General features: G+C 31.2%; 47 protein-coding genes (1 of these 47 running past the window's edge). 3 read left to right on the forward strand and 44 right to left on the reverse strand.

Features of this window, described 5'->3' with window-relative positions; all coding sequences use genetic code 11:
* The 9 genes from L1S49_RS00005 to L1S49_RS00045 form a co-directional block, all read right to left on the reverse strand.
* Nucleotides 1–643: NAD(P)-binding protein (locus L1S49_RS00005; RefSeq protein ID WP_238901977.1), on the reverse strand; the 643-nt coding region annotated here is incomplete at its 3' end.
* Entirely contained in the window at nt 643–1533 is an 891-nt protein-coding gene (locus L1S49_RS00010) for a sulfide/dihydroorotate dehydrogenase-like FAD/NAD-binding protein (protein ID WP_238901978.1), read from the reverse strand. The genes L1S49_RS00005 and L1S49_RS00010, both read right to left, overlap by 1 nt.
* 35 nt (nt 1534–1568) lie before the next feature.
* Entirely contained in the window at nt 1569–3170 is a 1602-nt protein-coding gene (locus L1S49_RS00015; RefSeq protein ID WP_238901979.1) for a sigma 54-interacting transcriptional regulator, read from the reverse strand.
* Nucleotides 3171–3250: 80 nt separating this feature from the next.
* A complete protein-coding gene (locus tag L1S49_RS00020) occupies nt 3251–4075 on the reverse strand; it encodes a methyl-accepting chemotaxis protein (protein WP_238901980.1) in 825 nt (274 codons plus the stop codon).
* A 70-nt stretch (nt 4076–4145) separates the two neighbouring features.
* The gene (locus L1S49_RS00025) at nt 4146–4901 is read right to left on the reverse strand and encodes a sulfite exporter TauE/SafE family protein (protein ID WP_238901981.1); all 756 of its coding nucleotides are present in this window, start codon (nt 4899–4901) and stop codon (nt 4146–4148) included.
* 256 nt (nt 4902–5157) lie between these two features.
* Nucleotides 5158–6102 (reverse strand): flavodoxin family protein, encoded by a 945-nt coding sequence (locus L1S49_RS00030; RefSeq protein WP_238901983.1) that lies wholly within the window; start codon nt 6100–6102, stop codon nt 5158–5160.
* 39 nt (nt 6103–6141) lie between these two features.
* Nucleotides 6142–8142: an FAD-dependent oxidoreductase gene (locus L1S49_RS00035; protein WP_238901985.1), complete on the reverse strand. Its 2001-nt coding sequence runs from the start codon at nt 8140–8142 to the stop codon at nt 6142–6144.
* A 51-nt stretch (nt 8143–8193) separates the two neighbouring features.
* On the reverse strand, nt 8194–9015 hold the full coding sequence (locus tag L1S49_RS00040; RefSeq protein WP_238901987.1) for a hydrolase: 822 nt from the start codon (nt 9013–9015) through the stop codon (nt 8194–8196).
* A gap of 256 nt (nt 9016–9271) precedes the next feature.
* Nucleotides 9272–11287 carry an FAD-dependent oxidoreductase gene (locus tag L1S49_RS00045; RefSeq protein WP_238901989.1) on the reverse strand — a complete coding sequence of 672 codons (2016 nt, stop codon included), beginning with the start codon at nt 11285–11287 and terminating at the stop codon, nt 9272–9274.
* A gap of 167 nt (nt 11288–11454) precedes the next feature.
* Between L1S49_RS00045 and L1S49_RS00050 the strand changes: the two genes are divergently transcribed.
* Complete coding sequence (locus tag L1S49_RS00050) at nt 11455–12078, forward strand: TetR-like C-terminal domain-containing protein (protein WP_238901990.1); 624 nt, start codon at nt 11455–11457, stop codon at nt 12076–12078.
* A gap of 16 nt (nt 12079–12094) precedes the next feature.
* Here L1S49_RS00050 and L1S49_RS00055 read toward each other — a convergent pair whose 3' ends face one another.
* The 21 genes from L1S49_RS00055 to L1S49_RS23350 form a co-directional block, all read right to left on the reverse strand.
* Nucleotides 12095–12994 (reverse strand): LysR substrate-binding domain-containing protein, encoded by a 900-nt coding sequence (locus L1S49_RS00055; RefSeq protein ID WP_238901992.1) that lies wholly within the window; start codon nt 12992–12994, stop codon nt 12095–12097.
* 754 nt (nt 12995–13748) lie between these two features.
* Nucleotides 13749–15473, reverse strand: coding sequence for an NADH-dependent [FeFe] hydrogenase, group A6 (locus L1S49_RS00060; RefSeq protein ID WP_238901993.1), 1725 nt, complete (start codon nt 15471–15473; stop codon nt 13749–13751).
* Between the two features lie 36 nt (nt 15474–15509).
* Nucleotides 15510–16754 carry an NADH-ubiquinone oxidoreductase-F iron-sulfur binding region domain-containing protein gene (locus L1S49_RS00065; protein ID WP_238901995.1) on the reverse strand — a complete coding sequence of 415 codons (1245 nt, stop codon included), beginning with the start codon at nt 16752–16754 and terminating at the stop codon, nt 15510–15512.
* Between the two features lie 26 nt (nt 16755–16780).
* Nucleotides 16781–17284, reverse strand: coding sequence for an NAD(P)H-dependent oxidoreductase subunit E (locus L1S49_RS00070; RefSeq protein ID WP_238901996.1), 504 nt, complete (start codon nt 17282–17284; stop codon nt 16781–16783).
* A 513-nt stretch (nt 17285–17797) separates the two neighbouring features.
* Complete coding sequence (locus tag L1S49_RS00075; RefSeq protein WP_238901998.1) at nt 17798–18631, reverse strand: methyl-accepting chemotaxis protein; 834 nt, start codon at nt 18629–18631, stop codon at nt 17798–17800.
* Nucleotides 18632–18804: 173 nt separating this feature from the next.
* A complete protein-coding gene (locus L1S49_RS00080; RefSeq protein WP_238902000.1) occupies nt 18805–20502 on the reverse strand; it encodes an FAD-binding protein in 1698 nt (565 codons plus the stop codon).
* A 27-nt stretch (nt 20503–20529) separates the two neighbouring features.
* Nucleotides 20530–20772 carry a 4Fe-4S dicluster domain-containing protein gene (locus tag L1S49_RS00085; protein WP_238902001.1) on the reverse strand — a complete coding sequence of 81 codons (243 nt, stop codon included), beginning with the start codon at nt 20770–20772 and terminating at the stop codon, nt 20530–20532.
* 25 nt (nt 20773–20797) lie between these two features.
* Nucleotides 20798–21619 carry a phloretin hydrolase gene (locus L1S49_RS00090; protein ID WP_238902003.1) on the reverse strand — a complete coding sequence of 274 codons (822 nt, stop codon included), beginning with the start codon at nt 21617–21619 and terminating at the stop codon, nt 20798–20800.
* Between the two features lie 352 nt (nt 21620–21971).
* Nucleotides 21972–23513 (reverse strand): sigma 54-interacting transcriptional regulator, encoded by a 1542-nt coding sequence (locus tag L1S49_RS23345; RefSeq protein ID WP_238902005.1) that lies wholly within the window; start codon nt 23511–23513, stop codon nt 21972–21974.
* A 492-nt stretch (nt 23514–24005) separates the two neighbouring features.
* Nucleotides 24006–24809 (reverse strand): phloretin hydrolase, encoded by an 804-nt coding sequence (locus L1S49_RS00100; protein ID WP_238902006.1) that lies wholly within the window; start codon nt 24807–24809, stop codon nt 24006–24008.
* 13 nt (nt 24810–24822) lie between these two features.
* Nucleotides 24823–25011, reverse strand: coding sequence for a ferredoxin (locus tag L1S49_RS00105; protein WP_238902008.1), 189 nt, complete (start codon nt 25009–25011; stop codon nt 24823–24825).
* A gap of 14 nt (nt 25012–25025) precedes the next feature.
* Nucleotides 25026–26546, reverse strand: a complete 1521-nt coding sequence (locus tag L1S49_RS00110; protein ID WP_238902010.1) for an FAD-binding protein — start codon at nt 26544–26546, stop codon at nt 25026–25028.
* 231 nt (nt 26547–26777) lie between these two features.
* The gene (locus tag L1S49_RS00115) at nt 26778–28304 is read right to left on the reverse strand and encodes a sigma 54-interacting transcriptional regulator (RefSeq protein WP_238902011.1); all 1527 of its coding nucleotides are present in this window, start codon (nt 28302–28304) and stop codon (nt 26778–26780) included.
* Between the two features lie 208 nt (nt 28305–28512).
* Nucleotides 28513–30696: a substrate-binding domain-containing protein gene (locus L1S49_RS00120; RefSeq protein WP_238902013.1), complete on the reverse strand. Its 2184-nt coding sequence runs from the start codon at nt 30694–30696 to the stop codon at nt 28513–28515.
* A 29-nt stretch (nt 30697–30725) separates the two neighbouring features.
* Complete coding sequence (locus L1S49_RS00125; RefSeq protein WP_238902014.1) at nt 30726–33482, reverse strand: alpha-L-rhamnosidase; 2757 nt, start codon at nt 33480–33482, stop codon at nt 30726–30728.
* 92 nt (nt 33483–33574) lie between these two features.
* Entirely contained in the window at nt 33575–34210 is a 636-nt protein-coding gene (gene pgmB / locus L1S49_RS00130; protein WP_238902016.1) for a beta-phosphoglucomutase, read from the reverse strand.
* A 32-nt stretch (nt 34211–34242) separates the two neighbouring features.
* Nucleotides 34243–35931, reverse strand: a complete 1689-nt coding sequence (locus L1S49_RS00135) for a glycoside hydrolase family 3 N-terminal domain-containing protein (protein WP_238902018.1) — start codon at nt 35929–35931, stop codon at nt 34243–34245.
* 1 nt (nt 35932) lies between these two features.
* Entirely contained in the window at nt 35933–36931 is a 999-nt protein-coding gene (locus tag L1S49_RS00140) for a hypothetical protein (RefSeq protein ID WP_238902020.1), read from the reverse strand.
* A gap of 90 nt (nt 36932–37021) precedes the next feature.
* The gene (locus tag L1S49_RS00145; RefSeq protein ID WP_238902022.1) at nt 37022–38176 is read right to left on the reverse strand and encodes a hypothetical protein; all 1155 of its coding nucleotides are present in this window, start codon (nt 38174–38176) and stop codon (nt 37022–37024) included.
* Nucleotides 38177–38236: 60 nt separating this feature from the next.
* On the reverse strand, nt 38237–39220 hold the full coding sequence (locus L1S49_RS00150) for an ABC transporter permease (protein ID WP_238902024.1): 984 nt from the start codon (nt 39218–39220) through the stop codon (nt 38237–38239).
* Nucleotides 39221–39239: 19 nt separating this feature from the next.
* Entirely contained in the window at nt 39240–40721 is a 1482-nt protein-coding gene (locus tag L1S49_RS23350) for a sugar ABC transporter ATP-binding protein (protein ID WP_238902026.1), read from the reverse strand.
* 328 nt (nt 40722–41049) lie between these two features.
* Here L1S49_RS23350 and L1S49_RS00160 point away from each other — a divergent pair, with 328 nt between their 5' ends.
* Entirely contained in the window at nt 41050–43566 is a 2517-nt protein-coding gene (locus tag L1S49_RS00160; protein ID WP_238902028.1) for a helix-turn-helix domain-containing protein, read from the forward strand.
* Nucleotides 43567–44529: 963 nt separating this feature from the next.
* Here L1S49_RS00160 and L1S49_RS00165 read toward each other — a convergent pair.
* The 13 genes from L1S49_RS00165 to L1S49_RS00225 all read right to left on the reverse strand — a co-directional run bounded on the left by L1S49_RS00165 (nt 44530) and on the right by L1S49_RS00225 (nt 56482).
* The gene (locus tag L1S49_RS00165) at nt 44530–44706 is read right to left on the reverse strand and encodes a hypothetical protein (protein WP_238902030.1); all 177 of its coding nucleotides are present in this window, start codon (nt 44704–44706) and stop codon (nt 44530–44532) included.
* Nucleotides 44707–44822: 116 nt separating this feature from the next.
* Entirely contained in the window at nt 44823–46685 is a 1863-nt protein-coding gene (locus L1S49_RS00170) for a cation-translocating P-type ATPase (RefSeq protein WP_238902032.1), read from the reverse strand.
* Between the two features lie 168 nt (nt 46686–46853).
* Nucleotides 46854–47057 (reverse strand): hypothetical protein, encoded by a 204-nt coding sequence (locus L1S49_RS00175; protein WP_238902034.1) that lies wholly within the window; start codon nt 47055–47057, stop codon nt 46854–46856.
* 14 nt (nt 47058–47071) lie between these two features.
* Complete coding sequence (locus tag L1S49_RS00180; RefSeq protein ID WP_238902036.1) at nt 47072–48298, reverse strand: transposase; 1227 nt, start codon at nt 48296–48298, stop codon at nt 47072–47074.
* 394 nt (nt 48299–48692) lie between these two features.
* Nucleotides 48693–48968, reverse strand: a complete 276-nt coding sequence (locus tag L1S49_RS00185) for a metal-sensing transcriptional repressor (protein WP_073022733.1) — start codon at nt 48966–48968, stop codon at nt 48693–48695.
* A gap of 86 nt (nt 48969–49054) precedes the next feature.
* Entirely contained in the window at nt 49055–49558 is a 504-nt protein-coding gene (locus L1S49_RS00190; RefSeq protein ID WP_238902304.1) for a GNAT family N-acetyltransferase, read from the reverse strand.
* Nucleotides 49559–49633: 75 nt separating this feature from the next.
* A complete protein-coding gene (locus L1S49_RS00195) occupies nt 49634–50074 on the reverse strand; it encodes a MarR family transcriptional regulator (RefSeq protein ID WP_238902038.1) in 441 nt (146 codons plus the stop codon).
* Nucleotides 50075–50113: 39 nt separating this feature from the next.
* Nucleotides 50114–50437 (reverse strand): multidrug efflux SMR transporter, encoded by a 324-nt coding sequence (locus L1S49_RS00200; protein WP_238902040.1) that lies wholly within the window; start codon nt 50435–50437, stop codon nt 50114–50116.
* A 125-nt stretch (nt 50438–50562) separates the two neighbouring features.
* Complete coding sequence (locus L1S49_RS00205; protein WP_238902042.1) at nt 50563–52452, reverse strand: FAD-dependent oxidoreductase; 1890 nt, start codon at nt 52450–52452, stop codon at nt 50563–50565.
* Between the two features lie 65 nt (nt 52453–52517).
* Nucleotides 52518–54356, reverse strand: coding sequence for a beta-glucoside-specific PTS transporter subunit IIABC (locus L1S49_RS00210; RefSeq protein WP_238902043.1), 1839 nt, complete (start codon nt 54354–54356; stop codon nt 52518–52520).
* A gap of 17 nt (nt 54357–54373) precedes the next feature.
* On the reverse strand, nt 54374–55222 hold the full coding sequence (locus tag L1S49_RS00215; protein ID WP_238902045.1) for a PRD domain-containing protein: 849 nt from the start codon (nt 55220–55222) through the stop codon (nt 54374–54376).
* 400 nt (nt 55223–55622) lie between these two features.
* Nucleotides 55623–56111: a hypothetical protein gene (locus L1S49_RS00220; protein ID WP_238902047.1), complete on the reverse strand. Its 489-nt coding sequence runs from the start codon at nt 56109–56111 to the stop codon at nt 55623–55625.
* A 29-nt stretch (nt 56112–56140) separates the two neighbouring features.
* Nucleotides 56141–56482 carry a hypothetical protein gene (locus L1S49_RS00225; protein WP_238902049.1) on the reverse strand — a complete coding sequence of 114 codons (342 nt, stop codon included), beginning with the start codon at nt 56480–56482 and terminating at the stop codon, nt 56141–56143.
* 188 nt (nt 56483–56670) lie between these two features.
* Between L1S49_RS00225 and L1S49_RS00230 the strand changes: the two genes are divergently transcribed.
* Nucleotides 56671–57240 carry a nitroreductase family protein gene (locus L1S49_RS00230; protein WP_238902050.1) on the forward strand — a complete coding sequence of 190 codons (570 nt, stop codon included), beginning with the start codon at nt 56671–56673 and terminating at the stop codon, nt 57238–57240.
* A gap of 26 nt (nt 57241–57266) precedes the next feature.
* On the opposite strand, the gene L1S49_RS00235 is transcribed toward L1S49_RS00230, so the two are convergent.
* A protein-coding gene (locus L1S49_RS00235; protein WP_238902051.1) for a histidine phosphatase family protein crosses the window boundary here: on the reverse strand, nt 57267–57671 show its 3' portion. It continues 312 nt past the right edge of the window; 405 of the gene's 717 nt are visible here — the last part of the coding sequence; its start codon lies beyond the right edge, outside the window; its stop codon occupies nt 57267–57269.

A 57671-nucleotide genomic window follows, 5' to 3' on the forward strand; every position in this document is an offset into this window, starting at 1 on the left:
TTCTTCCTACGATAACGTTAGTTTCTATTTCTACTCCAAGTTTCTTTACATTTTCTATTTCTGTTTTTACTACAGTTTCTTTTGGTAGTCTAAACTCTGGTATTCCATATACTAATACTCCACCTGGTTCGTGTAGTGCTTCAAATATCTTAACTTCATAGCCTAGTCTAGCTAAATCTCCTGCACAGGTTAATCCTGCTGGACCTGCTCCTACTACTGCTACTTTTTTACCGTTTGGTTCAGCTTTTTTAGAGATGTCTACATTGTTTTCTCTAGTCCAGTCAGCTACGAATCTTTCAAGCTTTCCTATAGCTACAGCTTCTCCTTTTACTCCTAGTACACACTGTCCTTCACATTGGCTTTCTTGAGGACATACTCTTCCACATACTGCTGGAAGTGCAGATGCTTCTGCTATTACTTCTGCTGCTGCTTTTATGTCTCCATCTTTCACCTTTTGTATAAAGGCTGGTATGTTAATGGATACTGGACATTTATCTACACATCTAGGTTTCTTACAGTTTAAGCATCTTGATGCTTCTAGGTTAGCTTCTTCATCTGTGTAACCTAAACATACTTCTTCGAAGTTTTTTGCTCTTACCTCTGGTGCTTGTTCAGCTATGGGTATTCTTTTCATTCTATCCATTATTCTTCACCTCCGCAGCCACAGTTTTTTGCATGATGGGTATCCCCTTCAGCTTTCTTAAGTTCTACTCTTCCTTCTTGAGTCTTGTACATAGCTTGTCTTCTCATTGCTTCATCGAAGTTTACTAAATGTCCATCGAATTCTGGTCCATCTACACATGCAAACTTAACTTCGTTTCCCACAGTTACTCTACAAGCGCCACACATTCCTGTTCCATCTACCATAATTGGGTTTAAGCTTACTATTGTATTTATATCTAATTCCTTAGTTAATAGGCATACGAACTTCATCATTATCATAGGTCCTATGGCTACTACTAAATCATATTCTTTTCCTTGATTTTGTACTAAATCTTTAAGTACTTCTGTTACTAATCCTTTATGTCCATAGGAACCGTCGTCTGTTGCTATATATAGGTTTCCTGCTACTTCTCTCATTTCTTCTTCTAGTATTAATATGTCTTTGCTTTTTGCCCCAACTATAACATCAACATTAATTCCTCTTGAATTTAGCCACTTAACTTGTGGATATACTGGAGCTGTTCCTACTCCACCTGCTATAAACACTATTTTCTTCTTTTTTAATTCCTCTAAATCTTCATGTACCATTTCTGAAGGTACTCCAAGTGGGCCTACGAAGTCATGGAAGTAGTCTCCTTCATTATAGGTAGCCATTTTTTGTGTTGATCCACCTAAGGTTTGGAACACTATTGTTACTGTTCCAGCTTCAGCGTCATAATCACATATGGTTAATGGAATTCTTTCACCTTTTTCATCCATTTTCACTATGATAAATTGTCCTGGATTTGATGATTTTGCTACTCTTGGTGCTTCTATATCCATTAGATAGATATTTTCATTTAATTGTCTTTTTTTAACTATCTTGTACATATTTCTCCTCCATATCATTACTTATGTATATTCTTCTACCAGTCTTTAATCCCTAGAGATTTAGCTTTTCTTACAACTGTGGATTGTGTTATTCCTAAGATTTCTGCTGCTTTATATGTACTTCCATATTTATTAAGGGTCTTTTTTATTATTTCTCGCTCTAAGTCTTCTACTGATTTTTTCAAGCTCGTAAATTCATCCATATTAAAGCAGTTAGATACTTTCTCCCTACCTAAAGCTCCATAAATCTTATCCTTATCTATCAGTTTCTCTTCTCCGATTATTACTAATCTCTCTATTATATTTTGTAATTCTCTCACATTGCCTGGCCAATTATAGTTTTCTAATGCTTGCAATGCCTCATTTTTAAATACTTTATTTTTACCATACTTCTTATTACTCTTTTCTAAAAAGCTATCGGCTAGAGCATCTATATCTTCTGGTCTTTCTCTAAGTGGCGGAATACTTATAGGAATTACATTTAATCTGTAAAATAAGTCTTCTCTAAACTTTCCTTCTTTTATTTGTTTATGCAGATCTTCGTTTGTGGCAGCAATAACTCTCACATCTATTTTTATAAACTCCACTCCGCCTATTCTCTTAATTTCTCTGTCTTGAAGAACTCTTAGAAGCTTTGATTGAAGAGCTATAGGCATTTCCCCTATTTCATCTAGAAGTAGCGTTCCATTATTAGCTATCTCAAACAATCCTAGCTTGTTTTTATTTTGTGCTCCAGTAAAGGCTCCTTTTTCATATCCAAATAGTTCAGATTCTAATAGTGTCTCTGGTATAGCTGCACAATTTATCTTTACGTAAGGTTCTTTATTTCTATTACTATTAACGTAGATTTCTTTTGCTACTACTTCCTTTCCTACTCCTGTTTCACCAGTTATAAGCACAGTTGCATCTGTTTTAGCAATACTTTTAATTAAGCTTCTTATACTATCCATCTCTTTACTCTTGGATATTATGTTTCCTTCAAGTTGAACTTTCTTTATGTGTTTTAACTCATTTAAATATTTCTTTTTTTCATTCTCAGCCTTATCTAAGTTCTCTTTTAATTTCATTAATTCAGTAATATCTCTCATTAATATAGTTATTCTTACTATATTCCCTTCTTCATCAAAGAATGGTTTTCCGCTCATAAGTACTATTTTATTATTTCTTTCTATAGTAGTTATTACTGAAATTTCTTTCTTTTTATCTCTAACTATATGTGATATAGGTTGTGGTTTTATAAGCCTCATAGATTTTTTATCTAAACTGCCTATCATCTGCAATGCCGTGCTCTCTTTATTATCATCTAAAAGTATAAATGCAGCATCTGAATAAAACCCCTTCTCCTCCCATATCTCTTGTATATTTCTTCCTACTATTTCATGTTCTTCTACTCCAGCAATTCTGGTGTATCCTTTATTGATATATATTACAATACCATCCTTGTCTGTAATATATACTCCATCATATACAGTGTCTGCTACAAGTAGTACGTCAATATCACTATCCATACGAAAATTATAAGTTTCCATCATTCTGTCTAACAATACTTTTGGAGAAAGCTCACTTTTATTAAGTATATCCGTATACTTTTTCTTGGTTTCAGAATCTACCTGAATTGTAATAAGGTTCTCATTCATATATTTTTCTCCCGTTTCTAAAATAACTATCCTAGCTTATTATATCAGAAATCGTTATCAGCATAAATATTGACTTTTTCTTAAATATCTGTACCTAAATGTTCAACTAATGCCTTTGAATCTAAGGCTATTTTCTCTATACTTGCAGCAATCTTTTCTATTGATTCTGCTTGTCCTGATGCTATTTCCCCAATATAACTAGATGACTCTATTGCCATATCTATTCCACCATCTATATTACTTAATGCTTCTGATATCTTTTTAGAAGTTTCTTCACTTAATAATGCAAGCTTTCTCATTTCTTTTGCTACTACAGAAAATCCTTTTCCATATTCTCCTGCTCTTGCTGATTCTATAGAAGCATTTAGTCCTAATATATTCGATTGTCTAGCTATATTACCTATTAATCTTACAGCTTCATTGCTCTTTTCCACATTCTCTTTTCCTTGCTTGGTTTCTTTAATCATATAATTTAATCTTTCAGAAAGTTTTACTGCATCACTAGCAAAGCCATTTACTATTTTATTAGTTTCCTCTAAGGATTTCATTAGTCTTAGGGATGAATTTTTTATATTTGCCACCTTTTCAATACTTTTAGAGACTCCTATACTTCCTATTACATCCCCTTCTCTATTCATTAGTGGCATAGCTGTTATCATTAAGTCTATTCCGTCAGTCTCTTTTGTAAGCACCTTATCTAATGTTTTTTTATTTTTTATTACCGTTCTAAGTCCGCTCATCTCTAGTTCGTTTAACTTTCCAACTTTAAAAGGTGCCTTAACATTTTGTCCATCTTCAGAATAAATACATTCTTCTTTATTAGTTATAGTTAATGAACAGTCTTCTTTAACTAATTGCTTTATTATTGGAGCAAAATCTATTATATTTTCTAAGTTCTTATCCATATTATCCCCCTCATCTTACACAAAGCACTTTTACCAATACAAAAATGAATCAAGCTAATGCAAATATGTTTTAAATCAACAATTTTATCGCTGCTATAGCCGTGACAACTAAAATAGTGCTATGAAATAACTTCTCATTAAGTCTTTTTATTACCTTAACTCCTAATACTGCTCCAATAGCTATTGCTGGTATCATTATTATAGTAAGGAAAATCGTATTGAAAGGAATGTTGTGCCAGAATACAACTTGTAGTGGTACTTTAGTTAAATTTATAATAAAGAAAAACCATGCAGTAGTACCCATAAATCCATCTTTTTTAAAGCCTCTTGCTAATAAATAAACACTGAAAACTGGCCCAGCAGCATTACCTATCATTGATGTAAAACCGCACAAAGCTCCCGTTAAAGCATATACAAAGAAGTTTTTAGGTATATTTAAATTTTCTCCCTTTATTTCAGTGTAAATTAATATTAATAGGCATATTATTACTGAAACTGCTATAAAAGACTTAAACTGCTTATCACTCACATAATTACCAACTATGATTCCAAGAACTAGTCCTGTTATAGCCCAAGGTAATAATTTTTTTATGTTGTTCCATTCAGCATGTCTATTATAATAATATAAAGCACCTATATCTCCTACTAAAAGCATAGGTAGCATAATTCCAGTGGATTCCTTACCTCCAAATACTCCTGCAATTATAGGTATAGCTGGCATTAAAAATGAACTTATTCCAGTCTTTGAAAAGCCAATACAAAATGCAGCTACTATCATCCAAAGCCATTGACCCAAAGATAAATTAAACATATCTATTAAGTTCATATATTTTCTTCCTTTCTTCGTAAAACTCGTTAAAACACTACCTTAAAATAGTAAAGCAATTTCCATGCCATATTTTTAACAATTAACATTTTAACATCCTTTATCTAGAAGAATGTTAAGTTTTTAGCTATCTTGCCATGTATAAAAATATAAATAGGTAATGTAACTATAGATTAAACTCATCTCCAATAATCTAAATTTAATACAATATTGTATTAATTAAGGACTATGAAAAACTTCATAGTCCCTTTTTACTTTACTTCTTTATCTCAATTGTTGCTGGTTTATAATCTAAATATTTTTTACGTTTTTCATTTATTACTTCCATGTTAGAGAAGTATTTTCTCATAGTGTCTTGTATTTCGAAGAAGTGATCCTTAGCTCCGCTGCCATTGATCATTGATTTTCTATATCCATCTTCTTCTATTATAAACTTCCACTTTCCATTTTCATCTTTTTCTAAATCTCCACCACAATGGCATACAGGACATTCTATTTTGAAGCCTTGTTCATTCCAATGTGGCTCTCCTAATGATAGAACATTTGAGTGGCAAACTGGGCACCATCCAAGGTTTTCATCTCCAAGGAACCCTACTTCTTCATAGTTTTGAATTCCCTTAACTACGTTTTCTCCAAGTTTTGCAGCTCTTTCTAAACTTTCTTCATCAAGAAGAACTTGTCCAGGTCTTGGTGCACGATTTATCATAACTTGGTCAACCACCTTGATGTCTTGAGTTAATAGGGTAATATTCATACTTTCTAGGGCAAGTGACATCCAGCTTCTAGTAGAGCCTCCATTTGCAATAATTCCACCAACTCTATGTTTAAAGTAAGCAGGATTATTTACTTGTTTATGAAAGTTTGGCTCATATGCTAAATGACGGTCTGTGAAGATTCTGTATAAACCTGCGGGCATAAATGAATACGCAGGGACAACTACAATAACACCATCAGCGGCTAACCATTCTTGCATAATTGTATCCATATCGTCTTTATCTTTAAATACACATTCAGGAGCTTCTCCCTTTTGTGTGAATTTTACGGTGCAAGACTCACAGCCAGAACAAGGTTTAATATTATAATTGTGAAGGTTAATCATCTTAACTTCTGCACCTAGCTCCTCCGCTTTCATTAGAGCTGCTTTAGCTAAAATTTCTCCATTTCCATTTTTTCTACCTGCTGTAACTGCTAAAATTTTCATTTCTACTCCTCCATATTACTTATTATCATCTTAAGTTTTTTATATTTCTGCTGCTGTATCAAATCCAGCGTGAACTGCTGCATATACATTACCTATTTGTTTTCCATCTCCTATAACATAAACCTCTGTTTCTGGAATAGCATGTCTAAGGCTAGCTATAACATCTTTACGTGGTCTCATTCCTAAAGCTAATGCAACTGTATCTGCTTCGTATTCTTTCCATTGGAATCTAGAATTTATAGTCTTAATTCCCTTGTCAGTAATTTCTTCTAGCTTAGTATTAGTTACAACCTTAACTCCATGTTTCATTAATAAAGATTGTAATGAGAATTTGTTTATTAATGAAGAACCATTTAATAATGCTTCTGGTCCTTGCATTTCAAGAAGTGTTACGTCCTTACCTTGCATTGCTAAATCAACAGCTGATTCAGCTCCTGTAAGTCCTCCCCCTATAACAATTACTTTGTTGCCTACTGGTACTCTTCCGCAATCTACATCTCCTGACCAATGAACATGTTCCTTATCAACACCTGGTATATTAGGAATCAGTGGAGTAGCTCCAACTGCTATAATTAAAGCATCTGGATTTTCTTCTTTTATCATATCTTCTGTAGCTTCTGTATTTAATTTTATTGTTGCTCCGCATTTTAAAGTTTGAGCAACTATCCATTCTAAGTAGTTTCTTAAGTCCTTTTTGAATTCAAGGTCTGTAGCGTGTTTTAAAGTACCGCCTAATGTTTCTTCCTTTTCAAAAAGTACAACTTCATGACCTCTTTCAATAGAAGTAAGTGCAGCCTGCATTCCAGCTGGGCCTCCACCAACTATTACAACCTTTTTCTTAACATCAGCTTTTTGAACTTTTCCCCCTGGATATTCTGTTTCACGTCCATTAGTTGGGTTAACGGAACATCTAGTTTTCTTAAAGAATGCTGAACGGCCGCAACAAGTATTACAACGTACGCAAGGACGTACATCTTCAACTTTTCCAAGAGCAGTTTTTCTCATGAATTCTGGATCTGCTACAAATGGTCTTGCCATAGCAACAAAGTCAACTAATCCTCTTGATAATATTTCTTCTGCATTCTCTAAAGTCATAACTGATCCAACTGCCGTTACATATAAATCATTACCAACTGCCTTTTTAATTTCTTCAGCAAAATGTATGTTTAACATGTAAGGAACATATAATGGTTGAATCATATATTGAATAGTAAATGGATTTGGAAGCATACCTGCTGAAACATGAAGTATGTCAATTTTATCTTTTATAAGCTTAACAAACTCAATAACTTCTTCAACTTTCATTCCGCCTTCAACTAATTCATCTGCACTAATTCTGTACTCTAATATAAAGTTTTCTCCAACTCTTCTACGTACAGCTTCTAATAATTCAATACAGAAACGTGCTCTATTTTCAAAACTTCCACCATATCTATCAGTACGTTTATTTACGTATGGAGATAAAAATTGTGAAGGAAGCATACCATGAGCTCCATGAATCATTACCATTTTAAATCCGCTGTCTTTACATCTTCCAGCAGCATCTGCAAAATCTTGGATAGTTTTATTTATTAATGGAATGCTCATTTCTTCAACTTCTGCTGGTGTTTTACCTTGAAGTTTAGAGAAGAATTCATCAATTTCAGCTGGTTTTGGCGTAGAACTAACTGGTTTTAACCCTTTAGTTGCTAAGTTCATAGAGTTAGCAAAACGTCCTCCATGGTTTAATTCTATAGAAATTAAAGAGCCATATCTTTGTATTTCATCAGCTAAATCATCTAGACCCATTTTTACATTATCATCACCTAGATTAATTTGTCCTTCATGGTCCATTGCATGTTCCCAGTTTATTGCAGAGTCACCTACTGTAACTATTGCTGCACCACCTTTAGCAAAGGGTCTATAAAATTCAATTACTTCTTTAGTAACCCATCCTTCTGGAGTTGCCATACAAGGTACCATAGGAGCTACCTCTATTCTATTCTTGAACTCCACTCCTTTTATTGTTATTGGCGAAAACACATTTTTATATTTGCTCATTACTAATTCCTCACTCTCTCTTAATATTCATCCATGTTCATTTAAATTTAACTAAAAGATTTCTCCATTCATTTCACTATATAGGCTTGGTAATATCTCTGCTAAATTGCTATACTCCTCAACATTATGGAAGGCTAGTCCCATCGGAGCTTGAATTGGCATCTGTATTCCATCTGGAAGCAATTTGCAAAGCTTTTTATCAATTATGTTATATCCCATCCAAAATCTTGTACGTGATTCCACTCCTCCATCTACTTCTCTAAATAAATGCATCATTACAGCAGGGGCTTTAGGTCCGCCAGCTCTTGACTGTGCCATACCATTACCACATACCACTGTTATGTTTTTTTCTTTAAGTTCCTTAGGATCAAAACCTATTTGTTCTGGGCTTAAGAACGAAATCTGAATATCCTCTGGTCCATTTCCTGTATCTTCTATTACATGATGTACACGTCCCTGGAATTTTTCTAACATTGGCGTCTCAGGATTAAGTATTTTTTCTCTATCTTCATCACTTATTGATATTCCATAATGACCGTCTCTAAACCATAGCATGTACCTTAAATCCTCAAGAGCATGCCATGCAAACCACCAGTTAATCATATCTAATGAAACTCCTGGGAACTTGTTGTTAACAGCAACATAACCAGTTCCATTTTCTAAAATGCAGTATCCTGTTTCTACTTCATCATATCCTGGTTCAAGTAATTTCTTTATGTCTTCAGGTTTTAATGCTTTCTCTGGACTCATAGGTCCTTTTTTTAGAATTTCCATTAATTCTGGGTTTGGAGTTGCAAGTTGCTTATAAAAGTACTTTGAATATGACTTTTCTTTTTCTTCGTTGGTTAATTCTCTTTTTAAATCCTTTATCATATCTCTCTCCTTATTTTTAATACTCCAGTAATCCTTTTCAAGTAAATTAATCTTTATTTGCTTGTTTATATTTTATCAATGTTCAAAATTTAATTAAAATGCCTATTTGTTATTACTGTTATACGCTATAGCTATAAATACACATTTTTATAGAATCTTTATTAGTTTTTAATTTATCTATTAGTGAAAATAAAAAGTCTCACATTGTTATCATAAAAAGCTAACAAATAGTGAGACTTGTAATTAATATAAATTTCTATATTATTGACATAGCTGCCATATAACCACTTCTAACTGAATCTCCAACTTTTCCTGGTTTTACACAATCTCCAATAACATGTACTTCTCTATCTTTACATGCATCTTTTAGCGCTTCAGCTAGTTCAATATTTGATTTCATTCCCATAGAAAAAATAACAGTATCAGCTTCAATAAAAGACTCTTGTCCATCTTTTAAAACTAAAACACCATTTTGCTTGAACTCAAGACATTTAGCTCCAATTATTTGATTTATTCCTCTTTTATCCATTTCATCTAATAGGGCATTTCTATAATAACCAAATGTTTCATAAGCCATCATTGTATTCATCTCAACAACAGTTACACTTTTTTCTTCATTTGCAAGATGAAGTCCTACTTCACAGCCTACAAGCCCACCACCTACAAGGACAACATTTTTACCAATCTTGTCACTTGAACTATATGCCTCAAGTGCATTCATAGCTGTATTTATTCCTTGTATTCTTGGAATACTAGGCTGAGATCCAACTGCAATAATTACTACATTTGGATTTATTTTATCTATTAACTCCATGTCTGCTTCTGTATTCATAATAACTTTAATAGTTTTATCTTCTTCAACTTCTCTAATTAAGAGGTTCTTAAAGTTTCTTAAATCCCTTTTATCATCATCTTTATCAGTAAAATTAATGATTCCTCCTAACTTGTCAGTCTTCTCAACTAAAGTTACCCTATGACCTCTTTCTTTAGCTGTTAATGCTGCTTGAAGACCTCCAACTCCTCCACCTATAATTAAAACTTCTTTACTTTCTTTCGGTATAGGCATACGGTCAGGATAATGTCCAAAACCTGAGTTTGGATTTATTGCACATCTTCCCATTGAGGCAGGTGAATAAATTTTGTTAGCCTCTTCTATTGTCAATTTTTCCCATAGGGGTATATCTGTCTTATGTTCACAGAATCCAGGGTAGCATTGAAAACATCTTACGCATCTTCTTATTCTCTCTTCTTCTCCATTCATTGCTTTATTTGCAAATTCAGGATCTGCAAACCCTTGTCTACCAATTTCAATAAAATCAGCTTTTCCAGAAGCTATAATTTCTTCTGCTTGCTCTGGGCTATTAATCCCCCCAATTACTGCGACTAGGGATTTTTTCACAACTTTTTTAATTTTAGCTGCATGTTCAACATTAACTCCATGTTTATCAAATAAATCTGAGAATGTATTTGTTTGATTTCCAGCCCACTTCAATCCATTTGATACATGAATTATATCAGCTTTACCATCAATTAACTTACAGAACTCAACTGTTTCATCAATGGTAAGTCCATCTTTAACCCCATCTTCTGCACTTATTCTAAGCTCAATAATCATCTCATCTCCGATTGCTTCACGAACTGCATCAAGAATCATAATTGGAAAACGAGCACGATTCTCCATACTACCTCCAAACTCATCCTTACGATGGTTTGTCCAAGGTGAGAGAAATTGCTGCATATTAAATCCATGTCCTCCATGAACTAATACTCCATCAAATCCGCAAGCTTTAGCAAATCTTGAAACTCTTGCAAAATCCTCGCAAACCTTTTTCATCATAGAGATATCCATTTCCTTTACCTCAACCCCGTCTTCTCTTACATATCCATCTGGCCCCCAAGGTTGATAAGGTGGCTTAGCTTCTGACCTAGAACCTTCATGACAAAATTCTAAATAAGAAATAGCTCCGTGTTTCTTAATTCTCGTTGCAAACTCTTTAATATCCTCGAAGTCTTCTCCCTCGTATTTATTAAAGTCCACTGGACGCTCTAAAAATAAACATAAAGCTTCTTCAGCATTAACCGAAATCTCTCCTGTTGATACTGCTGCGGAACCTCCTTTTGCTCTATTTTCAACCATTCTATAAACATTTTCTTTAATTTCAGGTAGAAATAACACAGAATGTGCAAATAATGTAGGCGCATTAATAATTCTATTCTTATATGTATAATTACGCACCTTAATTGGATTAAATAGATTTGTAAATTTACTCATAATAATACTCCTCTTGTTAATTCTTTAATTATTGATAACGATATCGTTTTATATTATTATGGTAGCATAGCACATTTTTTCAAACAATCAGCAAAGATATTGCTTAATGTTGCTTATCCAACACTTATACTTTGAAATGTTGCTTAAATATTATAGGGGGTATAGAAATGAGTGAAAAAGATTTAAGAGTAATAAAAACAAAACAAAGTATTTATAATGCTTTGCTTAAATGTATGAGTAAATATCCTATAAAAAATATTACTGTTAATAAAATAACAGAATATGCTCAAATAAATCGAACCACTTTTTATAAGTACTATGTAGATAAATTTGATGTGATTAACTGTTATATTAGTGACGTACTTGATAATTTTACAAAGAATGTAAACGCCGACTTTATCAAAGCATCAAATAGTGAGATTTATAATTCTGTATACCATGATTATTTCAAACATATATTAGAATTTTTTAAAGATAACTATGAAGTCTATATCACTTTATGGAATGCCAAAATTGAAAGAAATATTTACAATGAAATGCTTGGCATCCTTCAAAATGATATATTAAACATTATTTATACAGATGAGAAGTTTAATAAATCAAAAGATAGTTACGCGGACTTATACTCTTATCTTTTTGCATCTAACTGTATGGCAACTATCAAATGGTGGCTTGAAAGTTGCCCCGAAACTCCTCTAGATACAATTGGCCTACTTATGAAAAGTAATATGGAAAGTGGTTTTTTTCAGACTTACAGATCGATAATTGATAATAAACTCTCGATTATTTAAATTACTATAATTTTATTTATATTTTTGTTTCACTTAAAACTCCATTTACAAAGTGTGGTATGCTTGAATTCATATTTTCTTTTTTCCATGCCATTATAACATCTACAAAATCATTTTCAACCTTAAAAACTTTTATATTCTTATTATCATATCTTACCTGAGAATCAAATAATGCAACTCCTACTCCTGCCTCAACACAAAGAAGTACAGACTCTATATTGGGAAGCTGCTTTACTATCCTTGGATCAAATCCATTTTTTCTACATATTTTTATTATTCCATCAAACCCTTTAGGTGATTCATCTCTTGAAATTATAACAAACTTCTCATTTTTAAGGTCTTTAATGCTTAAACTTTCAGATTTAGCTAACGGATTAGACACATCCATTACAATATAAGAATTTCCTCTATAAACTGTATCCCAGACAATTCCTAATGAATCATCAACTTCAAAGGAAAGGGTAAATATTATGTCTAATTTTCCATTAATAAGCTTTTCTCTTAACTGTTTAAAACCATAACTCTCAACAATTAGATTAGTATCTCTATGTTTCCCTTTAAACTTCCTAATTATCATTGGTAAAAATACACTTGTATTCATAGATTCTAAGCATCCAATAGTTAAGGTGCAATTTTCACCTAAGTTGGGCTGTTTTACTTTTTCTATTGCCTGCTCTATAGAGTCTACAACTCCATTTATTTCTTTAAATAAAACCATTCCAGCTGATGTTAATCTTACATTTCTCTTAGTTCTAAAAAAAAGCTGGACACCTATCTCATTTTCTAATATAGCAATTTGTCTACTTAAAGAAGGCTGAGAAACATATAAATTTTTGGCTGCTTCTGTAAAATTTAAATGCTTCGCTGCAGCAAGAAAATACTCAATTTGAAGTAGGGTAACCTTTTCATAGTTCACAAAAACTCCTCCAATATTTTGTTTTCTATATTTTCCGTAAGGACAACTTAAATATAGCAAAGGTAGATATATAATTCAATCTAAGATATTTACCCTTTAAATGAGAAAATACCATCAAAATTTCAATATTTCGGCGGTATTCTCAATTAAGCTATATTAAATCATGTGATCCAATAAATATTTCTTATGCAATTATTGATGTTTAACTACTCTATTTATAAGTAAAAGTAGAATTCGTCTTCTGCTATTGACGAACCCTACTTCTTACTGAAAATGGTACTGGTATTTATGTGGTAAAATAAATTTAAAATGTTGAGGATAATATATAAATTGTAATCTTCTAATTTGGAATTCTCTTTTAGTAATTTTTTCTAAATCATCACATATTAGAATTACTGGTAACACCTAATAACTCTACACTACCTATACCTCTCCATATAATAAAGCAACTATTATGCCAAGAAATTTAAACCACTCATATTTTACCTTTATCAATCTTCAAAGGTCCATTAATCCTTACCTTGAGGACTCCTGCATTTTTTGATTAGGTTGTTTTTAATCTTAATCATTTTTATAATTACAGTTACTTTAATTCACTTCTGTATTGATTTCTAGATAAACAAAGTTTGATGTATATTAAACTATAACTGCAATGGCACAATCAATGCAACTTATGATATAATTCTAGCTGAATCAAGTTTTATTTTATATAATACATTTTATTATCACTTTGATTTATTAAAGTATTGTATTATTAATTTATATTCCTTGGAGAGTATTTTTTATGAAGAAGTTTATGGGATAAGCTGCTCATAGGTTTACCTAAATATTCACTATACAGTTTTATTATTTCAGGATTCTTATGAGATTCTCTTATATCTTTACTTTCATCAATTCTATAAATCTGTTCCAATCTTTTTTCTTTAGCTTTTAGAGTACTTCCAACAGGTTGTCCTCCTCCACCTACACATCCTCCGACACAGGCCATAACTTCGATGAAACTATATTCAACAGTTCCATTCTCTATTTGCTCTATTATATTTTTAACATTCGAAATTCCATGAACAGCAGCAATTTTTATAGGAACATCATTTATACTTATAACAGCTTCTTTTACTCCCTTCATTCCTCGAACTTCCTTAAACTCAATACTTTCTAACTTTTCATCAGTTAGTAGAGTATACGCAGTTCTTAAAGCAGCCTCCATTACACCTCCAGTTGCTCCAAATAATGCTCCCGCACCTGAGGCAATTCCTAAAGGAGAATCAAATCCCTCCTCTTTTATGTTTCTAAAATCAATGTTTGCAGTGTTAATCATCCTTGCAAATTCTCTAGTAGTTAAAACAAAATCTACTTCTTTTACTCCATTAGTTTTCATTTCCTCTCTATTGGCTTCATACTTCTTAGCTGTACAAGGCATAATAGAAACAGTTACTATATCTTCTGGACTTATTCCGAACTTTTCAGAATAATAGCTTTTAGATATTGCACCAAACATCTGTTGTGGTGATTTACAGCTAGATAAATTTTTTAATATGGTTGGAGAGTATATTTCCACATAATTTATCCATCCTGGACAACAGGAAGTAATCATTGGCAACACTCCATTTTTTTCTATCCTTTCAACTAATTCATTTCCTTCTTCCATTATAGTTAAGTCTGCTGCAAAGTTCGTGTCAAATACCTTATCAAACCCCATTCTTCTAAGTGATGCAACCATCTTACCTGTAACATTTTCTCCTGCTGGCATATTAAACTCATCCCCAACACTTACTCTTATTGATGGGGCTACTTGAACTATAACATGCTTATCTGCCTCATTAAGAAGTCCCCAAACCTTCTCAGTGTCATCTTTTTCATATAAAGCACCTACAGGGCATACTGTTGTACATTGTCCACAATATATACAATTAGATTTTTCTAATGTTTCATTATAGGCTGTTCCAACAGTCAGGTTGCTAGATCTATGAGAATGACAAAGTGCCCCTATTCCCTGTGTAGTTTCACACATCTCTACACAACGGTTACACTTTATACATTTTGACCTGTCTCTCACCACTGAAGGATTAGTGTTATCTAAAGGATATCTTTGGGCTACGCTTGATAAATCACTGTCCCTTAGATTAAATTGTCTGCATATATCTTGTAGTTCACAACTTCCATTTCTAATACACTTTAAACAATCCTGTGGATGATTTGCTAATATTAACTCTAAAACACTCTTTCTAGCATCTAATACTCTTTTAGAATTTGTTAGTATTTGAGCCCCTTCCCATACTTGTGTAGAACAAGCAGTAACTAATGAGTTTCTTTCTCTTATTTCAACAAGACAAATTCTACAGTTAGCTTTCACACTTTGGTCTGGATGATAGCATAATGTTGGTATATTTATATTTAAAAGCTTTGCGGCCTGTAAAATTGTAGTTCCTTCTGGCACACTTACTTCCTTTTTATCAATAATTACTTTGCAATAATTCATATATATGTTCTCCTCTTCACATTAGACTCTTTTAACTTACATGCAGCTATAGAACTCTTCTTTAAATTCCCTTATTGCAGAAATTAAAGGAGCCGTACAAGACTTACCTAAACCACAAAAAGATGCACTCTTCATAATATCAGTAATCTTATTTATACTTGCTAAATCCTCTGGACCTGCAATTTTATTAGAAAATCTTTTTATTATAACAGCTAATTGCTTGTTTCCCTCCCTGCAAGGAGTACATTTTCCACAGCTTTCATGAACAAAAAAATCTTGAACTGTTCTTACGTAATCTACAATGCTGTTACTTTCATCCCCTACTAAAATAGCCCCCGAACCAATAGCTAACCCACTTGCTTTAAAATCCTCATATGTATACTTAACGTCTAACATTATATCTGAAGCTATAGGTCCAGAAGCTCCCCCTAACTGCAAAAATTTAAACTTTTTATCATTTTCAATACCTTTTGCAACATCATATATTATCTCTCTTAAGGTTAAACCAAATGGAATTTCATATACTCCTGGTCTATTAACATTTCCTGATATACTTATTAACTTAGTTCCCTTACTCTCCCCAGTCCCACACGAAAGATACTCCTCAGCATCCTTTGAAAATAACACTGGAATTATGGCTAAAGTTTCAACATTATTTATACAGGTAGGCAGTCCAAATACACCTTTTTGCTTGATATATGGAGGTTTGATTCTTGGTCTTCCGCTTTTACCTTCTATTGATTCGGCTAGTGCAGAGCCTTCACCACAGACATAAGCCCCTCCTCCTGAAACTACCTCTACCTTTAAATTAAACCCTTTGCCTAAGATATTTTCACCAAGCAAATTCTCTTTTTCAGCTAACTCTATGGCAGTTCTCATTCTTCTTTGAAGCTTCTGATATTCTTCTCTTATATAGATATATCCTCTATCTGCATTTATAGCATATGCAGAAATTATAAGTCCTTCTAAAACCTTAAAGGGTGCCCATTCCAAAAGAGCTCTGTCCTTAAATGTTGAAGGTTCTCCTTCATCAGCATTACACACAATAACCTTTGAATCAGCTATCTCTTGAGCAGCTTGTTGAAGTTTTCTTCCAGTTGGATAAGCAGCTCCCCCTCTACCTTTTAATTTAGATGCAGTTACAACCTCAAATATTTCTTCCTTTGGCGTATCTACAACCTGCTTTAAAGCTGAAAATCCTCCTGATTTAATATACTCCTCTAAAGATTCAGGATTTTTAAAGTTAAAATTTTTAGATATTATTTCAACTGACTTTTTCATATTGATATCTCCTCTTTATTTACTTCCTATAATATTTCTTTTAAATTTTCTCCTCTATAATCATGAATAATATCTTTAATTTTTTTCTTACTTAACTCCCCGAAAATCTCATCTCCTATACGAAAAGCTGGTGATACATCACATGCTCCAAAACAAGGTGAGTACATTAACGTAAACACTCCATCATTAGTTGTCTCCCCTACCTTTATCTCTAACTGCTGTTCTAAAACATCTTTTAAAGTCTCATACTTATTCACCATACAAGCTGTACTATTACATATTTGAATTACATACTGTCCTCTTGGTTTATCAGATAATGCAGAATAAAAAGTAATTACATCATAAGTTCTGCTAAGAGATATTCCTAGATTTTTACTTACAAACTTTGCAATATCAGCAGAAATATACTGCTGCGGAGCAATTGCTTGCACCTCTAGTAAAATTCCTAGTATGTTGTTTTTATTATTTTCATACTTCTCTAAGATCTCTTCTATTTTTAAATATAAATCCTTTTCTAAATCCATGTTCATAATATTTAACTCTCCTCTCTTAAACTAAATCCATAAATTTCATTTCATATATTTATATAAAGCAAATATCATGCCAAATTCATTTTTGTTTACATTTATTATTATTGGGTTGTATAAACCCGCCATATTACTACGTTGTCACTCTTCTCCTTAAATTAAAACAATTAATAGTTTTATGTTTTATTACCAAGTAGTAATATTAATTTGAATTTAATCAAGAGTTTCTTTTAGCATTTATGCTTACTTTAGTCCGATACATAGATTTATCTATACTGATACGTTTGTGTATTAACACAATATATGATGTGGCCTTTCTTCTGTTATTACTTTACCTTAATAAAAAACTATTATATAGCCTAAGTTCTTTACCCTTGATTAGGTAAGTATGAAAATTTTTTACTAAAAGTAAAAAGCATACCAAATTAGCATTTATAACTAACTCAGTACACTTTTCATACTAAAATATACATCTCCTGAAGTATTCTATATAAAAAAAATAAACTTTATGTACATCTATTTTGTTTTTATATAATCGACCAACACTTCTGAATTTCTGGTAATTTGTTCCATAGTGGCAGCTAACTCTTCTAATGAAGCAGCTTGATTTGTTGATATTTTACCTAACCCGTTTATTGCTTCTATTATTAGCTTCATACTATTGCTCATCTCAGCAAGTGCATATGAAATCTTTTTGGATGACTCACCGCTATTCAACGCTAGCTTCCTCATTTCACCAACTACTACTGAGAATCCTTTTCCATGCTCTCCTGCTCTTGATGACTCTATTGCAGCATTAAGCCCAAGTAGATTGGATTGTTTTGCTATGCTTTCAATCAACGTGACCGCCTCAGTGCTTTCGTTTATTAATTTCTCTGTTTCTCTTGTATTATCTATCATATAATTCAAATTTTCAGATAATCTCACAGCACTATTAGCAATTTCTGATACGGTTAAATTAGTTTCTTGAAGTGAATTTTTCAACTCTTCTGTGGAGAATTTAATCGCCGCAAATTCTTCAGTACTTGTATTTAAGCCTATGTATCCAACTACTTCTCCCTTCTCATTAAAAGCCGGAATTGCAGTAGCTTTTAAATCTATACCATGTTTTTCTTTTGTATAAACATTAGTTAATGTTTTCTTTTTTCTATAAACAGTCTCACTAATACCTGTCTTATCCTGAATTCCCTGATCAATCTTTTCACCAGTTTTCAATGGTGCTTTCACATTCTTACCATCTAAAGCATGTAGGCATTCATTTTTATCGCAAACCATAATGGCTGCATTCCCTCCAAACATTTCGCTTATAATTGGCGTAGAATTAATTAGAGATTCAAAAATTTTCTCCATATAAAACCCCTCCTTAGTAAAATATTTTCCAGTTGATATTATATCATTGATTTGACTACGTTTTCATTAGGAGTATTATTTCGAATTCTTTTTAATATTTTTAAGAAGCTTATCTTAAATGGCGAGAATTATTTAATATATAGAATAAAAGAGGCTTTTACACCTCTTATCTCTTAGTTTCTTGGTCTTATTGGGTATTGATTAATAGGGACATCTTCAGTACCTAAAGTCATTTCTCCATCTACATTTTTCACTACTATCCACTTTAACCAATTCTCATTATCTGTATTTGGAAAGTCCTCTCTTAAAAACCATCCTCTTGACTCTTTTCTTAATGACGCTGCCTTAAAGAACATTTCCGCTGAAAGTACCATAGCTTCAGCTTCGTGACAAGACAATAAACCATGATAATCATCTGCTTTTAATTTGACTAACTTTTCTTTTACCTTTTCTAACTTCCTTAAAGCTACATTTAATCTATGTTCACTGATGTATATGCTGTTCTCTACAGGAGCTATTATAGCTTGAACATCTTGAATTATTTCTTTTGCTGTAACACCACCTTCTCTATAAAGTGGAGCAAAAGCCCTCTCCTTACAATCTTTTATTTGACCACCAACTTCTTTTACATACTCTAGTTTTTGAGCATATCCTACAGACTTTTCTCCTGCAACTATTCCTGCAAATACAGCATTTAAGATTCCCGAACCTCTATTTCTTCCTGGAGGAGCCGGAACTGCTCCAGCTACTGCTGAACCACCAAAACTAACATCACCTATTGCAAATAATCTTGAAATAGTTGTTTCCATATCATTATTAACCTTAACTGGTGACTGCTCGCCCAAAAATCCTGGTGCAACCTCATTATCTACATCTACACTATGACATTTTTCATATATTGTTCTCCATAATTTAAGTCCATAAGGTCTATTCCACATCTCATTAGTTGTGAACATAACTTCATCCCCTTGAGTTAATGGACATTCTTCTGGACGCATATATATAGGCCCTCTACCTGATGCCATTTGGTTATACCATTCAGCTATAGCTTTTGAATTAACATCTGCTTCTGGGAACCATCTAAAATTCTTTGTAACATTTTCATCTAATGAATTATATAAAACATTTTCATTAAATACTAGCTCATGGTGACTCTTTACTTTAAATAGTTGTGCAAAATTTCCAAACTCAGCGTTTCTCATTTCTGCTCCTGCACGATAAGCTGCAGCTATACCATCACCACGTCCATTAGCCCACATATTTATAACTCTATAATTTTGACTTCCTGTAGCTAATATTACAGACTTGGCTTTAATAACGTAAAAAGTTCCATCCAATAGGCTATATCCAGTGGCTCCTACTATTTCCCCTTCATTTGTTAATAAATCTGATATAGTTACTTTGTCTATAATTTTAACACCCTTTTTCTCAGCGGTTCTACGTACCTTAACCGTTATGTCAAGGTCTACTCCTATCATTCCAGTCATAGGACCAGTTGGAAATACCCTTAATGTTCCATCTTCATTATAAGGTACCTTTACTCCCCAGTCCTTTAGTTTGTCTAGCATTTGGTGATTCATACTAACATATTTAAGCATTTGTGGTTGATTTCCTAGGAAACACCCTACTGCATTTGCATGGTATGCTACAAATTCTATTGGTTTAACTTTATCAAAATCAAAGTATTGTAATACTCCACCACCTCTATTGGCTTTTCCACTATATCCACAAGTTTGTTTTTCAACTATTAAAACATCCGTATCACTATTGGTTTCTTTAGCTGTAATAGCAGCCGCAAGACCTGCTATACCGCCCCCTATAACAAGAACATCTGTAAACAATACCTGCTCAGCATAATTTTTATTATTCATTTCTATTCTCCTTTTACCTACTTAAAATTATTTGTACATATCAAAACTTTGATGTAATAACTCACCTTTAAAATCAGGTATTACTTTTATACAATTTTTTACACATACAACTTCACAATAATTACAGTGCACACAATCCTCTACGTATTTAAAAACAGGTTTTTTCTCTTCCTCATTCCATCTAATTACATCTATAAAACATGACTTGTAGCACATTTTACAGCCTATACATTTCTCTTTATCAAATTCTATTTTATTATTCATATTCATATTTACATCCTCCATTAAAGAAACATTAAAAGTTATCTTTTTCTTCCTCAAAAATTTTAGGAAGTATCTCAGCTAAATGTGTAAATTCTTTTATGTTATGAAGTAATAAGCTCTTAGGTCCCATCTCTGGCATTCTTATTCCATCTGGAAGTGCCTTTACTTCCTTTCCGTTAACTAATGTCCACCCCATCCAAAATCTTGTTCTAAGTTCAACTCCACCTTCAATTTCTCTTATAAAGTGTGTCATAATTGTTGGGGCTGGCGTAAATGGTGGTTGTCCTTTTCCAAAAGCTTTTGCACATACAATAGTTCCACATGCTTCTGTACCTATTTTACTTATATCAAAACCCAAATCTCCTGGATTTTTAAAATTTATAATTATATCTTCTGGCCCCATCCCTGTATCCTCAAGTACATAATGAGTTGTATCCCAATAACGTTCTTTATATGATAAATCGTTATCTTTAGCCTTTCTTCTTTGCTGAGTTTCAGCTTTATAGTGATCCTCTGGGTTCCAGATTGTGTATCTAAGATTATCAAGGCCATGCCATGCAAACCACCAATCAAACATCTCTGTTGTAACTCCTGGCATTGTAGTTAAGTTAGATACATAACCTGTCCCATCTTCCATTACACAATAACCGATCTCACAATCTAAATATCCTGGTTCGAATAAATCATTTCTATCCTGTATTCTTAACGCATCTTTTGGATTTATAGCGCCTCTCATTACTAAATCATACTTTTCCTTCTGAGCCTCAGTCATTTCAAGATCATAGTACTTAAAATAACTTTTTGACTTATCTTCTTCTTTAATAGGCACTTTTACTGACTTTTTTTGTTCCATAATATTAATCTCCTCCTCAACTTTTAACATTACTTGTACAGCTATTATAAAAGCAATTTCTATGCCAATAATTTATATGTTAATTATTTCACATTAAATAGACTAATTTACTCTATTCGTGTAATTGTTATCATAATTTTCTTTAATGTGTTAAACCACTATTTGATTCAAAAATGTATCGATGTTCAAATTAAAAAATATTAAAAATGAAAATAATCGCTAACTAAATTTAAATTTAATTAGCGATTCTTCTATTTTTTTACCATAATATTAATCTATTCCATATCCAAATTATCTATATATCATTTTAGAGATGTGAAACAAAAATTTATCATATAGAAACATTTTTGTTTCACCAATCTTTAATTCCTAATGATTTTGCTTTTCTTAAAACAGTAGGTTGAGTTACTCCTAATACTTTTGCTGCCTTACGAGAACTTCTATATTTTTTTAGTGTTTTTTCTATAATATCTTTTTCTAATAAATCTACTGCTTCCTTAAGAGTAATTTCTTCTCTTTCAACTAAATATTGTGAAAACTCATTTTTTCTGAGTATATTATTGATATTTTCTTTATTAATTATCTCATCGTCACCATATATCACAAGACGTTCTAATAAATTTTCTAACTCTCTAACATTTCCAGGCCAATTATATTCTTCTAAAACTTCTAATACACTTGCCTCTATTTTTTTATTTTTATTATATTTCAAATTAAACTTATTAAGAAAAGTATCTGCCAATATGCTTATATCATCTTTTCTTTCACGAAGCGGAGGAATTTCAATAGGTATTACATTTAATCTATAATATACATCTTCTCTAAATGTTCCATTTTTAATTTGTTGTTCCAGATTTTGATTAGTTGCTGCAATTATCCTGACATCCAGATTAATAGGTTTTGTTCCTCCAATTCTTGTAATCTCTTTTTCTTGAAGCACTCTTAAAAGTTTTGATTGTAGCTTCATTGGCATTTCCCCTATTTCATCTAATAGTAAAGTTCCTTTCTGTGCTAATTCAAAATACCCTAACTTTTCTTTTTTTATAGCACCTGTAAAAGCCCCTTTTTCGTATCCAAACATTTCTGATTCAAGTAGACTTTCTGGAATAGCAGCACAGTTAATTTTTATATATGCTTTATTGCTTCTATTACTTTTTTTATAAATCTCTGTTGCAATAACTTCCTTTCCAACTCCTGTTTCTCCAGTAATAAGTATAGTTGCATCTGTCTTTGCCACACTATTAATTAATTGGATAATTCTTTTCATAGAAGCATCTTTTGCTATCATATTATCTTCTTTTTGATTATTTCTTAGATATATTAATTCATCAAGATATCTCTTACTTTTTCTCTCTATATCTTGCAGTTTCTTCTTTAAATTAATAAAATCCTCCATTTCTCTTATGACTACTAACACATAATTTACTTCTCCAAAATTATTAAAGTATGGTTTTCCTTTAAAATGGACTATCTTTCTATCATTCTTTCTAACAAGAGTCCCTATTATAGAAATCTCTTTTTTTTGTTCTAATACCATTTTACATATTGCAAGAGGCTTTTCAGTTACATAAGATTCATTCTCTTCTCTATTATCTTTAATTTCTTTATCCTGTAAATCTTCATTATTTAATATTACGTACTCATCGCTTAAATATCTTTCATTTAGGACCTCTTGCATATATCTGCCAATTACTTCATCAGGTTCTATTCCTGTTATCTTTGTATAATTCTTATTAACAGAAGTAACAATACCATTTTTATCAGCTAAATATATACCATCAGATATTTCATCTAATATTTGGGTAATACCTAATTCTTCTTGTCTGAAATCTATACCATCCTCCGTTATTTTATCAATCTCATTATTAATTCCTATTAACTCTCTCTCATTCACAACTAATCTCCACCTAACTTTATATAAACCGCTCACATAATGTTCTATATTATATATTCAACAATAACACATATTCTCCTCTGAATAAATTGTTTACTTCTAATTATTGTTACTATTTATATTTAAATTCTCTTTACTAAGAGAACTATTAACGTCTATATTTTTGAATCTTTCTTCTAAATAAAGTTCCTTGTTCCATCATCCCAATGTTTCACTGCTCCACTGTTCCTATGTTCCAACATTCCTATGTTCTACTGCTTCGCTGTTTCTGTGTTTTTACACATTTACACACTCTACACTTATGCTCTGTAGAGGCTCTCATTAGATTCCTCCGCACTTATTACCTGTAGAAATCTCATGGCTTCATTAAATTTCTTTTAGCTTCTTTCCTATATAATCCTTACATTAGCTCACTAGCAGATTTGTAAGAAAAAAAGCATACATAGCTAACTATATATGCTTAAAATAATTATTACATATTGTTATATTATCTTAGAAGTTATCTTTTTCCTCGGAGTATATCTTCGGAAGTATTTCAGCTAAATGAGTAAACTCTTTTAAATTATGAGCGAATAGACCTTTAGTCACCTCAATTGGTAATCTTACTCCATCTGGAATTACTTTAACCGGTTGTCCATTTATGATTTGATAACCAATCCAAAAACGACTTCTTAACTCAATTCCGCCTTCAACGTCCCTTGTCATATGCGTCATAACAGCAACCGGACCTTTTCCCACAGTTGGTCCATGTCCATTAGCACACATCATAGTTCCACAATATTTACTTCCAATTTTGCTTATATCATATCCCAAAGTATCTGGTGCCTCAAATTCAAGAATTATCTCATCTGGTCCTGCTCCAATATCTTCTAAAACACGATGCTTTATCCCCCAAGTTCTTTCTCTCATAGGAAGTGAAGCATTTAGATTTTTTTCTCTATTTTGTGTCCTTGCATAGAAATGATCTTCCGGGTCCCATATTCTATATCTTAAATCTTCTAAGGGATGCCAAGCAAACCACCATTCAAACATTTCAGTTGTAACTCCTGGCATAAATGTACGATTTGCTAAAAAACCTGTTCCATCTTCCATATTACAAAATCCTATTTCGCAGTCAAGATAACCAGTATTAAACAAGGCATTTCTATCTTGAATCTTTAATGCTTTACTTGAATCTATTGGTCCTTTAGAAAGTACTTCCAACTTCTCATTTGGAATTGATGTCATATCCAAATCGTAATATTTAGCATATCTATACGTTCTTTCTGATTCTTCCAATTCCGCTCTTACTACCATGTTCATCCTCCATTTACTTTAAGAATATTGCAGTTACAGCACAATCTATTGCTGCTCCTTTAGCTTTTTCCTTCAATTCTTCTGGAACTTCTTCGTATTTTACATCTATTCTGTCATCTTTATGATTAAATGTGAATAATTCTGGATATAAATCTTCACATAGCCCACATCTTATACAATAATCTTTAATTGTAACCTTCATATTATATTCCTCCATTAACCTTTAATATACTTGCAAGCTTCATCTGCTGAAGCAAAACCTTGTCCAAAACTTATGCTACTCATTCCAATGCCTCCAATTGGTGGATTTCCAAACACTTCGCCAGCAGCGCAGTCTCCAGCTGAATACAAGCCTTTAATAACTCTAAAATCTTCATCTAGAACTTCACATTTACCATTTATTTTTATTCCACCCATTGCTTGATATCCACCTTTGAATACACGCATAGCATAGAACTTCTTCTCTCTAACAGGACGTAGAAAAACTGGATTTTTACCAAACTCATCATCATGCTTTTCATCACAGTACTTATTATAATTATCCACTGTATCCTTCATATTTTCACAGTCTATACCTGTTTTTTCACATAATTCTTCAATAGTATCTGCAAGGAATATATGTTTATTTCCTTTTATATTAATCAGTTCTTCAAATTGAGCACGTACATTGTTAAGTTTTTCTGCTGGGAATATCATATATATATACTCTAGACCTTCTTTTTCCATATGTTGTACTGTTTCTTCATCAAACACAATGTATCCACATTTATCTTTTTGATTAGCAATAGCTGTACCCATAGTCATATGATCATTTGACATTTCTTCATTTATGAAACGTTTTCCTAATTGATTTACCCAAAGATAAGGTTGTTCTTGAATAGTTCTAGTTTCATTGAAAACTACCCATGGTACGTTTCCAATTATACCTGGTCCAGGTACAAGATTATGTCCATTTATACCCATAGACCCCTTTGCACCACCAATCGCCCATACAGCAGCCTGACCATCACCTGTCATTTGAGCATTAGGGAATGTGTTAAATAATACATTACCACCATCATCACAATTATTATTTGTGTATATATGCCCAGTATACTCCTTTATGAATTCAGAATTGTCACTAAAGCCACCTGATGCAACAATTAGCGCTTTTGTTGATATTTTAATTTCATTACCATCTTTATCTATAGCAATTGCTCCTGTAACCTTATCCCCTTCTTTTATTATCTTTTTTATTGGACTATTAAAATATATCTCTCCACCAAGTTCTATAAATTTATCGGTAGCCTTTTTGCAAATTAATGCTGCCCCATGACCTCTTCCTCTAGCTTTAAAGAAGTAATAATCTCCAATATGATATCCATTTGGAAAACCGCCGCCATATCCACGTTTTTCACCTATTTCTTCTAGTGGGGTAGGTGCCACTGCTTGAAAATCTAAACCTAGACCTCTTATATATTCAGGAATACGTGCTGAATTTCTAATCCATGTGTGAGCAACAGCTGGGTCTGCATTCCAATTTGTATAGTTCATGTGAACATTAAAAGCCTTATCAATATATTCTTTATCATTCTTTACTGCCATAGTACACATAGGTGTGTTTGATACTCCACCTCCTTGAAATGGTCTTTTTTCAAATACTGCAACCTTAACTCCTTTTTCTGCAGCAGTTACGGCTGCAGCTAGGCCTGCAAGACCACTTCCCATTACTACTAAATCAACATTTACATGTTTCATCGTAAAACTCCTCTCTTAAACAAAAATTCTGATATTGTTTTCAATATATTATTAAGCAACTATCATGCCAATATTTTAACATTAGCAAAATCAACATTTTTGCATTAAAAACAAACCCCTATAGATGCTTTTTTGCATCTATAGGGGTTTACCTTTCTCTATTTTACTTACTGTTATGGCATAGTAATGTTCTCTAACCTTCTATACATTTCTGAATTAGTCTAGATGCTCTTAAGCATCATAAAGATCTAATCCATATTTTTTTGCTTTTCTAACTACATTAGATTGATTAATTTTTAACAGCTCTGCAACTTTTCTAGTTGTTTTACCTATTTTAAAGGCTTTTATCAATTCTAATTTTTCTAGTTCCTCAACCTTTTCTTTTAACCCCATATCTTTCTTTATATTTTGCTCTATATTCTCTACTCCAAGAATTGAGATTATTGTTTTTTTAGAGACTATATTATCCTTATCAGATATCAATACTATACGTTCTACTATATTTTGTAATTCTCTTATGTTTCCAATCCATTTATAGTTATTTAGTGGTTCATATGCACTTTCCTCAATTTTAATACTTTTATCATACTTATTATTAAAGATGTTCAAAAAATACTCCGCTAGTACTTTTATATCTTCTCTTCTTTCCCTCAATGGTGGAATATTAATAGGAAATATATTTAAACGATAGTATAAATCCATTCTGAACTTACCTAAACATGCAAGCTCATAAAGATTACCATTTGTGGATGCAATGATTCTAATGTCCAATTCTATAGGTTTGAGTCCTCCAATTCTAGTAACTTCTTTTTGTTGTATAACTCTCAGTAGTTTAGATTGCAGTTCTAAAGGCATGTCTCCTATTTCATCCAATAAAATTGTTCCTTTATTTGCAAGTTCAAATAATCCTGCTTTTCCTGATGTATTAGCCCCTGTAAAAGATCCTTTCTCATATCCAAAAAGTTCAGATTCTATAAGATTTGCAGGGATGGCAGAACAGTTTACCTTTATATAAGGCTTGTCAACTCTATTACTATTCATATATATTTCCTTAGCCACAACTTCTTTTCCTGTACCTGTTTCTCCTGTTATTAATACTGTAGCATCAAGCGAAGCAATTCTATTTATTAACTCTCTTATGTTATCTGTTTCTTTACTCACACCTATCATAGATTTATTATTTTTATTTTTTATAAAATCAACAAACCCATTCTCTCTTTTAATTTTTTCTTCCGATAAAGACTTCAAATATATCTTAGATTTATTCAACTGTTTTTTTAGATTTATTACCTCAGTTATATCTCTACTAATAATTACTACCCCTAACTTAGTGCCATCCTCTCCATATACAGGACTAGCAGTCGTAGCTACAGTTATTTTATTAATACTATGCTCTCTAGCTACTCTGACAGATTTATTGGTTCTTAAAGCCTCTCGTGCAATATCTGCTACATACCCCTCATGCACTAATTCATCAATACTTTTGCCAATAATCTCTTCTGTATATCCAGTTAATCTACTAAATGCAGAGTTAAGATACATAACAAACCCATTTGCATCAACTATATGAATACTATCATCTGAACAATCAGCTATTACTTTCAAATTATCAACTGAATATACTGTACTTAAAATTTCATTTAACTTGTTAATTAATTTTTTATTATTTTCATTTTGAGCTTTCTCTAGTAGTTCTTTTATCGTATACAGTGATTTAATTTGCTGCTCTTTAATTATATTTTGATTTAAAAGCTTCATAATTCCTCCATAAATCCCGCCGTGTAAACCTTATTATTAGTGTCCTGCTTATTTTATATCTTGTCAATGATAAATGTTTTTATTGTCATCTAATTGAACTTATGCTTTAAATTTGTTATTAAACAAAATAAAAGGTAGTACTATCTCAAAGCGGATTTACTACTACCCTTTTTATTTATTCTCTTTTAAGTTTCACTCTAAAATTGTCTTAAATAGCTAAATTCTCAACACTTTCTTTGTCAAAAATTTCTATTCTTGTTCTTATTTTATCATAGGGTGGTTTTTCACCTGCTACTAAATAATTATATAGATAAATTACCGGGTCATAGCCTTGTCTAAATGGGTCTTGTCCAATTGCGCAAGTTAATGAACCTTTTCTGATGTTTTTAACCACTTCCTCTGTAGTATCATACACAATTACCTTTATCTTTTTTGCCATTCCTTTTAATTCTAAAACTTTTACTAACTCAGCTTGTCCTATAGAAACTAAAAGAATTCCATCGTAATAATTATGTTTGTTAATATAATCTTCTAATTCTCTTTCTACTTTATTACTATCAAATGGATTTTGAATTATCATTTTTTCAATATTTATATTTTTATTTTTTGATATAGTATCAATAAATCCACTTGTTCTTCTTTCAATTTCTCCGATTACCATATTAGTGGATACTATTAACACATTTCCTTTGCCGTTTATGTAATTTTCCATAGCTTCTGCTGCAACAATACCTGATTTATATGCATCTTGCCCAATAAACGCCAGTCTTTTACAGTTTATATCACTATTAAATGTCATAAAAGCAGTTCCTTTATCAATTTCCTTATTAACAACTTGTGATGCTTCTTGAAAAAATCCAAGTAATGAGATTCCATCATATCCTTTTCCTGCAACTTCCTCTAAAAACTTGGGAAAAGCTTGAGGAGATAGCTTTTCTTGAGGTATTTCTATAAAATCAATATTTGCATTGCTATTAGATAAATTTTTTTGTGCATACAGTACTCCGCTATACATGAGGCTCCATATATGCCCAAAATTCGGATTTATACTAACTACTGCAATATTAATAGTCTTATTAACATTTTTCTTAATAGGTTTTATATCAAAATCAAAATATTTAAGTATATTTTCTATCTTATTTAATAATCCTTGTAATGATGCAACATTAGAATTAATCTCTTGAAATTCGGATAATTCCTGCTGTATAATATCCGATATTTCCTCAGTATCATGTGATATTCCTATTGATGAATCAAATACTTTTTTACTTAAGTCTGAAGTTTCTTTTGCTGATTCATCAATTATTACTGCTTCATTAACTGTTCTGTTAATTTCATTTAATACTAAAATATTTTTTTCCTTAATTTCATCAAAAACATTTTTCATTCTCAGAAATATTTCATTTCCTTTTTCAAAGTTTTCTATACTTCTCTTAATACTTCCATCAACATTTTTACTATTACCTAGTACATTTTCTAAAATCCCATTAATTCTTCCTATGCTCTCCTTAGTTGCTTGAGCCATTTTGGTAATTTCGTTTGCTACAACTGAAAAACCCTTTCCTGCTTCCCCTGCTCTTGCTGCTTCTATGGAAGCATTTAAAGATAATAACTTTAACTGTTCACTTAGACCTACTATAAAAACAACCATATCAGATATTTCAGCAGCGCTTAAATTTAATTTTAAAATAAATTCCTGAGTATCTTTTATACTAGTAAAAATAAGTTTTAAACTTTCATCATAGGCTGCAAGATCTTCTTTTCCAGCAGTTGATACGATACTTGTATCAACTGCCATTTTTTCTAGCTCTTTTAATTGTTTAGATATATTGTTAATACTCTCGTAAATATTGTGAATTTTGGAGTTAGTTCCCTCTATCTGATTCAATTGTTTTTTTGATGTAGAGGAAATTTCTTGTATTTTTCTATAAACATTTTCATTTCCTAAGTAAGATGAATCCATACTTTTGGAAACATTTTCAGTAGATTTAAATAAAGTAAGTACATTTATTTTTGTATTATCAGAAAATAATAAAAGATTAGCTTTCATTTTATTAAATGATTGTGCAAGTATTCTTATATCTCTGTTGTTCCAAATAATAATATCGTTTTTATTTAATTTCCCCTCCGCCATATCTTTTGCGCTATTTATAACCTCACTTAAAGATTTCATGGTTGTATTATAAATTATAAATATACATACTAATGATATAATTGATATTCCTAAAAATACTGTAGTAATGGACTTAGTATATATTTCTTCAACTTTAATATTAGTTTGTATCACAAAGGAAAAGATACTTATCGCTAATATAACTACTAACAAGTTAAATTTTAGTCTTGTATTTAGCTTTAATATTATTTTTGAGTAAAAATTTTTCTTTTTTTTCATTGTACTCAGCTCCTAAGATAAGAATTCTTTTAATATACCTCTATCTTCATCAATGCTTCAATAGTATCCTGAACCTCCTTAGATTTAAATCCCATAAACTCCATATAAAATAATTGTTGTAATGATTTAGATAAGCTTTCTTTATCTTTACTTTTTATCATTAAAGATGCCAAAGGTAATTTCTCATTCACTATTTTCATCGCTTGTTCATCTAATGCAAGTTCTTCTAGCCTGCTTTCAGCATTAAATATTTTTCTATAATCTTTAATAGGTTTATAGCTTATATCATATACTCCGCCACCAAGCTCTATTATATCTCCATCATATTCTGGTAATATCGCAATAGCAGTACAGTTGAATGGAACTTCAAAATGCATTTCTATAGTGCCATCTTTATTTATCCTCCAATTTGATACATATCTCCCACCAACAGATTCATATGTGCAATTCATATAGTGAAGTTTAATATTTAACTTAGGTTCAAATTTAACTTTTTTAAATCCGTTCTCTAAAGGCTGTATACCTGCAATATGTTTATACATAAATTCTACAACTGCACCATATGCATAGTGATTGAAGGAATTCATTCCAGTTCCACTTACTGTTCCATCCTCAAGTAATGAATTCCAACGTTCCCAAATAGTAGTTGCTCCTAAATTCACGCAGTATAACCAACTCGGAAAACCTTCATGAAATAAGAAATAGTATGCTAGATTCTCCATACCATTTTCACAAAGTACACTACATAAAAGAGGTGCTCCAACAAATCCACACTTAATTTTGTAGCAATCTTTTTCTAATCTTAACTTAAATCCATTTACAAGTTTTTCTTTATCTATATATATTCCAAACTTTAATGCTATGATGTAAGCAGCTTGCGTATCAATAGTCAAACGACCTGTAGGTGAGAAATATTCATTTAATATTGCTTTCTTGATTTTATTCGCTAACTGTCTATACTTATTTGTATCTTCCTCATTATTAAGCGTTTCAGCCATCTTAGATAGGATATTACTTGACTCATAGTAGTATACAGAAGCTATAAAGTAATCATCCGTTCCACCTTTAAAACTCTGTGGTGTAATACCATCTAAAGCCAGCCAATCACCAAAATGAATACCTGTATCATATAAATTATGTTCTCCATTTCCCTTATCTATTTGAGTCACATAATCTACCCAGTCTTTCATCAATGGATAATACCTTCTTATTGCATCTTGATCTCCATAGTATTCTAACAATACCTTTGGGATAAATGTTGCCGCATCTCCCCATACGCTGCAAGCACCACCTAATGCTCCCAGATTAGGAATGTAATTAGGTATACCACCATTTAACTTCATTTGTTCATTACGTAAATCATGTAAAAATTTATCATAAAAAGCTCTTGTATCCATATTATAGCTTGCTGTAGGTGCAAATACTTGAGCATCACCAGTCCAACCAAGCCTTTCATCTCTTTGAGGGCAATCTGTTGGCATATCAACAAAATTAGATTTTTGACTCCATATACTATTTTGGAAAAGCCTATTAATTTTCTTATTAGAAGTTTCTATAAAACCAGTCCTATCTAAGTCAGAATAAATTACACTACCAACAAAAGTCTCTAAAGATACTTCTCCAATCCAACCAGTTATTTTTACATATCTAAAACCAAAATAAGTGAAATGTGGTCTTACTTTTTCTAGTTCTCCTTTTGATATATAAATAAATTGTGCTTTAGCTGTACGATAATTTTCATTATAAAAATTACCATTCTGAAGAACTTCTCCGAATTCTAAAGTAATTTTTGTTCCGTAAGGTAATTCTGATATAAACTCCACATATCCTGCAAAGTTTTGCCCCATGTCTATTACTGTTTCTCCTGATGGTGTATGTATAATTTCTTTTGGTTTTATACTCTCTTTCTCAATAACTGGTATACTAAATCTTTCAACTAATTTACTTTTACTTAAATTAATCTTTTCAACCTTAAAAACTGTATTTTCTTTATCCATCCATAATAAACGATTTAGAACTTCTCCATCATAAATTCCACTATCCTCGATATCAGATCCCTTATAACTCCAATCTAAGTCAGTAGCTATAACTTTACTACTTCCATCCTCATATTCAAAGTGTAGTTCTGCTATTGCAGCAAAACAATCTCCAAAATTGTTATTCAAATTATCTAACCCAAATCGTCCCTTATACCAACCATTTCCAAGACTAATTTCAATTATATTATTTTCACTAATCATATTAGTAATATCATAAGTTTGATATTGTAGTTCCGTAAAGTAGTCATTAAAAAATGGAGTTAAATATTCATTTCCAATCTTGTTTCCATTTAAATAAGCTTCATAAAGACCGAGTCCACATATATACAGATTCGCACGTTTAACCTTGTTATTTATCTCAAAATTTTTAAATATTATAGGGTGGAATTTATGTTCTTTTATAGGTCCTATCCAATCTGCTGCCCAGTATTCACCGATTTTTCCAGTTTCAAAATAGCATACATCACTTGTTGCAGTTTCTCCATTATTTCCTTCTACAGTTATACGAAAGAAATATCTGGTTCTTGGTTCTAAATTTATCTCTATTTCTTCACCGATTGATGATAGATTCTTACCTTCCTTACTATATATAATATTTATGAAATTTTTATCTTTACTAACTTCAATTTTTGCTGCAATTTGGATAGTATCCTTAAAATCCTCTACTACCCATGAACATTTTACTTTATCATAATAAAATCCAATTGGATTTCTAATACCGTTTATTTTAACTTTATCTATTTTCATAGAATCTCTCCCTCATGGTTTGTTTAAAAACAAATAAAAATTTTGAAATTAGAAAGGAACTCTTGTACAATACCCAACAGCTCCTCTTCAATTTAAATAATATTCAATATATCTTTAAATTTATTAATCGGATAGGTAATACTTTCATGAAGGGCTGCCTCTCCAATTCCAGCAGAATCAAATCCTCCTCTATTAGCTGCCTCAATTCCTGCTTTTGCATCCTCTACAACAAGACATTCCTTTGGCGATAATCCCATAAATGCAGCTGCTTTCAAAAAGACTTCTGGATTTGGTTTTGATTTTGATATGTTATTCCCATCACTTACCGCATTAAAGTAATCCTTGATTCCTAATTGACCTAATATAAACATTGTATTTTTACTAGACGAACCAATTGCTAATGAAATTCCCTTTTCTTTTAATTTATCTAATGTTTCTTTTATATCGAAATCTAAATCTTTTGATGATAAATTCTTTAATAGTTCTCTATATAAATCATTTTTTTTCTCAGCTAACATAGTTTTCTCAGTATCTGAAATAGTATTGTTATACCCTTCTAAAAGTATTTCCATACACTTTTCTCTACTTACGCCGCGAAATCTATTATTAATTATTTCGTCAAAATAAATACCAAGACTATCTGCCAATTCCTTCCACGCATAATAATGATATTTATCTGTGTGGCATATGACGCCATCTAAATCAAAAATTACTCCTTTATACCTCATACTTTGATTCCTTTCCAATCTGTTTCTACAACTTAATATTTCAAATACTCTTTGCCACAAAATGAATCCACAGGACTTGTACCTTTCCAAGCACTTCTTCCAAGTAACTTTTCTACAACTGTTTCAAGCATGATATTATGATTAGAATAACAGTTAACAAATGTCTTTATCATTGGAACATCTAATAAATGATATGGATTGCCCACACTAACAAATAGAGTAGGAACCTCCTCTACAAACCAAGGTAAATTATTACCTAACCCAAAAAATGTATACCAATTTATTCTAGATGCAGTCTTATTGCTAGCATTTTCAATATTAGCAATATATAATACTAAATCATATTTTCTTTTAATATCAGATACGTTATCAATAGGCATTGTAAAATCTTCTTTTTTATAAGGAATTATTTCAAACCCTTCTTTTGTTAATAGCTCTGTGATCTTTCCCTCCACTCTTTCATTTGATGGAAAATCACCTAGAATTTCAAGTAGAACCCTCTTATGCTTTTTAGGTGATATAGGTAATAATTCTTGTGTATCTTTAATCAAAGTTGCTGCCTCATCTGCACATTCATAAGCCCAAGTTTTATGTTTTTCACAACCAATAATAGCTAAAGATTTTTTGTCAGGCACAAGACAATTATTTTTTTGTTTTTTATGCAACTTCAGAGCTGCTTTTGTAGCAAGTATACGGGTTATAGCTTCATCTAGTCTTTCATCACTTATTATTCCTTCTTCATAACCTTTTTTCATAAATATATAATCTTCTTTTAAATCCTTATTGAATAGAAAAATATCACAACCACAGGCTATGGAATAAGGAACAGCTTTCTTTCTCTCCATTGCAGCTGTAAATCCAACCATTGGAGTAGCATCTGTCACTATAAGTCCATTAAAACCTAATTTTTTACGAAGTAAGTCATTAGTTATCTCTTTAGATAAAGTAGCTGGCATTATCTTATCTTGAAAGTTCGGATTGAAGTATCTTTGATATGCAGGCATAGCAATATGTCCAATCATAACTGTTAAGGCGCCTTCATCAATAAGCTCTTCATATACCACACCATAAGTTTTATCCCATTCCTCACAAGAAAGTGAGTTAACTGAAGTAAGTAAATGTTGATCAACCTCATCAACTCCATCACCGGGGAAATGTTTTATTGACACTGCTACATCACATTCCTTAGCTGCTTTCATGTATTCTTTGCTCATGTCTATTACTGTGTACTTATTACTTCCATAGGTACGTATATTGGTTATAGGATTTCTAAAATTCATATCTATATCTACAACTGGCGCAAATGTCCAATTACATCCAACTGCTGCTCCTTCACTACAACTAACTATACCAAGTCTATATGCATGCTTACTATCTCCTGTTGCAGCTACTTGCATTTGCTTACCAAAGCTTGTTCCATCAATAGCTATACCATCTCCACCAGCTTCTAAGTTAGCAGCAATAAACATAGGAATTTTACTTTTTTGTTGTAGATATCTATGGGTTTCCTGCATTTCTTCTGCAATACCATTACGATATAATATACCTCCAATGTTATACTTCAGTAAATTCTCATCAAGGTAACTAAGTTCATTACTCATTCCTATAGGACAAAATAGTTGACCTATTTTTTCATCTATACTCATCTCTGATTTTGTTTTTATGACCCAACTTATATCTTCTTCTGATAAATAAAACGGCTTTCCAACTAAGTCAATCATTCTACACCCTCTTTTCTTTAGCTACTCTGATTCTTACATTTTTAATCCACATAATAATTTTTTCTTCATTTGTGCTATATCCTATGAATAGTATCATAAATAATCCATAGTATATTGTTGCAAGTGACGTATTTAATCCCAGAGCTGATAGTCCATAATTAAATAAACTAACTGTCAGTGCTCCACTAAATATTCCCAAAGTGTCATTACAAAACTTGCCAAGATATAAACCAATTATTACTGGAAACAAGTTCATAAACATCACCATGGTTGAGGAAAAGCTAGTAGCTGGAACTACTCTAGTCTGAGTTACATACATTACAGTCGCAAATCCTAATAATACACCTGATACTAAATACTTTATAAGTACATTAGGTATTTCTTTTATTCCAATATTAACTGCTGTAATTTGATTGAATGCTAAGGCTCTAGATTTATAACTTATTTTAGTGTGTGTTATAAATACATAATAAAATAGCATTACTCCTATTAGGAGGATATACATTAAAGGTTCTCTACTAAAAACAGTAAATTTTTGAATAGAGTATGCATTAGCACCTTCTGCGCCAAATATTACTCCTGTCATTGCTTCATATATTATAGTAACACCTAAAGACACCATAACTATTGGGAGTTTTAATAATACATACAAACTTCCCATGATAGTACTAAGAATAATACTAAAAATTATACACATACCAAGTAACATCCAAGCACTTCCACCTAATTTTACTGTAACGTTATAAGCAAAAATTGAAGCTAACATAACTACACTACCTATACTAAAATCCATCATTCCGCTTTTAAAGGTCAAACTAACCCCATATGCAACAAACACTGAATAAATTGTGTTCTGCATTATTGATATAAAGCTATCTCTATTACCATAAATATTAATCCCCAAACTTCTAGTTAGAATAAAGAAAATGATAAACATACCAATAGGCAGAGCTACAGTTCCCAGTATATTTTTAAATATTCTTTTGAAATCAATTGCCATAATTATATCCTCTATTCTTTCATTATCTTAGTGCTTCCTCCAAGAATACTTTTAATATCTTGGAGGAATACACCTTATATCATTAAAATGCTATTTTTTATTTTTTTCTACTGCATTCTTTAAATCCATTTTTAATAATTCAGCTTTTAAATTTGAAAGTGTTGCCTTTTCATTGAATGTTACCATTAGATTCTTTAAATCTTCACTTGTAACAAGTGGCTGACCTTCGCCATAATAAGTGTATTTAGTTAAGTCATCAACATCTTCTGAATTTTTAATAACCATTGTAGTTCCATCTAATTGTAAGGCTCCAGTATAATCAGAATATTTATTACCATTAAGAGCATCTAACATAATTGCTAATGGTGCTGCTATAGCTTCTACATTAGAGATAGTTCCCATAACAATATCGCCATTTTTAAACTCTTGTGTTGTTGCACTATCTGTTTGCATTCCTATAGCTAATAATTTAACTTTACCTTTTTTATTAGCACTTACGATTTTAGGATAATCAAATTGTAAACCTGCACCTAATCCTAAAAGAGCATCCATTTCAGCATTAGTATTAATATAAGTATCTATACCTGATCCATCAAAGAAATGTTCATGTGTATCGTATATCTTAACTGTTCCATTCGGATCTAATTCTTTCATCTTTTTACGGAAAGCTTGATCTGCTTTACCTTGTCCTAATATCATTTTTTGTGGGAAACTTGTAACTCCAACATTCTTAAATCCGTTTTCTATTACAACTTGTGCTGCTATTTCTCCTAATTCTGAAGCATTAACTTTTCCATCTGCAACTTGCCCAATAAAGTATTTGCTCTCCTTTACCTTATTAAAAGTATCAGGTATTGATGCAGTATTATAATTAGCATAATACACCTCTGCATCATTGCAGGCCTTAACTACTGCTTCTTGACCAGAGTCCAACGAAGATAAAATTCCATCAACACCTTGTGTTATTAATGCATCTACAGCTGCTAAATGTTCTTGATCATTTGCTTGGCTTGTGCTAAATATAAATTTCACGTTGAGCTCCGAATCCTTTTCAAGATACTCTAAATATTCTTTAAGTGTTGAACCTGATAAAGTTGAATAGTCAAAATTTATAACTCCAATCTTTACAGCCTTTCCTGTTTTCCCATCTTTTGTACTATCACCATTACTTTTACTACAACCAGTAAACATTGATACCATTAAAACTAATACCACAAATAGTGAAGCTACCATCTTTTTTCTCATAATTATTCCTCCATTTATATTATTTTTCTTTATATCATAAAAGCAGTTGCTTAATGATCTTTATCTTGGCAATACCTTTTTTGATTTTGAAACACTTAAAAATACCACTACTAAGAATATTATTCCTTTTACTAAAGGAACTACTTCTACTGGAATACCTGATAGTAGGAGTCCATTCCCAAGAATTACATAAATAAGACTTCCTACAACTGCGGAGCTTATCTTAGATTTTGAGCCGCCAGTTAGAGGTATTCCCCCGAAAATTAATGCTAGAAGAACATCCATTTCTAGCCCTGATCCTGTATTTCTTGTTACACTTCCAATTCTGCTAAGTATGAACACACTAGCTATTCCTACTCCAATTGCCATAGTTAAGTATCCTAATAATTGAGCCTTTAATATATTTATCCCTACTTGCTCTGAACAAACTCTGTTCCCTCCAAGCCCTTTTACTTGTTTTCCTATCTTTGTAAAGTTAAAAATATATGTCATTACTAAAATAAAAATTATCATCACAACTACTTTTACTATAGAATTATTTAGGAAAGAAAAATCTCCATTGGCATATACTGTTGGAGGTTCAGTTGTTCCCATTGTAACTATTCCACGTCCGACAAACATCATACAAAGCGAAACCATAACTGGTGCCATTCCTAGTTTCCCACTTATCCAACCATTCGCAAATGCAAATATAAGAGCAATTACTATAGAAGCTATAAAAGAGAGTGCAAAAGAACCAGTGCTATTTAATATCTGAGCAGATGCTAGCGCTCCTACTCCTACTACAGCTCCAACTGATACATCCATGGCTCCTTGTGAATAAACAAATACTGCTCCACAAGAAACAATCAAGATCGGGAACAATTGGTTAATCATGGATTTAATATTTCTCGAGTTAAAAAGTAATCCTTCACTTAGTAAACCAAAAAATATAATTATCACTATAAGCCCTATATATGGAGTAACTTTTCTAATAACATCATTAGTTTTTAATAAGTGATCATTTTTAACAACTCGTTTTTCTGTCTCTACTGCATTTACCATTCCACTACTACCTCCATTTCTAAATCATGTATTCAATAATATCTTTTTCTGAAAGACTTTCTGAGCGTTCAAATTCACCATTTATTTTATTATCTTTCATGATAAGTACCCTATCACTCATGCCAATTAACTCTGATAATTCTTCTGTAATCATAAGAATTGATTTCCCTTCATTTTTCAGTCTAATCATTAGTTCATACATAGCTTGCTTCACACCAATGTCTACTCCTCTAGTAGGACAATCCATTATTAATATAGATGATCCTTTACCAATCCATTTACCGAAAGATACTTTTTGTTTATTACCTCCACTTAATGTTGATACTAGTTGCTTGTCATCATTACACTTTATTCTTAGAAATTCAATTTGACTTTTAGAAAGTTCTTTTTCTTTCTTTGGACTAATAAAAGTATTCTGTGATAGTGCATTAATTGAAGGTAATGCAATATTCTCTCTTATACTAGCTTCCAAAATTAATGCTTCTTTATCCCTATTTTTTGAAATATACCCTACATTATTTTCTATGGCCATAAGTGGAGATTTAATTTTGTTGTTGTTAACTATTACCTCTCCAGCAAATAGTTTATTTAATCCAAAAGCTACTCTTCCTACCTCATGCATTCCACTTCCAGAAAGTCCTCCAATACCGAGAATCTCTCCTTTATGTAGTTCTAAAGAAAAATCTTTTAAACTTCCATCTGTAACATTACATAACTTTAAAACAACTTCATCTTCGTAAGAGCCATCATAATCTTCTCTGTATAATTTATCACCTATTTCTCGTCCAACCATCATTTCTCTAATTTTTCTAGGTTCAAATTCCTCTTTATTTAGAGTTCCAATAATTACCCCATCTCTTAAAACTGTTAGGACATTACATATATTAAGTAACTCATCTAGGTCATGAGAAATAAAAAGTATTGCTTTTCCTTCTTCTTGTAATTTCTTCATAATTCCATACAAAAGGTTACGTCCTGTTTGAGATAAAGCTGTTGTTGTTTCATCTATAATTAAAATATTTGTATGTTCCTTAATTGCTCTTACTATTTCAATAAGTTTTTTATCCTCCATTCCATAATTATCAATGGATTCATTTGCTTTAATATGTTCAATTCCAACGTTACGTAATGCCACATCTGCTTCATGTATCATAGCTTTTTTATTTACAAAACCAAACCTTGAAAATAGTTCTTCTTGACCTGCAAATATATTTTCTGCTACAGAAACATGAGGAATCGTATTCATTTCCTGTAAAACCATACTAATTCCTTTTTCTTGAGCATCAAGCATTGTTTTAGGCTCATAGTTTTCACCTAAATATTTCATAATACCATTGTCCGGTTTTTGCATACCTGCAATAATAGAAGATATTGTTGATTTACCAGAGCCATTCTCTCCAATTAATCCTCTTATCTCACCTTTTTTAACTTCTAAGCTTACATCTTTAAGTGCTTTTGTAGCTCCAAAGCTTTTATTAATACTTTCAACTTTTAATATCACTTCTATAATCACCTCTCTTGTAGTACGTTTACATTATAACTAACAGATTAAACTTTTTCACCTCTATATCTTGTCCGGTTTTGACTGTTTTTTTTATCCTTATTTCATTTATCTATACATATTTAAAAATATAATTATTATCTTATGACAAATCAGATTAAATTTTTGCAGTAACTTCTTAGTTACATCATTTTTTTAATATATATTTATGAAAAATATGTGCTAAAATATATTTAAACGTTACAATGTATCTGTAGATAGTACTATAATAAATTACTGCAAAGTTAGATTAAATTTTATAATACTTACATAGAAAGGTTGTTATAATATGGATGATAAACATGAAATCATTAATTTTGAAAGTAATATACCTATACGTTGTTTTATTCATAGGTTAGGTTATTCTTCTAGACATTGGCATAATAGTATCGAAATGCTGTATGTTCTTTCAGGTCAAGTAAACATATCAATAGATTATAAAACCTGCACACTTTTAGAGGAAGATATTATACTTATCAATTCAAACGAAATTCATGAACTTTCTGCTGAAGATTGTACTATGATTGCCTTACAAATTGATACTTCCCTCTTTGACAAACGCATAATTAATGAAAGTCAAATACAATTTGAATGTAACTCTAGTTTATTTAAGGATAAAAGTGATTTTTCAAATATAAAGAGTATTATTGCTCAATTTATTAAAGCTGATGCACTTAAGCTAGAGTCAACTGAAATATTAGGAATGGCTTTATCTTATTCTCTTTTATATGAATTAATGTCTCACTTTAAAGTTGATAATCTGCTGACAAATATGAATCAAGCTCAAAAAAACTTAGAGCGGTTATCTAGAATAATAAATTATATTAATGATCACTATAGAGAAGATTTGTCTTTATATGAACTAGCTGAACTTGAACATCTATCAGTACCCTATCTTTCTAAATTTTTCACCAAAAATATGGGAATAAATTTTATGTCCTATATAAATAAATTAAGAATTGACACAGCAGTAAAAGAGTTGCTTGCATCTGATGATTCAGTTGAAACTGTAGCTTATAACAGTGGTTTTCCTAACGCTAAAGCATTTGTGCAGCTATTTAAAAAGGAATATAATATGCTCCCAAGCCAATATAGACATCAAAACAAAGGGAAATTAATAACAAATATTAAACCACCTTCTCAAAATCCAGGTAATAACTATGTTATTTTAGAACAACACGACTATTTAAAACGATTAGCAGAATATCTACCCCATACAGATGAATTTAGCATTATTGATTCCTATAAATTATCAACTACATCAATTATTTCTAGAGAAATTGATGTTACACAAGTTTCAACTAAGTTAACACATACATTTAAAGTATTTACTGCTGTAGGAAAAGCAAAAGAAATACTATACGCCGAAGTCCAGGATATGCTTAGAATTGTACAAAAAGAAATTGGATATGAGTATATAAAGTTTCATGGTATCCTCTCAGATGACATGAAGGTTTATACTAACAGTACTAATAAAGGAATTATCATAAATTTTACCCTTATTGATAAAGTACTTGATTTTATTATTTCTATAGGCTTAAAACCTCTAATTCAACTATCATTTATGCCTAAAGCACTTGCAAAATATCCTGAAAAAACTGTTTTTACTTCTGGATTTATAACAAGTGAACCTAATGATATAAATGAATGGAATCGACTAATTAAGGAATTTACTATGCACTTAATACAACGTTATGGTAAAGAAATAGTGGAACAATGGAAGTTTAGTGTGTGGAATGAGCCTGATACCCCTGAATCAATGTTTTCTATGTCATCTCAGGAGGTATTTTATTCTTTCTATAAAAACACTTATGATACTGTAAAAGCATGTGATGAAAATATTTGTTTTGGAAGTCCATCCAGCTATTTTGTTACTCTTGATGACAATAATTGGTTAATAAATTTCACAAAATGGTGTTATAAAAATAATTGCATACCAGATTTCGTTAACATTCATTTTTATGGAACAGACTTTGTAAGTAGTAATGAGCAAATAAAAAATACATGGGACTTAGAAAATGGACTTAAACTTAGTGAAGACCCGGATGTGTTTAAGAAGTTTGTAGACTTAATTAAAAACTATGTCAGATCTTCATATGGTACTAAGCACGATATATATCTAACTGAATGGAACTCTACTCCAGCTCATTTCGACCTTATGAGTGATACTTGTTTTAAATCTTGCTACATTGTTAAAAATCTTTTAGATAATTATGACCGTTTAGATAGTTACGGCTTTTGGGTATTAACTGATTTTTTTGAAGAGAATCCAATTCCTACAGAAATATTTCATGGTGGGTTAGGTCTATTTACATATAACGGAATAAAAAAACCAAGTTACTATGCTTTTTATTTAATAAATAAACTAGGCTCCCAATTAATATCTAAGGGTGATGGCTACTTTGTAACTAAGGAAAAAAATGAATTTAGAATTATGCTTTATAACTACAAACATTATTCTTCCTTATATGCTAATGGTGAAACCTTTGATATGACATTTACTAATAGATATACTCCTTTTGGTTCAGAAGACAAAAAAGAATTTAATTTACAATTAAAAGGAGTTGAATCTGGAAGATATGAAGTTACTGAATATATTGTTAATAGACAATATGGGAGCTGCTTCGATAAATGGTTAGAGATGGGTGCTAAGCCTCTTACAACAAAAGAGGAGTTTGATACCTTAGGCGCTTTATCAAGACCTATGATTAATAAATATACAGTATCCTCTATTGAAAATGACTTGAATATAAATTCAATCTTAGATCTATTGGAAATACGTTTTATTTCAATAAAGAGAATGTGAAAAATCTTGTGTGAATTATAAGAAGGACAGTAAGCAGATTATCTAAAATAAATCTACTTACCGTCCATTCAAACCCTCCACTTTAGCAATAATGCTGAATGGATTATAAGAACAACAGACCCTTCTGCCCTGTAGAACCTTTTCTCCTCAAAAGGTTCATTAGATTCCTTTTAACATCTATTCTGTAGGAGCTTCTTCTCAAGCTCCATTAGATTCCTTCTAACCACTGCTCTGCAAGAACTTATTCCAACATTCCTATGTTCCTCTTTTCCACTGTTCCTATGTTCCAAAATTCCAATGTTTCACTTTGCCGCTGCTCCGCTGTTCCTGTGTTTTTACACATTTACACAATAATGCTGTGCTTTTTTAAAACTCCTACATACAGCTGATTCAATTGCTTTTCATCTGTAGAACTCTTTATCGACTTAATACAAAAGTTTACTTAAAAAAACAAAAAAGCCACTAAAAAATCGTAGCTTTTATCTGATTAAATCCTACTTATAAAATTATGATTTTCTTTTAATCCAATTTCTTTCCTCTATAGTTAGCTTTCCATTTTTAGTATGATAAACATACATCTCTCTACTCTTATCCTTTTTATGTTTTTCAGCATATTCTTTAAGAGCTTCTTTCCCATTATCATAGACATTTATAACTGAAAACTCTTCAACTATCCTTTTATTTTCCTCGGAATGAGCTTCTATTGCTTCAAGTAAAATCTACTTATTCTGATATACTTTTCTTGCTTTCTCCCATTTCACAAAAATCACTCCTAACTTTCATAATTTTCTTCTAAACTTTTCTTATCATTAAATTATCTCATAACACTCCTATGTGACTTATTGTCTGTAGTTAACTATATTACTTATATTTTATTATAATTGCACATAATAAAAAATGTAGTAAATTATAAAATCACTACATTTTTTAATGCATATCTGTAAATTTTTTATTTCTACTATTTTATAATATAAACTTTAAAATACCCAAAATAGCAATAACAATCCCTATTATACTAGTTGTCCTATATATCTTAACGGAAACTTCATCATCTTTTTCTTTTCTTAAATAATATACTCCTCCAAAGGTTAAACAACCCCCTAAAAGCATTAAAAATACAGGTAATATTAATTCTTTCATCTTTAACTCCTCCAATTTAACAATAATGCTGAGTGTATTATGACAACAACAGATCCTACGTTATGCACATCTGCCCTGTAGGAGCTTCTTCCCAAGCTCCATTAGATTCCTTCATCCTAACTTCTCCAATTTAACAATAATGCAGAATGTATTATAACAACAACAGATCCCACATTATGCACCAACGCCCCCACTATAGGATTTAAAACGCCAGTCATTGCTAATATAATAGCTACAAAGTTTAATATCATTGATATGATGATATTAATATTTATTGTCCTCATTGTTCTCTTTGAAAGTTCTATTAAGTGTGGTATAGCTTTTATATCATCACCTATTAGGGCTATATCTGCTGCTTCAACTGCTATGTCGCTGCCTATTCCTCCCATGGCAATTCTCACAAAGGATTTCTTTAAAGCTGGAGCATCATTTACTCCATCTCCTACCATACAAACTCTTTGATCTCCACTTTGGAATTTATCAATTATGGATAGTTTATCTTCTGGTAAACACTCTGAATAAAATTCATCAATTCCTGACGCTAAAGCTATATTTGAAGCAGTTTGCTTATTATCTCCTGTAAGTAAAACCGTATCTTTTCCTAACTTCTTAAGATTCTCAACCATTTCTCTAGAATTATTTCTTAACACATCTTCTAATACTATAAAACCTTTTATTATAGCGTCCTCTGCTAAAAATACAATAGTACATCCTTTACTTCTGAATTCTTTAACTTTATCATCTTGAGAAGAAGTTAAAACTATATTATTTTCCTTTAGCAGCCTGTCATTTCCTGCTAAAAGCTTATTATTATTTATAGTTCCGTATACCCCTTTACCTATTGCCATCTTAAAATCTGTTATGTCTTCTAGTTGCAACTTTGAGACTGAATTAAAATGGTCTACTATTGCTTTTCCTAATGGATGTTCTGATGATTTCTCAACACTAGCTATTAATTTTAATAACTGCTCTTCTGAAGTAGATTCATCAAAAGACTTAACTTTAGTAACCTTAGGTTTTCCATAAGTTAATGTACCTGTTTTATCAAAAGCTATCTTTCTTACTTTTGATAATCTCTCTAGGGCATCTCCCTCTTTAATTAAAATACCGTATTTAGTGGCATTTCCTATACCTGCCATTATTGCTGTAGGAGTTGCTAATACTAAAGAACATGGACAAAATACAACTAGTATTGTAACTGAACGTATGATTTCTCCTGTAATAAACCAAGTTGCTGCTGCTGATACTAAAGCTATAACAACAATCCAAGTTGCCCACCTATCAGCCATTCCTACTATTTTAGCTTTTCCAGCATCTGCTGACTTAACAAGACGAATCATTCTTTGAAGTGAACTATCTTCTCCAACTTTTGTAGCTTTCATTTCAAATGCTCCAAATTGGTTTACAGTTCCACTAAACACTTCATCTCTAACCTTTTTATCTACAGGCATTGATTCACCAGTCATAACTGATTGATCTATTGAGGTTTCACCTTTTATCAAAACTCCATCAACTGGTATAGTTTCTCCTGGTAACACTTTAAGAATATCATTCACCAATACCTCTTTAGCAGTAACTATCTTTTCTTCTCCATTTTTAATTACTCTTGCTGTAGTTGGCGTTAGGTTTACTAATTTTTCAATTCCTGCCTGAGCCTTTTTAACAGTGCGCTCTTCTAATAATGCACCTAAGGTCATAATAAATGCAACTTCTCCAGCTGCAAAGGTCTCTCCTATTATGACTGATGCAATTAAAGCCATAGATACTAATACGTCTGCTTTAATATCAAATTCAGTAACTAATCCAATTATTGCCTCTTTAATTATAGGAAGCCCACATAAAATAATTGCAATCCATGCTAAATTAATAGGAGCTTGTACCAAGTCAAAGAAACTAAATATAAGTGATATTACTGAAATTATAAGTCCTAATATGGTGCGCTTTTCTTCATCTTTAAATACTGAATTTACTATAGCCATAAAAATATCTCCTTTTCTATATACCTATAGGGGTATATGTATATAATATTGTTGGAATTATTTTTTGTCAATAAAAAAGTGGCTAGCGCCACGCCCCCTGCGGGGAAATAGTTTCAATATTCAGACAAGGCTCTATTCATATGTGCCTTGTCTATATTTATTTAAAAATTAATATTTATAAGTTTTATCATAAACACCTTTGTAATTCTGTGGTCTCATTACTCCGCCACATGCTTCGCATGCGAAACTTGGTGGTTCATTTATATTGCTTTGATCCATCTCATCAAAGTATTTAACCACTTCTTCTGGGATTTCTTCTTTTACTCCACATTTAGTACAAATGTATAAAACTACATTATCCTTTTTTACCATGTTTCTCACCTCGCTTAAGTTGCTACAGGCTTTATTCTACCATATATTATTCCTTTTACCATTGCATAATCTTCAATGGCTTTTTCAAGCTTTTCGGAGGCTTCATTTATAAATTTATCCTTTAGCATTCCTCTAATAGATCCATAATTTTTATACACAATATCATAAAATATCATCGATTCACCACAAACAGGACATTTCCTAGGTTCAACTCCAAAGCTAGCTAATATTCTATATTCCCATCTTCTTATACTCTTTTTTAAATCTAGAATTCTCTTATCTAACATTTTTATAAGATTATCTTTCAATTTATTTCTACTAGTATAAAGACCAAAATACCTAATCATCTTGAAGTTTTTATCAGGTATATGGACTATTAACTTTTTTATAAACTCATATACATGAACTTTTTCAACAATTCTTTTGTTATCTTCATGTCGAGTATACTTAAAGGTTACAAACTTTCCATCATAGGCTAGTATTCTTGATTCCGCTATCGCAGGGCGACCCACATATCTACCAACATACTTAGCTGCTACTTTGGCTGATTTTATCTCATTTCTAGCATGAACATAAAATCCGTTATCGTGTTTACTATATAACTTATTTTTAAGTTCTTTCATTTTTTTCTTATCTTTACATTCATCAATAAGAGCATAAAGCAATAACTTTTGCCATCTTTTTCTTAGCATTTCATAAGGAAAGTGTCTTATATGCTTCCATGGATTTTCTTTACCAGCTCCACCTTCAGTAACCATCATATGTACATGAGGATTCCACTTTAAATCTCTGCCAAAAGTATGTATTACAGTTACTATTCCTGGTGTATAACTTTCCTTCTTATTTTGATCCTTATGCCAAGTTAACACTGTTTTTGCTGCGCATTGCGGTAATAATTTCAAAAGATTCCTTTCCCTTTGAAATATCTCTCTAAGTTCTTCAGGAATTGTAAAAACAATATGTCTATGTCTTACATTTATCAATTTCCCCAACATATTTTCAATCCAATTATCTACATATATCTTTCCGCAAGATGTGCAGAATCTACTTTTGCATGTGAAGGCTACTTTTTTACTTTCATTACATTTGTGACATTTAAATTCAATATATCCTTTGCTTAAGTCTCCACATTCTAAAACTTTCTCAACTTCTCTTTTTACATTTTTTCTTACTCTATGACCATATAATTTTAAAAACTCTTCCCAATGATTTTTTAGTATTATAGCAATTTTTGACTTCATTATTCATCACCAAAAAGTATTTTACTATTTTTTACTTATAAATACAAAATGGCTCTCCATAAAGGCTAAGCCACTAAAAAAATTATAAAAAAATTTGCACTTTCCTATGCAATAAAAAAGTGGCTGTCGCCACTTCGCTAGGGAACCCTATGTCCTTTCAGGCCTGGGTAAACCCGTTAAAGACCATTTAGGTCTTTAACCCTTCGACGACACTGCGTGTCTGAGACCCCTTAGAAATCCTCTGCTTGCACATAAAGATTATTAATCCTTATGCCCTCCTTAACAGGCAGGGGAACACAACTTCCCCTGCACCCCTTGCCTTTTTTATTGCATAGGAAAGAATACACTTTCCTATGCAATAAAAAAAGCAGCCATAATATGACTACTTACTTTCCTATGACATTCTTGAAAAATGTTCTATGGCTTTTGCAAATTCTTTAATTGTTTTATCAGCATCTCCATGTTCTATACCATCTTTTACACAATGGCTTAAATGTCCCTCTAATACTACTTGCCCAACTTTATGTATTGCGCTTTTAGCTGCATTTATTTGAATCAAAATATTCTCACAGTCTACATCTTCATCTACCATTCTATCTATAGCATTTAACTGTCCCATGATTTTCTTTATTCTTCTATGTATATTATCTGAATCCATACATTGACGCATGATAATTCCTCCATTCGCTAACCCCATAGTTATTAATATGTAGAAAGAATATCATTCATATTAACTAATGTCAACTTTAGCTGTCTTTATAATATTTTTTCAAAAGCTATTCTCTCATTTCCATCAAGCAAATAAATTACTCCACAGTATTCAAAATTATTTTTCTTAAGAAGTCTCTGCATAGATAGATTTTCTCTATGCGTATCAACCTTAATACTATGCACATCTTTACTTAAACAAAGTTCTTCGATTCTTTTTATAATTTCAGATGATAAACCTAGTCCCTTATATGTATTATCAACTGCTATTCTATGTATTACTACATATTTATCGTTAGTAATCCATTTGCCATCATATATATTGTTATATGTGCTTTCCCCATCAAAAGAAACTGCTGCAGTTGCAACAACACTATCATCCTTTACTAACACATAGCTGTGTCCACTTAAAATATCATTATTTATTGTTTCGCTATTTGGATAATTATTTTGCCATTGATTTATGCCTTTTTCCTTAAAATAGTCTTGAGCTTGTTTTATTACTGCCATTACATCATCAACATCTGTTTTAAGTGTTTTTCTAAAGTTCAATTCCATGTTCACTATTCATTCCCTTACTGTTTAATTCTCTTATTATCACATTTTCTTTAAAGTGTGTAAAGCTAATTACATTTCTTTTTTTAATGAATTTGATAATAATTTAAAGCTCCCTATTATAGAAGTTCGTTGTTCACTAGATAGCTGGCTAAATGCCTCTATTTCTGCTAACTTAAGCTTTTCAAGAATATTATCTGCAAATTTTTCTCCTGCTTCAGTAAATCTAACAATTTTATTTCTACGATCTTCTGGATTAGTTTCTCTAAAGACATATCCATTCTTTTCAAGAGAAGCTATTATCACTGAAATTGTTTGTTTAGGCAATAGTAATTTACTGCAAATCTTATTTTGAGTACAATAGGGTACTGAAGTCTTTATAATATATAAAGTAAATAAAGTGGTATCTTGTATACCATGTTTTTTAGCCCAAATACTATATATATTATTTATTTCAAACCAGGATTCATAATAACTATCTATCTGTTCAATTAATTCCTCTTTATTACTCACTCTTAAACTCTCCCCTTAATTTATATTAAGTTTAACATATTAATGGCTGACTCCACTTAAATTTAACCCAACTACACCTATTACTATTAAAACTATAGATACAATCTTTAGTGCATTTATACTTTCTTTAAAAATAAATACTCCTATTACGGTTAATATAACTATTCCTGCAGCAGACCATATAGCATATGCTACACTAATATCTATTTTCTTCAAAGCCATTGATAAAAATGTAAAACATAAAATATATCCAAAAAAAGTTCCTATAGTAGGTGCTATTTTAGTAAATCCATTGGATACCTTTAATAAAGTTGTAGATATTATTTCAAACATAATTGCCAGAATTAAATATAACCAGTTCATAAATTCACCTCTAAATTAATGAAATTAGTCCATATATGGACTAATTTTATCTTAATCCTTTTTAAATAGCTTGTCAATATCACTAGTAATAAAAAAGTTCAGCAAAACTCTGCTGAACTTTTTTATTAAATATTTAATGATATCATATGACCTTCAAATGTAGCATCCATAATATTTCTAGGTCTTTCACAATCACCTATCATAGCTACATCTGGAGTTATTCCATAAAAAGATTCTGCTAAAGCTCTTTTTGGTCTTAAACCAGTACACACTATAACATTATCTGCTTTAATATGTTTTTGATTTCCGTTTTTGTCTGTAACAACTACTTCATTTTCTTTTATTTCTCCACAAGATGTTTCTAATAAAGTAGTTAAAGTTTTGGCTTGGTCCATTTTTTGACGTAAAGCTACTTTAAATAATAGATTTCCTTGTGGAGCTAATTCTTTGCCTATTTCTACTATAGTTACATTTTTACCTTTAAGTAAAGAAAGTTCTAGAGCTATTTCACTTCCTATAGTTCCTCCACCTATAACTGCTACATTATTCCCAAGAGTATCTTCTTTTTCTATAGCTGTAGTTCCGTTCATAACATGCTTCATATCAGCACCTTTAATTGGTGGAATAAATTCATCTGCACCTACTGCAATAATTAATGAATCTGGCTTAAGTGATTCTACATACTCTCTATTTGCTTCACAGCCTAATCTTAAATCTATATTGCTTTTTGAAACCTGAGTAATTAAGTATTTTAGATAACGTCTAATATCTTCCTTATAATACTCTTTAGCAACATATCTAAGTTGACCACCTAGTTCTTTTTCTTTTTCTAATAAAATAACATCATGACCTCTTAAAGATGCTGTAATAGCTGCTTTCATTCCAGCCGGACCTCCACCAATAACAACTACTTTTCTCTTGTTATTTGATATTGATATTTCTTTTGGAACAAAGCTCTCATTTGAGTATCTAGGATTTACAGAGCACCCAACATTTCTTCTGTTACTAGCTATATGATAACATTGTAAGCAGCGTAAACAAGGAACTATATCCTCATCTTTATCATTCATAGCTTTTTTAGGCCAATACGGATCTGCTACAAATGATCTACCGAATGCAACCATATCGACTTTTCCAGTAGCTATTAAGTCATCTGCCTCCTTAGGTGATAAAACAGCACCAACTACTGATACTGGTATGTTTACAGCTTTTTTAACTTCCTCTGCCCATTTAACATTTGGCATATGCTCTTCAAAATTTGTAGTAGCCATATGCACATTTCCTTCATGATTTATATCTAAGCCAGCAGATATTTGAACAGTATCTATATATGGCTCTACTATCTTAATAAACTCTTTTACTTCCTCAAATTCAATAGAACCCGGAACCCATTCATATGCACTGATTCTCATATCAATAGGAAAATTTTTACCTACAGCTTCTCTAACTGTTTCTAAAATTCTCTTTGGAAACTTAACTCTATTTTCAAAACTTCCACCATATTCATCTTCTCTTTTATTAAATAAAGGAGATAAGAACTGGGCTGGAAGCCATCCATGTCCAAAATGCATGAATATCATATCAAATCCTAAATCTCTTGCATTTTTAGCAGTTTCATAATATCCTTTTAAAGTTTCTTCCATCATCTTTTCATCCATGGCTCTTACTTCTACACCATCCTCACGAGTAAATGAAACTGGCCCTTTAGCATATCCATTTACTCTAGCATAAAGACCTCCATGAAAAATCTCAATTGATGCTTTTGCACCGCCTTGATGAATTTGAAGAATTCTATGTCTAGTTTTTTCTACTTCATATTTTGAGAAAATATCTGGTTCATCTGCACTTGCAAAGCTTGATTTACCATATTCAACAATAGCATGCCCTGCTACTACTATTCCGGCACCCCCTAATGCTTTTTCTTCAAAGGTATCTCCTAATGGTGCTGCAACTATACGATTTTTAGATATCATATTATTTATCTTAATTGGTTTAAATAAGTGCTTAAACTTCATATTTCATCCTTTCTTAAAAGAAGAAGGAAACATAGTTTCCTTGCTCTTTTAACATTATAAATTTATTATTTTACCTCTAATAATGGTTCATTTATTTTAATGCTATTTGTTTTTAACACATCTATATTTGAGTAATTTTGAGAGTTAGTAACTATAAATATAACTGAATTATCTAATCCCTCTGAAGCTATTTTTTCTCTATCGAATTCTAGCAATTTATCTCCAGCTTTTACTTTTTGCCCTTGTTCTACAAAGCTTTCAAAGTATTTCCCTTCTAATCTTACAGTATCAATTCCTACATGAATTAATAATTCTACTCCATTGTCAGTTGTAATTCCTACAGCGTGTTTAGTCTTAAACATAAATGTTACTTCTCCATCAACTGGTGCAACTATAACATTATCTTTAGGAAGTATAGCTATCCCCTTTCCCATAGTTTCAGTTGAAAATACAGGATCGTTTATTTTTGATAACTCCACCACATCTCCATTAGCAGGTGAATTTAAAGTTGTACAGCTTATTTTTTCTGCCTTTACTTCTGATATAGTTTTGCTTTTGAAGCCTTTTTCTAATATAACAGTTAATATAAACGCTATAGCAATTGTTGCTACTACTGCAATGAAGTAGTAAGCTGCTTTAGGTGCAGATGCAAATGCAGGTAATCCAAATAGTCCAGTAAATGCAAAGTTAGTAATATAAAAATCAAAAACTCCACATATAAATCCACCAGCAGCACCAGCAGCAGTTAATGCTATAAAGTATTTTTTATTCTTTAGAACAATACCATACAAACCAGGCTCAGTAACTCCTGATAAGAAGTTTACAAATGCTGCGGAACCTGCCATTGTCTTCGTTTGTTTATCTTTTGCAATAACTAATACAGCTAAACAAACTCCTAATAAAGCATAGTTTCCCATTCCACCAGAGCCTAAAGAATATTCCATTCCTTTGTCAGCCAGAATTTGTAATTGTATAGGTAATATAACCCAATGCATTCCTAGCATGATAACATAAATAAATAATCCACCAAATAATGTTCCCATAAGTATAGGACTGAAATTTAATAACCATTCATAAACAGCAGCAATTGCATTTGCTAAAGCGAAACCTATAGGTCCAAATATTAATAAAATTGCAGGTACCATTACAATTAAGCAGATTAAAGGTACAAGTATTAATTGTGCTACCTTTGGAAGTACCTTTTTTAAACCTTTTTCTAGATATGAAAATGCCCACATTCCTAAAATAACTGGAAGTACGGTGTTTTGAAAAGCTTGAGCAACAAAATTAATTCCTAGGAAATTAATTGTATTACCAGTAATATTGATAGACGTCAAATTTGGTTCAAGTAAAGCTGCACCAATAGCTGCTCCTATATATGGATTAGCTCCAAACTTCTTTGCAGCTGTAAAAGCTAGTAATATTGGGAAAAAGTAAATTAATGAATTTCCCGCAGCACTTAATATTGAATAAGTATTAGAATTTACATCTAGCCATCCAACATTATTAAGTAAAGCTAATAATCCCTTTATAATACCTGCTGATGCTAGTACAGGTATATATGGAGTAAATATTGCTGAGATTGTGCTTAATACTCTATCTAGTTTTGACTGATTTTGTAAGCCTTCCTTAAATTCAGACTTTATATCATCATCAGAAATTCCTTTAATTTTAACTAATTCATCATAAACATCACTAACATTAGTACCAACGATGATTTGAAATGTTCCTTGTGCTTCTACAGTTCCAACTGTTTCTTTTAAAGCTTCTATTTTAGTTTTATTAACTTTTCTTTTATCTATAAGTAGAAAACGTAATCTTGTAGCACAATGTGTAACATTCGTCACATTTTCTGCACCACCTAGTGCTTCTACTACACTATTAACATAATTTTTGTAACTCATAAAACTTCCTCCACTAATTAATCTTTAAATTTGCTCTTTTCAACAATACGCTGAATATGCATCATAAGATAAAGAGCTTCTTCATCAACTACTTCTTTTTCTAATTTTTCACTTATATACTTCTTTATCTTTAAAACACATTCATATATATCAGGATATTTTTTCTTAATTTGACAGTACAAAAATTCATCATCCATTTCACTACTTCTTCTTTCATTGTTTAATAAACCATTAACAAAATATCTTAAATGAGTCATTAAACGATTGAAGCTTAATTGATTTTCATCAAACTCTATATGGAAATGAAACTGAATAATCTTAACAATGTCTTGAATAATTTCTACTGCTTTATAACTTGTTTTAAGACGAGTTTTAGGATCTTGAGCATTAAAATAGTGTATGGCGATTATACCAGCTTCATCAGCCTCCAGCTCAATTCCAGTTTCTCTTTTTATAATCTTTAGAGTATTTAATGCCGCTTCATACTCCTTTTTATAAGTTCTTTTGATTTCCCATATTAGTTCATTTTTGATATTTAGGCCTTGCTTTGCTCTAATAATTGCATGATTTATATGGTCCATGATAGAAAGATAAATACTACTATCAAACTCTATTTGAAGATCTGATTCTGCTTGTTTAACAATTAAAAATGTAAGATCAGCATATTCATTAGAGATTTCTTTAAATAATTCTTCAAAATGATTAGTTTCCTTTTCTGTTAAAGTAAATATTTTTTCGATGCAAGTCCTATTCACTTCATCTCCACGTTGCTTTTGATATCCTACCCCTTTTCCAAAAATGACAACTTCAGAATCACCTCTATATGCTAGAATTACATTATTGTTAAATACTCTTTTTACTTTCAACAAAATCATCCTTTCCTCTATTTAAAGGCTCAAAAAAAAGCCCAAATAGATATTATTCTCCCTCAATCACGAAAGAAATCAAATCTATTTAGGCTTTGCCTGCTAATCCAGTAACAACCCTAAAAAGCATAAAGTTTTGTGCACACAAACTATATGCATATTAACTAGTTAATTCTATTATTACACAAAAAATATAATATTTCAACGGTAAATTTCACCCCATAATTTCCCAGTATAAAATTATATTTATTACACAATATATTAACGAATACCTTACCTTTACACGAATCATGTTCAGCTTTTAAATATTTTTCCCTGTGCATGATTCACTTTAGTGGCAGCTATATAGTTCCAACACATTAATAACTTTTTAAATATATTACCTATATTAGAATCATATTTATTGAAATTTATCTTTCTTTAAATATGATTCTTTTAATTCTTTATAGCTATGCCAGCTATTAGCAAAGTGTCCAATCCCTAAAAATATAACTAATATGCCTAACCAAATTGATTCTCCTAAAATAGCAGCAAATAGAAATGCTCCTACTGGAAAAACAGCCATAGGAATAGGTATAAAAACTAACGAATCCCACAAAAGTTTATATTCCTGTCCCTTAATTACATATCTAATCCATAAAAAATAATATAGTAATATACAAATCCCCATAAAAACAGCCCATATATTTACGCTAAAATTCTTAAAGTGCTCTTTAGAAATTACTAAAATTAGAATACATCCAACCTGTCCTATTCTTTCTAAAAGTGTAAATATAAATCCTGCATCCTTTGAATCCTTAGGTGCATTATTAGGTGGAAATTTTACTATTAATAAATTAGGAATAAATATAGCTATTGCAATTAATGTTCCTGCAATTGAAAATCCCATTACTTTTCCCCCTTACTAAGTATTTCTTATTACATAAATAATTTTACAATAATATAACCAAATCCCATTCCTAATAATGCACCTACTAAGCTCAGTATTGGTATGAATATACTAAATATCGAAATTAATAACTGAATAATTTTTATTGTTTTAGATTGTTCCCTACTCTTGAAATTTATAATGCTGTATATTATTCCAGCAAAAGTTCCAAGAATTATGCTATACAAAGTGAATACTGGAAATCCTCCTACTCCCCCTTTTTCGCCATAAGGAATCCAGTAGAATGCATCCACTAATCCTCCAATAAACGTAATAACATTAACAATTAAAAACCATCTCAAAAAATTCTTCAAAACCTGCTTTTTATCCACGATAATCCCCTAATCACCATACATTTTATGGATTTATTATAATACTAATTATACCATGTGGTTTACATATAATAGTAGTCTTATACCGTAATAATGCGAGTTTGACTTGAGTATTTATTTTCCTTGCTATAAAATGGTAATAAAGTTACACATAATAATGTATATAAAACTTATTAGGGAGGTTTAAAATGTTATCAGAATTAATAAAGAAAAATAGATCTTACAGACGTTTTTATCAAGATGAAAAAATAAGCACTGAAACTTTACTTGAACTAGTAGATTTAGGGAGATTATCTTCTTCAGCAGCCAATCTACAGTCTCTAAAATATGTATTATCTAACGAAAAAGAAAAAAACCAAGTGATTTTTAATACTCTTGGATGGGCTGGATACCTAAAAGAATGGGCTGGTCCTGAAGAAGGAGAAAAGCCAAGTGCATACTTAATATTAGTTAATGATACCTCTATAAGTAAAAATCCTGCTATTGATGTAGGTATTGCTTCTACAAACATTCTATTAGCTGCTGTAGAAAAAGGACTTGGGGGTTGTATGCTTTTAAATGTAAATAAAAAAGTTTTAGCACCAGCTCTTAATTTAAGTGATAATCAAGAAATAGCTATGGTTATAGCTTTAGGAAAACCAAAGGAAGAAGTTATTCTAGAAAGTGTTTCTTCATCTTCGGATATTAAATACTGGAGAGATGAAAATCAAACACATCATGTTCCAAAAAGAAAATTAGAGGACATTATTATAAAATAAATTACTAGATAAAAGAAGAATTCAGACTAATTGCTGAATTCTTCTTCTCTTATTTTTTCACCTTTTATTTTATAGCTCATATCATTTGTAGTTATAACTTTATATTCACCGTTCTCATACTCTACTTTTGATATGCTAGCATTTTCGATTCCAGATACATCAATACTTTTATCTAACTGATTAAAAATATTCCTAAGTATACCTCCATGTACTACTAAAAGAATATTTCCGCCTCCATTATTAGAAGCTTCTTTAGTGATTTCAGTTAATGCACCCATAACTCTATTAATCATAATTTCATAATTTTCTGCTTGTCCAGTTTCATCTAAGGCTGCACAAGTATCTGCAAAAGCTCTCCCAAAGTCAGGTATTTTTAATGCTTCTTCAAAGGATTTAATATTTAACTTTTTAAATATATCATTAAATAAAAC

The sequence above is a fragment of the Clostridium sp. YIM B02506 genome, assembly GCF_022324845.1.
Lineage (GTDB): Bacteria > Bacillota > Clostridia > Clostridiales > Clostridiaceae > Clostridium_T > Clostridium_T intestinale.

Excerpts from the sequence above, each read along its gene's own strand:
- L1S49_RS00025 (WP_238901981.1), bottom strand. The coding sequence starts at position 4,901 with ATGAACTTAATAGATATGTTTAATTTATCTTTGGGTCAATGGCTTTGG.
- L1S49_RS00210 (WP_238902043.1), bottom strand. The coding sequence starts at position 54,356 with ATGAGTTACAAAAATTATGTTAATAGTGTAGTAGAAGCACTAGGTGGT.
- L1S49_RS00065 (WP_238901995.1), bottom strand. The coding sequence starts at position 16,754 with ATGAAAAAGTCAGTTGAAATAATATCTAAAAATTTTAACTTTAAAAAT.
- L1S49_RS00020 (WP_238901980.1), bottom strand. The coding sequence starts at position 4,075 with ATGGATAAGAACTTAGAAAATATAATAGATTTTGCTCCAATAATAAAG.
- L1S49_RS00045 (WP_238901989.1), bottom strand. The coding sequence starts at position 11,287 with ATGAGTAAATTTACAAATCTATTTAATCCAATTAAGGTGCGTAATTAT.
- L1S49_RS00115 (WP_238902011.1), bottom strand. The coding sequence starts at position 28,304 with ATGAAGCTTTTAAATCAAAATATAATTAAAGAGCAGCAAATTAAATCA.
- L1S49_RS00220 (WP_238902047.1), bottom strand. The coding sequence starts at position 56,111 with ATGGGATTTTCAATTGCAGGAACATTAATTGCAATAGCTATATTTATT.
- L1S49_RS00185 (WP_073022733.1), bottom strand. The coding sequence starts at position 48,968 with ATGCGTCAATGTATGGATTCAGATAATATACATAGAAGAATAAAGAAA.
- L1S49_RS00165 (WP_238902030.1), bottom strand. The coding sequence starts at position 44,706 with ATGAAAGAATTAATATTACCTGTATTTTTAATGCTTTTAGGGGGTTGT.
- L1S49_RS00070 (WP_238901996.1), bottom strand. The coding sequence starts at position 17,284 with ATGAACATGGATTTAGAAAAGGATTTATATTTAAAAATAGAAGAGATC.
- L1S49_RS00145 (WP_238902022.1), bottom strand. The coding sequence starts at position 38,176 with ATGAGAAAAAAGATGGTAGCTTCACTATTTGTGGTATTAGTTTTAATG.
- L1S49_RS00180 (WP_238902036.1), bottom strand. The coding sequence starts at position 48,298 with ATGAAGTCAAAAATTGCTATAATACTAAAAAATCATTGGGAAGAGTTT.
- L1S49_RS00035 (WP_238901985.1), bottom strand. The coding sequence starts at position 8,142 with ATGAGCAAATATAAAAATGTGTTTTCGCCAATAACAATAAAAGGAGTG.
- L1S49_RS00060 (WP_238901993.1), bottom strand. The coding sequence starts at position 15,473 with ATGAATTATTGCAAAGTAATTATTGATAAAAAGGAAGTAAGTGTGCCA.
- L1S49_RS00090 (WP_238902003.1), bottom strand. The coding sequence starts at position 21,619 with ATGGAACAAAAAAAGTCAGTAAAAGTGCCTATTAAAGAAGAAGATAAG.
- L1S49_RS00125 (WP_238902014.1), bottom strand. The coding sequence starts at position 33,482 with ATGAAAATAGATAAAGTTAAAATAAACGGTATTAGAAATCCAATTGGA.
- L1S49_RS00085 (WP_238902001.1), bottom strand. The coding sequence starts at position 20,772 with ATGAATATGAATAATAAAATAGAATTTGATAAAGAGAAATGTATAGGC.
- L1S49_RS00080 (WP_238902000.1), bottom strand. The coding sequence starts at position 20,502 with ATGAATAATAAAAATTATGCTGAGCAGGTATTGTTTACAGATGTTCTT.
- L1S49_RS00135 (WP_238902018.1), bottom strand. The coding sequence starts at position 35,931 with ATGATTGACTTAGTTGGAAAGCCGTTTTATTTATCAGAAGAAGATATA.
- L1S49_RS00200 (WP_238902040.1), bottom strand. The coding sequence starts at position 50,437 with ATGAACTGGTTATATTTAATTCTGGCAATTATGTTTGAAATAATATCT.
- L1S49_RS00100 (WP_238902006.1), bottom strand. The coding sequence starts at position 24,809 with ATGGTAGTAAGAGCGGAATTGGAAGAATCAGAAAGAACGTATAGATAT.
- L1S49_RS00030 (WP_238901983.1), bottom strand. The coding sequence starts at position 6,102 with ATGAAAATTTTAGCAGTTACAGCAGGTAGAAAAAATGGAAATGGAGAA.
- L1S49_RS00040 (WP_238901987.1), bottom strand. The coding sequence starts at position 9,015 with ATGATAAAGGATTTAAAAAGAGAATTAACCAACGAAGAAAAAGAAAAG.
- L1S49_RS00120 (WP_238902013.1), bottom strand. The coding sequence starts at position 30,696 with ATGAAAAAAAAGAAAAATTTTTACTCAAAAATAATATTAAAGCTAAAT.
- L1S49_RS00160 (WP_238902028.1), top strand. The coding sequence starts at position 41,050 with ATGGATGATAAACATGAAATCATTAATTTTGAAAGTAATATACCTATA.
- L1S49_RS00140 (WP_238902020.1), bottom strand. The coding sequence starts at position 36,931 with ATGGCAATTGATTTCAAAAGAATATTTAAAAATATACTGGGAACTGTA.
- pgmB (WP_238902016.1), bottom strand. The coding sequence starts at position 34,210 with ATGAGGTATAAAGGAGTAATTTTTGATTTAGATGGCGTCATATGCCAC.
- L1S49_RS00110 (WP_238902010.1), bottom strand. The coding sequence starts at position 26,546 with ATGAAACATGTAAATGTTGATTTAGTAGTAATGGGAAGTGGTCTTGCA.
- L1S49_RS00010 (WP_238901978.1), bottom strand. The coding sequence starts at position 1,533 with ATGTACAAGATAGTTAAAAAAAGACAATTAAATGAAAATATCTATCTA.
- L1S49_RS00170 (WP_238902032.1), bottom strand. The coding sequence starts at position 46,685 with ATGGCTATAGTAAATTCAGTATTTAAAGATGAAGAAAAGCGCACCATA.
- L1S49_RS00105 (WP_238902008.1), bottom strand. The coding sequence starts at position 25,011 with ATGAAGGTTACAATTAAAGATTATTGTATAAGATGTGGGCTATGTGAA.
- L1S49_RS00075 (WP_238901998.1), bottom strand. The coding sequence starts at position 18,631 with ATGGAGAAAATTTTTGAATCTCTAATTAATTCTACGCCAATTATAAGC.
- L1S49_RS00050 (WP_238901990.1), top strand. The coding sequence starts at position 11,455 with ATGAGTGAAAAAGATTTAAGAGTAATAAAAACAAAACAAAGTATTTAT.
- L1S49_RS00175 (WP_238902034.1), bottom strand. The coding sequence starts at position 47,057 with ATGGTAAAAAAGGATAATGTAGTTTTATACATTTGTACTAAATGTGGA.
- L1S49_RS00230 (WP_238902050.1), top strand. The coding sequence starts at position 56,671 with ATGTTATCAGAATTAATAAAGAAAAATAGATCTTACAGACGTTTTTAT.
- L1S49_RS00150 (WP_238902024.1), bottom strand. The coding sequence starts at position 39,220 with ATGGTAAATGCAGTAGAGACAGAAAAACGAGTTGTTAAAAATGATCAC.
- L1S49_RS00015 (WP_238901979.1), bottom strand. The coding sequence starts at position 3,170 with ATGAATGAGAACCTTATTACAATTCAGGTAGATTCTGAAACCAAGAAA.
- L1S49_RS00205 (WP_238902042.1), bottom strand. The coding sequence starts at position 52,452 with ATGAAGTTTAAGCACTTATTTAAACCAATTAAGATAAATAATATGATA.